At 70.0% G+C, this 46,628-nt stretch carries 48 protein-coding genes and 2 pseudogenes; 21 read left to right on the top strand and 29 right to left on the bottom strand.

Translation table 11 applies throughout. From position 1 onward, the window contains the following. Window positions 1-125 precede the first annotated feature (125 nt). Window positions 126-998: an alpha/beta fold hydrolase gene (locus ABZU76_RS48020; protein WP_354884076.1), complete on the bottom strand. Its 873-nt coding sequence runs from the start codon at window positions 996-998 to the stop codon at window positions 126-128. A 93-nt stretch (window positions 999-1,091) separates the two neighbouring features. Here ABZU76_RS48020 and ABZU76_RS48015 point away from each other — a divergent pair, with 93 nt between their 5' ends. From ABZU76_RS48015 to ABZU76_RS48005, 3 genes are read left to right on the top strand one after another with little or no spacing between them, the layout of a single operon-like run. After that, a complete protein-coding gene (locus ABZU76_RS48015) occupies window positions 1,092-1,592 on the top strand; it encodes a CGNR zinc finger domain-containing protein (RefSeq protein WP_354884073.1) in 501 nt (166 codons plus the stop codon). A gap of 24 nt (window positions 1,593-1,616) precedes the next feature. Beyond that, entirely contained in the window at window positions 1,617-2,198 is a 582-nt protein-coding gene (locus tag ABZU76_RS48010) for a helix-turn-helix domain-containing protein (protein WP_354884070.1), read from the top strand. Window positions 2,199-2,208: 10 nt separating this feature from the next. After that, window positions 2,209-3,021 (top strand): MOSC N-terminal beta barrel domain-containing protein, encoded by an 813-nt coding sequence (locus ABZU76_RS48005; RefSeq protein WP_354884068.1) that lies wholly within the window; start codon window positions 2,209-2,211, stop codon window positions 3,019-3,021. A 5-nt stretch (window positions 3,022-3,026) separates the two neighbouring features. On the opposite strand, the gene ABZU76_RS48000 is transcribed toward ABZU76_RS48005, so the two are convergent. Further along, the gene (locus ABZU76_RS48000) at window positions 3,027-3,713 is read right to left on the bottom strand and encodes a nitroreductase family protein (protein WP_354884065.1); all 687 of its coding nucleotides are present in this window, start codon (window positions 3,711-3,713) and stop codon (window positions 3,027-3,029) included. Window positions 3,714-3,784: 71 nt separating this feature from the next. On the opposite strand from ABZU76_RS48000, the gene ABZU76_RS47995 reads away from it, so the two are divergent. Beyond that, window positions 3,785-4,696, top strand: a complete 912-nt coding sequence (locus tag ABZU76_RS47995) for a LysR family transcriptional regulator (RefSeq protein WP_354884062.1) — start codon at window positions 3,785-3,787, stop codon at window positions 4,694-4,696. Between the two features lie 86 nt (window positions 4,697-4,782). Here ABZU76_RS47995 and ABZU76_RS47990 read toward each other — a convergent pair whose 3' ends face one another. Further along, window positions 4,783-5,631, bottom strand: a complete 849-nt coding sequence (locus ABZU76_RS47990; RefSeq protein ID WP_354884059.1) for a DUF427 domain-containing protein — start codon at window positions 5,629-5,631, stop codon at window positions 4,783-4,785. 62 nt (window positions 5,632-5,693) lie between these two features. Beyond that, the gene (locus ABZU76_RS47985) at window positions 5,694-6,410 is read right to left on the bottom strand and encodes an SDR family oxidoreductase (RefSeq protein WP_354884057.1); all 717 of its coding nucleotides are present in this window, start codon (window positions 6,408-6,410) and stop codon (window positions 5,694-5,696) included. Between the two features lie 378 nt (window positions 6,411-6,788). Here ABZU76_RS47985 and ABZU76_RS47980 point away from each other — a divergent pair, with 378 nt between their 5' ends. Continuing rightward, window positions 6,789-7,505, top strand: a complete 717-nt coding sequence (locus tag ABZU76_RS47980; protein WP_354884054.1) for an SDR family oxidoreductase — start codon at window positions 6,789-6,791, stop codon at window positions 7,503-7,505. A gap of 61 nt (window positions 7,506-7,566) precedes the next feature. On the opposite strand, the gene ABZU76_RS47975 is transcribed toward ABZU76_RS47980, so the two are convergent. Together ABZU76_RS47975 and ABZU76_RS47970 are read right to left on the bottom strand one after the other, a co-directional pair. Then, entirely contained in the window at window positions 7,567-8,805 is a 1,239-nt protein-coding gene (locus ABZU76_RS47975) for a cytochrome P450 (protein WP_354884051.1), read from the bottom strand. Between the two features lie 205 nt (window positions 8,806-9,010). Further along, entirely contained in the window at window positions 9,011-9,907 is an 897-nt protein-coding gene (locus tag ABZU76_RS47970) for a LysR family transcriptional regulator (protein WP_354884048.1), read from the bottom strand. Window positions 9,908-10,017: 110 nt separating this feature from the next. Here ABZU76_RS47970 and ABZU76_RS47965 point away from each other — a divergent pair, with 110 nt between their 5' ends. Further along, window positions 10,018-11,691, top strand: a complete 1,674-nt coding sequence (locus ABZU76_RS47965; RefSeq protein ID WP_354884045.1) for an MOSC and FAD-binding oxidoreductase domain-containing protein — start codon at window positions 10,018-10,020, stop codon at window positions 11,689-11,691. Window position 11,692: 1 nt separating this feature from the next. On the opposite strand, the gene ABZU76_RS47960 is transcribed toward ABZU76_RS47965, so the two are convergent. Both ABZU76_RS47960 and ABZU76_RS47955 read right to left on the bottom strand, forming a co-directional pair. Continuing rightward, a complete protein-coding gene (locus ABZU76_RS47960; RefSeq protein ID WP_354884042.1) occupies window positions 11,693-11,911 on the bottom strand; it encodes a hypothetical protein in 219 nt (72 codons plus the stop codon). A gap of 116 nt (window positions 11,912-12,027) precedes the next feature. Continuing rightward, window positions 12,028-13,374, bottom strand: coding sequence for an MFS transporter (locus ABZU76_RS47955; RefSeq protein ID WP_354884039.1), 1,347 nt, complete (start codon window positions 13,372-13,374; stop codon window positions 12,028-12,030). Between the two features lie 228 nt (window positions 13,375-13,602). Here ABZU76_RS47955 and ABZU76_RS47950 point away from each other — a divergent pair, with 228 nt between their 5' ends. Beyond that, on the top strand, window positions 13,603-16,371 hold the full coding sequence (locus ABZU76_RS47950; protein WP_354884036.1) for a BTAD domain-containing putative transcriptional regulator: 2,769 nt from the start codon (window positions 13,603-13,605) through the stop codon (window positions 16,369-16,371). A gap of 129 nt (window positions 16,372-16,500) precedes the next feature. Continuing rightward, window positions 16,501-17,670, top strand: coding sequence for a serine hydrolase domain-containing protein (locus tag ABZU76_RS47945; RefSeq protein ID WP_354884034.1), 1,170 nt, complete (start codon window positions 16,501-16,503; stop codon window positions 17,668-17,670). Here ABZU76_RS47945 and gcvH read toward each other — a convergent pair. Continuing rightward, on the bottom strand, window positions 17,646-18,026 hold the full coding sequence (gene gcvH / locus ABZU76_RS47940; RefSeq protein WP_354884031.1) for a glycine cleavage system protein GcvH: 381 nt from the start codon (window positions 18,024-18,026) through the stop codon (window positions 17,646-17,648). The two genes, ABZU76_RS47945 and gcvH, sit on opposite strands and share 25 nt — an antisense overlap. A 285-nt stretch (window positions 18,027-18,311) precedes the next feature. Between gcvH and ABZU76_RS47935 the strand changes: the two genes are divergently transcribed. The 5 genes from ABZU76_RS47935 (at window position 18,312) to ABZU76_RS47915 (ending at window position 23,115) form a co-directional block, all read left to right on the top strand. Beyond that, window positions 18,312-18,998 (top strand): LuxR C-terminal-related transcriptional regulator, encoded by a 687-nt coding sequence (locus ABZU76_RS47935; protein WP_354884028.1) that lies wholly within the window; start codon window positions 18,312-18,314, stop codon window positions 18,996-18,998. A 39-nt stretch (window positions 18,999-19,037) separates the two neighbouring features. Continuing rightward, a complete protein-coding gene (locus ABZU76_RS47930; protein ID WP_354884025.1) occupies window positions 19,038-20,450 on the top strand; it encodes a M20/M25/M40 family metallo-hydrolase in 1,413 nt (470 codons plus the stop codon). 125 nt (window positions 20,451-20,575) lie between these two features. Continuing rightward, on the top strand, window positions 20,576-21,232 hold the full coding sequence (locus ABZU76_RS47925) for a response regulator transcription factor (RefSeq protein WP_354884022.1): 657 nt from the start codon (window positions 20,576-20,578) through the stop codon (window positions 21,230-21,232). A gap of 38 nt (window positions 21,233-21,270) precedes the next feature. Next, window positions 21,271-21,876, top strand: coding sequence for a TetR family transcriptional regulator C-terminal domain-containing protein (locus ABZU76_RS47920; protein ID WP_354884019.1), 606 nt, complete (start codon window positions 21,271-21,273; stop codon window positions 21,874-21,876). 60 nt (window positions 21,877-21,936) lie between these two features. Beyond that, window positions 21,937-23,115 (top strand): Glu/Leu/Phe/Val dehydrogenase dimerization domain-containing protein, encoded by a 1,179-nt coding sequence (locus tag ABZU76_RS47915; protein WP_354884016.1) that lies wholly within the window; start codon window positions 21,937-21,939, stop codon window positions 23,113-23,115. A 12-nt stretch (window positions 23,116-23,127) separates the two neighbouring features. Here the strand turns inward: ABZU76_RS47915 and ABZU76_RS47910 are convergent, their stop codons facing one another. Both ABZU76_RS47910 and ABZU76_RS47905 read right to left on the bottom strand, forming a co-directional pair. Further along, entirely contained in the window at window positions 23,128-24,300 is a 1,173-nt protein-coding gene (locus ABZU76_RS47910; RefSeq protein WP_354884085.1) for a PQQ-binding-like beta-propeller repeat protein, read from the bottom strand. Between the two features lie 50 nt (window positions 24,301-24,350). Further along, entirely contained in the window at window positions 24,351-24,554 is a 204-nt protein-coding gene (locus ABZU76_RS47905; protein WP_354884013.1) for a hypothetical protein, read from the bottom strand. Window positions 24,555-24,736: 182 nt separating this feature from the next. Between ABZU76_RS47905 and ABZU76_RS47900 the strand changes: the two are divergent. The 5 genes and pseudogenes from ABZU76_RS47900 to ABZU76_RS47880 all read left to right on the top strand — a co-directional run. After that, a pseudogene (locus ABZU76_RS47900) lies at window positions 24,737-25,177 on the top strand (redoxin domain-containing protein); the annotation flags it as partial. An 89-nt stretch (window positions 25,178-25,266) separates the two neighbouring features. Continuing rightward, window positions 25,267-25,563, top strand: a complete 297-nt coding sequence (locus tag ABZU76_RS47895) for a hypothetical protein (RefSeq protein WP_354884010.1) — start codon at window positions 25,267-25,269, stop codon at window positions 25,561-25,563. Between the two features lie 311 nt (window positions 25,564-25,874). After that, window positions 25,875-26,003 (top strand): hypothetical protein, encoded by a 129-nt coding sequence (locus ABZU76_RS47890; RefSeq protein WP_354884007.1) that lies wholly within the window; start codon window positions 25,875-25,877, stop codon window positions 26,001-26,003. Between the two features lie 39 nt (window positions 26,004-26,042). Then, window positions 26,043-26,621 carry a hypothetical protein gene (locus tag ABZU76_RS47885; RefSeq protein WP_354884004.1) on the top strand — a complete coding sequence of 193 codons (579 nt, stop codon included), beginning with the start codon at window positions 26,043-26,045 and terminating at the stop codon, window positions 26,619-26,621. Then, window positions 26,552-26,863 (top strand): hypothetical protein, encoded by a 312-nt coding sequence (locus ABZU76_RS47880; RefSeq protein WP_354884001.1) that lies wholly within the window; start codon window positions 26,552-26,554, stop codon window positions 26,861-26,863. Before ABZU76_RS47885 ends, ABZU76_RS47880 begins: the two co-directional genes overlap by 70 nt. 40 nt (window positions 26,864-26,903) lie before the next feature. Here ABZU76_RS47880 and ABZU76_RS47875 read toward each other — a convergent pair whose 3' ends face one another. The 13 genes and pseudogenes from ABZU76_RS47875 to ABZU76_RS47815 form a co-directional block, all read right to left on the bottom strand. Further along, window positions 26,904-28,025: a beta-propeller fold lactonase family protein gene (locus ABZU76_RS47875; protein ID WP_354883998.1), complete on the bottom strand. Its 1,122-nt coding sequence runs from the start codon at window positions 28,023-28,025 to the stop codon at window positions 26,904-26,906. A 110-nt stretch (window positions 28,026-28,135) separates the two neighbouring features. Continuing rightward, window positions 28,136-29,905, bottom strand: a complete 1,770-nt coding sequence (gene gcl / locus ABZU76_RS47870; RefSeq protein ID WP_354883995.1) for a glyoxylate carboligase — start codon at window positions 29,903-29,905, stop codon at window positions 28,136-28,138. 26 nt (window positions 29,906-29,931) lie between these two features. Further along, window positions 29,932-30,846, bottom strand: coding sequence for a 2-hydroxy-3-oxopropionate reductase (locus ABZU76_RS47865; RefSeq protein WP_354884082.1), 915 nt, complete (start codon window positions 30,844-30,846; stop codon window positions 29,932-29,934). Between the two features lie 58 nt (window positions 30,847-30,904). Next, entirely contained in the window at window positions 30,905-32,230 is a 1,326-nt protein-coding gene (locus ABZU76_RS47860; protein WP_354883992.1) for a heterodisulfide reductase-related iron-sulfur binding cluster, read from the bottom strand. After that, window positions 32,227-33,375 carry an FAD-binding protein gene (locus ABZU76_RS47855; RefSeq protein WP_354883989.1) on the bottom strand — a complete coding sequence of 383 codons (1,149 nt, stop codon included), beginning with the start codon at window positions 33,373-33,375 and terminating at the stop codon, window positions 32,227-32,229. The genes ABZU76_RS47860 and ABZU76_RS47855 overlap by 4 nt, the downstream gene beginning before the upstream one ends. Before the next feature lie 4 nt (window positions 33,376-33,379). Continuing rightward, window positions 33,380-34,828, bottom strand: a complete 1,449-nt coding sequence (locus ABZU76_RS47850; protein ID WP_354883986.1) for an FAD-linked oxidase C-terminal domain-containing protein — start codon at window positions 34,826-34,828, stop codon at window positions 33,380-33,382. A 173-nt stretch (window positions 34,829-35,001) separates the two neighbouring features. Beyond that, a complete protein-coding gene (locus tag ABZU76_RS47845) occupies window positions 35,002-35,748 on the bottom strand; it encodes a haloacid dehalogenase type II (RefSeq protein ID WP_354883983.1) in 747 nt (248 codons plus the stop codon). A gap of 30 nt (window positions 35,749-35,778) precedes the next feature. Next, the gene (locus ABZU76_RS47840) at window positions 35,779-36,465 is read right to left on the bottom strand and encodes a winged helix-turn-helix domain-containing protein (protein WP_354883980.1); all 687 of its coding nucleotides are present in this window, start codon (window positions 36,463-36,465) and stop codon (window positions 35,779-35,781) included. A 55-nt stretch (window positions 36,466-36,520) separates the two neighbouring features. Further along, entirely contained in the window at window positions 36,521-37,189 is a 669-nt protein-coding gene (locus ABZU76_RS47835) for a GntR family transcriptional regulator (RefSeq protein ID WP_354883977.1), read from the bottom strand. Window positions 37,190-37,238: 49 nt separating this feature from the next. Then, window positions 37,239-37,787, bottom strand: a complete 549-nt coding sequence (locus tag ABZU76_RS47830; RefSeq protein WP_354883974.1) for a helix-turn-helix domain-containing protein — start codon at window positions 37,785-37,787, stop codon at window positions 37,239-37,241. Window positions 37,788-37,816: 29 nt separating this feature from the next. Continuing rightward, entirely contained in the window at window positions 37,817-38,128 is a 312-nt protein-coding gene (locus ABZU76_RS47825; protein WP_354883971.1) for an ANTAR domain-containing protein, read from the bottom strand. A 59-nt stretch (window positions 38,129-38,187) separates the two neighbouring features. After that, a complete protein-coding gene (locus tag ABZU76_RS47820; RefSeq protein WP_354883968.1) occupies window positions 38,188-38,634 on the bottom strand; it encodes an ATP-binding protein in 447 nt (148 codons plus the stop codon). A 234-nt stretch (window positions 38,635-38,868) separates the two neighbouring features. Continuing rightward, window positions 38,869-39,045, bottom strand: a pseudogene (locus ABZU76_RS47815) (fasciclin domain-containing protein); the annotation flags it as partial. Window positions 39,046-39,181: 136 nt separating this feature from the next. Between ABZU76_RS47815 and ABZU76_RS47810 the strand changes: the two are divergent. Continuing rightward, window positions 39,182-40,561, top strand: a complete 1,380-nt coding sequence (locus tag ABZU76_RS47810; RefSeq protein WP_354883965.1) for an MFS transporter — start codon at window positions 39,182-39,184, stop codon at window positions 40,559-40,561. Here ABZU76_RS47810 and ABZU76_RS47805 read toward each other — a convergent pair. Continuing rightward, the gene (locus tag ABZU76_RS47805; protein ID WP_354883962.1) at window positions 40,533-41,216 is read right to left on the bottom strand and encodes a TetR/AcrR family transcriptional regulator C-terminal domain-containing protein; all 684 of its coding nucleotides are present in this window, start codon (window positions 41,214-41,216) and stop codon (window positions 40,533-40,535) included. The two genes, ABZU76_RS47810 and ABZU76_RS47805, sit on opposite strands and share 29 nt — an antisense overlap. 71 nt (window positions 41,217-41,287) lie before the next feature. Between ABZU76_RS47805 and ABZU76_RS47800 the strand changes: the two genes are divergently transcribed. After that, the gene (locus tag ABZU76_RS47800) at window positions 41,288-42,412 is read left to right on the top strand and encodes an NAD(P)/FAD-dependent oxidoreductase (protein ID WP_354884079.1); all 1,125 of its coding nucleotides are present in this window, start codon (window positions 41,288-41,290) and stop codon (window positions 42,410-42,412) included. Window positions 42,413-42,597: 185 nt separating this feature from the next. Here the strand turns inward: ABZU76_RS47800 and ABZU76_RS47795 are convergent, their stop codons facing one another. The 4 genes from ABZU76_RS47795 to ABZU76_RS47780 are packed head-to-tail and all read right to left on the bottom strand — an operon-like array spanning window position 42,598 to window position 45,880. Continuing rightward, entirely contained in the window at window positions 42,598-43,272 is a 675-nt protein-coding gene (locus ABZU76_RS47795) for an NAD(P)-binding domain-containing protein (RefSeq protein WP_354883959.1), read from the bottom strand. Continuing rightward, on the bottom strand, window positions 43,269-44,306 hold the full coding sequence (locus tag ABZU76_RS47790; protein ID WP_354883956.1) for an LLM class flavin-dependent oxidoreductase: 1,038 nt from the start codon (window positions 44,304-44,306) through the stop codon (window positions 43,269-43,271). The genes ABZU76_RS47795 and ABZU76_RS47790 overlap by 4 nt, the downstream gene beginning before the upstream one ends. Further along, window positions 44,299-45,351, bottom strand: coding sequence for an LLM class flavin-dependent oxidoreductase (locus ABZU76_RS47785; RefSeq protein ID WP_354883953.1), 1,053 nt, complete (start codon window positions 45,349-45,351; stop codon window positions 44,299-44,301). Before ABZU76_RS47785 ends, ABZU76_RS47790 begins: the two co-directional genes overlap by 8 nt. Window positions 45,352-45,406: 55 nt before the next feature. Further along, window positions 45,407-45,880, bottom strand: coding sequence for a MarR family transcriptional regulator (locus ABZU76_RS47780; RefSeq protein WP_220243353.1), 474 nt, complete (start codon window positions 45,878-45,880; stop codon window positions 45,407-45,409). 93 nt (window positions 45,881-45,973) lie between these two features. On the opposite strand from ABZU76_RS47780, the gene ABZU76_RS47775 reads away from it, so the two are divergent. Beyond that, window positions 45,974-46,628, top strand: a 655-nt coding sequence (locus tag ABZU76_RS47775) for an NAD(P)H-dependent oxidoreductase (RefSeq protein ID WP_354883950.1), incomplete at its 3' end; no start/stop codon positions are given.

Below are 46,628 nucleotides of genomic sequence, written 5' to 3'. Positions count from 1 at the left end.
GGGCTCCGGGCGGCCGGCCCGCCGGGGCCGCGGACCTGCGCGGCGGGGATGGCGTCGCGCAAGGCTGGGCCGCCTGGAGGAAAGCCGGTGGCGCTGAGGGAAACGCCCACGCCGCAAGGGAAAGCTCAGCGCGACGGAGCCACGCGGCCCAGGAAGTCGCGGATGTGGGCAGCGACCTCGTCGCCCGCGCTTTCGAGGAGGAAGTGGCCGCCGTCGAGGAGGTGGATTTCGGCGTGGGGCACGTCAGTGGAGAAAGCGGTGGCGCCGTCCGGGCCGAAGATCGGGTCGTTCTTGCCCCAGACCGCGAGGACGGGTGGCTGGGTCTTGCGCAGGTACTCGTGCAGCGCGGGGTACAGCGGCGAGTTGGTGGCGTAGTCGCGGAAGAGCGCGAGCTGGATCTCGTCGTTGCCCGGGCGTGAAAGCAGCGCGAAGTCGTGGTTCCAGGTGTCGGGGCTGACGAGGGTCTCGTCGGGCACGCCGGTGATGTACTGCCACTTCGTCAGGTCGAGGCTGAGCGCGCCGCGGATGTTGGCCTCGGTCTCGGCGTTCTGCTCGGCCTGGTAGTCCCACACGGTCTTCCAGAAGCCGTCGACGAAACCGGCGTCGTAGCCGTTGCCGTTCTGGGTGATGATCGCGGTGATGGCGTCGGGGTTGGTGAGCGCGAGGCGCCAGCCGATGGGGGCGCCGTAGTCCTGCACGTAGATCGCGTAGCGGGTGACGTCGAGCTGGCGCAGCAGGCCGGCCGTGAGGTCCGTCAGCGCGTCGAAGGTGTAGCCGAACTCGTCGGCCGACGGCGCGTCGGACAGGCCGAAACCGAGGTGGTCGGGCGCGATCACGTGGTAGCGGTCGGCCAGCGCCGGGATCAGATTCCGGAACATGAACGAGCTGGTCGGGAAGCCGTGCAGCAGCACGACCACGGGGGCGTCGGCGGGCCCGGCCTCGCGGTAGAAGAGCTGCCGGCCGTCGACGGTCGCGTAGCGGTAGTGAACAGCGGTCATGATATCTAACTCCTATCGCCCTGTTTGATGGTTAGAACTCAAACAGGGTCTGCCTAACTTGTCAACCCCGAGTTTGCCGGTTAGCCTGGACTCGTGACCGACGAGAAGCTGCTGCTCGACCTGCTGAACACCACCCCGGTGCTCGACGGGACGCCGCACGACGAGCTCGCTGACGCCGAGCTGGGCCGCGAGTGGCTCACCGCCCACGGACAGCCGGCGTCCGCGCAGGAGTGGCGCGCGCTGGTCGACGTGCGCGCGGCGCTGCAGGACGTCGTGCGCGGCGACGCGGAGCCGGAAGCCTTGGCCCCCTTCGTCGACGGCCTCGGCTACCGCGCGGTCTTCGACGACGGCGGCATCAAGTGGGACCTCGACACCTCGCCCGGCCGCGCGGCCGCCTCGCGCGCGGTGCTGGCCTGGGACACGCTGCGCCACGCCAGCCCCGGCCGGCTCCGGCCGTGCGCGAACCCGGAGTGCCGCCTGTTCCTCATCGACCACAGCAAGCCGAACACCGCCCGCTGGTGCTCGATGGCCGTGTGCGGCAACCGCATGAAGGCCCGCCGCCACTACCAGCGCACCCGCCAGGCCGGCGCGTGACCGGCCGCCGGGTGGTGTCCGATCATGGGTGACGACAGCGACATCGACCGCCTGGTCGCGCGCAAACTCCAGCAGCTGCGCACGGAACGCGGGCTCACGCTCACCCAGCTCGCGGAGCTCACGGGGATCTCCGTCGCCCACCTGTCGCGCCTCGAACGCGGGGAACGGCAGCCCTCGATCGGCAGCCTCCTACAGCTCGCGCGCACGTACGGCATCTCGATCGGCAAGCTCGTGGCCGACCAGCCCGACGAGGACTACCACCTCGTGCGCGCCGGCCAGGGCGTGGCGCACGAAAACGCCGAGGGCCGCTACGAGGTGCTCAGCGGGCCGCGCGCCACCATCGCGGTGGTCGGGCTCGAACTGCCGCCCGGCACCGAAACCGGCGCCGTGCACCACACCGGCGAGGAATGGCTCCACGTCCGCGCCGGTGCCGTCGCACTGCTCCTGGGCGACGAGGAGATCTCGCTCAAGGCAGGCGACTCCATCCAGTTCGACTCCGGCCGCACGCACCGGCTGCACAACACGTCGGCCCGCACCGCGCGGGTGCTCATCGCGTCGACCGCGTCAGCCGTCCACCATCCCGTGTCCGGTTCCGAACACCCCTGAGGAGGCAGACGTGCGTGTAGTCGCGTTGCGGCGCTACCCGGTGAAATCGATGCTCGGCGAGGAAGTCACCGAGGCACGAGTCGACGCCGCCGGTCTCGACGGCGACCGCACGCTCGCCGTGATCGACTCCGACACCGGCTTCGTCGCGACGGCGAAGCACCCGCGCCTGTGGCGCCGCCTCCTGGAGCTCGCGGCCGAGACGGACGGCCGCGTGTTCATCACCTTCCCCGACGGCACCAAGCTGGCCGCCGACGACCCCGAAGCCGGCTCGCGCCTGTCGGATCTGCTGGGCCGCGCGATCACGGTGTCCGGGATCCGGCCCGACGGCGCGTCCGTGGAGCGCCCGGCACCGGAAGACGTGCTCGACAACGGCGTGAGCGCCGTGGTCCCGGCGCAGACGCTGCAGATCGGCCAGGGCACCCCCGGCCACAACTTCGTGGACCACTCCCCGATCCACCTCATCAGCACCGCGACGCTGGACCACCTCGACACCGAAGCCATCCGGTACCGGCCGAACCTCGTCATCGCGACCCCGCCCGGCACCGGCGCGTTCGTCGAGAACCACTGGCTGGGCAAGGAAATCCAGTTCGGCGAGGCCGGCACGGGCGCGCGGCTGCGGGTCACGCTGCCCACGCCGCGATGCGCCGTGCCGTCGCTCGCCCACGGCACTCTGCCGCGCAACCCGCAGGCGGTGCGGGCGGTGATGGCGGGCAACCGCGTCGACGTCGCCGGCCTCGGCAAGGCCATGCCGTGCGCGGGCGCGTACGCCGAGGTCGTGCGGCCGGGCACGCTCCACCTGGACGATCCGATCACGCTGGCCTGACAAGCTCAGTCGCCGACGAACACCAGCGCTTCGGACAGCGGTTTCCGGGTGAGGTCCGGGACTTCGCAGTCGTCGGCCGGATATCCCACGGGGAAAAGGATGTACGGCCGCTCGGTCGCTGGGCGGTGCAGCGCCCGGCCGAGGAACGCCATCGGGTTCGGCGTGTGTGTCAACGTCGTGAGCCCCATCGAGTGCAGTGCGGCGATGAAGAATCCACAAGCGATCCCGACGCTCTCGGACGCGTAGTAGGTCTTCTGCAGCTGTCCGTTCGGCAACACCCGGTGTTTCTGCGCGAACACGACCACGAGCCAGGGTGCGACTTCCAGGAACTCCTTGTGTTCGTCCGTTTCCAGCGGTGCCAGCGCAGCGCGCCACTCGGGAATCTCCCGCTCGCGGTAGAAACGTTGTTCTTCCTGTTCGGCGGCCGCCCGGATCTGGTGTTTCACCACCGCATCCTGTGTGGCGACGAACGTCCACGGTTGCTGGTGCGCGCCGCTGGGTGCGGTGTTCGCCGCGCGCACCGCGAGCTCGATCGCCTCGACCGGCACGGGGTCGGGCGAAAACCAGCGCACCGACCGCCGCCGATCCAGGTGCCGGTGGAACTCGGCGCCTCGGCGCAACCCCTCGTCGACGGGCAGCCGCTGCGGGGCGTACGGCACGAACGGGTATCGGTGCTTCCGCGTCTGAGTCACCCCAGCCACACTGCCAACCAGCGATTACCGAGTCCAGCTTGAAGAACTGAGCCCAGTTATATGCTGAGCTCATGAACCTGCCGAACGTGACGATCCGGCAGCTCGAATACCTGATCGCCGTCGCCGAAACGGGTTCGCTCACCACCGCGGCCACGCGCTGCCACGTCTCGCAGGCCGCCATTTCGCTGGCTCTCACCGAGGTGGAACGCGCACTGGGCCTGCGGCTGGTGATCCGCTCACCCCGGCGTGGTGCTTCGCTCACCGCGGCCGGCAAGCAGGTGCTCGCCGACGCGCGGCGGGTGGTCGGGGCCATGAGCGACCTCGGCGTGGAAGCCCGGGGCCTGGGCCAGGACGTGAGCGGCACGCTGGTCGTCGGCTGCTACGGCCCGATCGCGCCGTTCCACTTGCCGGCGGCCATCGCGACGTTCGAAAACGATCATCCGGACGTCTCTGTGCGGTTCGTCGAGGGCAGCCTGCCCGAGATCCAGGACCACCTGCTCGACGGGCGGTGTGAGATCGCTTTCCTCTACGAACAGGACGTCTACCCCGCGATCACCTTCCGGACGTTGTACGACCAGCAGCCGGCGATCCTCCTGCCCGGCAACCATCGGCTGGCCGGCCGCGAGTCGCTGTCGCTCGGGGAGCTGGCCGACGAGCCCTTCATCCTGCTCGACGTGCCACCGAGCGAGCGCTACTTCCGCGCCGTGTTCGAGTCCGCACATCTGGCGATGGTGCCGACACACCGGGCGCGAAGTTTCGAACTCGCACGGTCGCTTGTCGCCCGTGGTCTCGGCTACTCGATGACCGTCCAGCAACCCGCGCTGTCGCATTCCTACGAAGGCTTGGCAGTGATCGCACTTCCGTTGCGCGAAAAGGCACCTTCGACGCCCGTCATCATGGGCTGGCCGGCAGGGGGTCCACTCACGCATCGCGCGCAGGCATTCCTCGACCACTGCGAACGGCTGTTCGCGGAGGGCCGCTGACCACGGCGTTTCGCCCACAGCGCCCGGACCTCAACGTCCTAGCCTGAACTTCGTAGCCTGAACTTCCTGGCCTCAGCGTGTCGGCCTCAACGTCCTGAAGCGAACGCCCGATCCAGACCCGCCTTCGCTCCGCCCCGGCCGAGCGTGTGGTGAAGCCGCTTGCCGTCGACGTACACCCCGAGCTTGTTCGGGTCGAACGCCACGAACCCGGCGACCGCAGCCGACTCGGCCGGCGCGTCCGCATAGGACCACGCGGCCCCGGACCGACCACCGATGGCGTAGTACGTCGCAACCCCCTTGTATGGACACCGAGTCCGCAAGGTCTCCTCGGACAACGCGATCTCGTCGACGTCCGCGCGCGGCAAATACCACTGCGGCTCCCGGTCCGATTCGTACAACACCCGCGAGCGGCGCGATTTCGCGACCACCCGCCCGTCCATTTCGACCAGGACCTCACGCGAGGCGTTCCGCACGTCGATGCGGTGGTACGGATCCGCCGCGTGAGCGGTGACGGGCTCGTCCTCCTCCTGGAACCCGTCCATCGCCCGCCACGAGAAGGCGACGAGGTTCGCGAACTCCGCGGCGTGAGCCGGCGGACGCACGTGCTGCCAGGCCGCGCCCTCGTGGATCCGGTCCCCGACGCGAACGGCGAACCACGCCGTCTTCCCGAGATCCGGGTGCAGCGTCGTCCGCTGCCGGAACTCCAGGACCTCCACGCGAACGTCCGTAGCCGGGAAGTACGCGACGGGGAACCGCCCCGGCGTGTGCAGGAGAATCGCGTCCTCACTGTCCGCGATCCACTCCCCCGCGAACCGCACCCGCAGCCTGCGCCGCAGGGGTTCGCGGTACGACAGGCGATCCGGCAACGCGTCGGGCACGAGGAACTTGCCCCGGAACACCTCCGGCTGCGCAGCGAGCAACCACGGTAGTGGCATCACGAACCTCCCTTCATCGTTTGCGCAGGTACACGGTCAAGTTCTGTCCGCTGAGGACAGAGTCACACCAGCGGCTCGCCACCGTCGACCCCCAGCGACACCCCGGTCACGAACCCGTTGGTCAGCGCGAAGAGCACGGCGTCGGCGATGTCCTCCGACGTCCCGATCCGCCGCGCGGGGTTGCTCGCCGAACGCTGCGCGAAGAGAGCGGCCTTCTTCTCGTCGCCGAGCGCGTCGTACGCGCCGGTGTCGATCGTGCCCGGCGAGACGGCGTTGACGCGGATCGGCGCGAGCTCCACCGCGAGCGCCTTGGTGAGCGAGTCGACCGCACCGTTGGTGGCGGCGACCGCCAGCATCCCGATCGACGGCTTACGGGCCGTCGCGCCGGAGAAGATCACCATCGAGCCGTCGGCCGGCATCTTCGGGGCGAGGTGTTTCGCCAGCAGGATCGGCCCGATGACCTTGGTTTCGAACGAAAGCGCGATCGTGCCGTGCGCGAGGTCACCGACCAGGCCACGGGCGCGAGCCGACGCCGTGGACACGACGTGGTCGACCTGTCCGAGACGCTCGGCGAGCGCGGCCACGCCGGCCTCGTCGGTCAGGTCGACCGTTTCGACCGAGATACCCGGATCGTCGTACGCGCCCTTGAGCTTCTCCTCGTCGCGACCCGCGACGACGACCTCCGCGCCGGCGGCGCGCACAGCGAGCACCACGGCCCGAGCGATGCCGCTGCCGCGGCCGACGACGAGAACCTTGCGTCCCTTGAGGGATTCGGACATGAGTGTGTCTCCTTTGAACAGTCCCGCGAGGAAGCGTAGGCCGGGGGTACGGCCCGCTCCATGAAAGTTTTCTGCCCGTGAGCGAGAGCCGGCGAATGTTTCGCGCGGCTTTTGCCGGGCTCCGGCCGCCGCGTCCTTCCTCGTCTTGCCCGCCGCCTAGCTAACGTCTACGATGACGCTATACCCATTAGTCACAAGAACGCAAGACCCGTACTTTCAGCCACTCATTCGATCAAGGTCGACGACCGAAAACCCGCCTAATGGTTGAAAGAGATCCATGCGCAAAACCTCACCTGACCTGCCATAACATCGATAGCTCCCCGGCGCGCCGGGACCGTACGGTGGAAGAGTCCACAGAGGAGCACGGGAGGGACGGTCGTGGCGACAGCGCTGGAAAATCGCACGGTTCTGGTCATCGGACGGCCGAGCGGCATCGCCCGGGCGGTCACGCTCGCCGCGCGCGCCGAGGGCGCCCAAGTCGTGGTCGCGGGCCGCGACAAGGCCAAACTGGAGCAGGCCTACGACGACGAGGGCATCCGCGCCGAAGAGGTCGACGTGACCGTCGACGCGTCCATCACCGCACTGGCCGAACGCCTGGGCTCGGTCGACCACCTCGTCACCACGGCGTCGTCGCGAGCCCGCGGCCGCCTCGAAGAGCTGGACCGCGACGCGCTGCGCCGCTCGTTCGACACCAAGGTCATCGGGCCCGTCATGCTGGCCAAGCACTTCGCCCCGCACCTCGCCGCAGGTGGTTCCTTCACGCTTTTCTCCGGTGTGGCCGCGTTCAAGCCCGCGGTCGGCTTCCTCGGCGTCGCCATCACCAACGGCGCGGCCGACTTTCTCACACGCTCGCTGTCGCTGGAGCTCGCGCCGATCCGCGTGAACGCGATCTCCCCGGGCGTCATCGACACCGGCATCTGGGACGCCATGGGCGAAGAAGGCAAAGCCGCCTACTTCGAGCACTTCCGCACGCACAACCCGGCCCGGCGCATCGGCACCGTCGACGACATCGCGTCGGCCGTGCTGTTCGCGATGACCAACCCGTTCCTGACCGGCGTGACCCTGCGCGTCGACGGCGGCGAACCCCTGACGTGAGCCAAAAGAACACCATGGCGGCCTCGATTCCGCCCCGGAATCGAGGCCACCACTGCTGAGATCAGACAGATGCGTCGCGCCCCAGCCGCACCGGCAGCTCCGCGTGACCGTTGGACAGGAACGAGCTCATCGGCGCCAACCGCGTCGACAGCTCCGCGAACGCCAGGTCAGGGAACCGCTCGAACAACATCCGCAACGCCGTCGTCGCCTCGAGTCGCGCCAGCGGGGCACCGAGGCAGTGGTGGATCCCGTGCCCGAACGCCAGGTGCTGCTTCACCCCGCGCGTGATGTCGAACTCGCCCGCGGTCTCGCCGTACTCCGCCTCGTCACGCCCGGCCGCGGCGTAGGCGGCGAGGATCGCGTCCCCCTCGGGGATCACGACGTCACCCAGGTCGATGTCCGCCACCGCGTACCGCAGCGGCAGGTACGCCACGGGAGCTTGCCACCGCAGGGTTTCCTCGACGACGTCGCTCCACGTGCGTTCGCCGGACCACACGAGCGCGAGCTGCTCCGGGTGCGTGAGCATCGCCGTCACGGCCTGGTCCAGCAGGTTCACGGTCGTCTCGTGCCCGGCGGTCAGCATGAGGATGAGTGTGTCGACGACCTCGGCGTCGGTGAGCCGGCCGAAGCGGTCGGAGTCGGCCTCGATGATCGCGCTCGTCACGTCGTCGCCGGGCTGCGCGCGCTTCTGCTCGGCCAGGCCCGTGAGGATCCGGTACATGTCCTCGGCATTGGCCTGGGCGGCTTCGGGGGTGGTCGTCGTGTCGAACACGGTGTCCACCACCTTGCGCAGGCCCGCGCGCTGCGAGTCGTCCACACCGAACAGTTGGCAGATGACCTCCACCGGCAGCTGATACGCGAAAGCCGCCCGCATGTCGACGACACCGTTCGCCCGGCCCAGCGAGGCCACCTCGTCGAGCAGCGTCGCCGTGATGCGTTCGACCCACGGCTTGAGCTCCATCGTCCGCTTCGCGGTGAAACCCGACGCGACCAGCGAGCGCAGCCGCCGGTGGTCGCTTCCGTAGGCGGTGAACATGTTCTGCACCGACACCCAGAGCCGCAGCGGCCAGTCGGCGGCGATGCGGTCTTCCTTCCACGCGGCCCAATGCTGCCGCGGATCCTTGGACACTCTGCTGTCGGTCAGGAGGGACTTCAGTGTGCCGGCGTGGCCGACTGCCCAGGCGCGGACTCCGCCCGGCAGCTCCACCACCACCGCCGAGCCGCCTTCGCGCAGCCGCGCGCCCTCCGCTTGGATGTCGGTCCCGTCGACGTCGAGTACATAAGCCTGCAGCTGATCCACGTACGCGCTTCTTCCGTGTTCGGGGGAACGCGCGCCGGACCACACGAAGCCGTGAGAATCCTTGCGGGAGAAGAGAGTCCGGTGTCGGTCCGCGCTCGCGAACCCACCTCGCGTTCCCGGTCGACAACCAGGTCGCCCGCCACGGTAACCGCGTCGGGCGGTGCGAAACCCGTGTCGCCGAGAACGAAAGAATTCCGTCACACTCTCAGTTCGCGCGTGAGGGGCGACCGCCCGGCAACCCTCGCCGACGCAGATCGCCCACGAACAGCTCGACCAGCGAGTCCGACGGCGACGCGACCACCACCACGATCTCCCGCTCCACCAAGGGATCCAGCCGCCGCACCACACCCGGCGGGCGAGCCGGCAGCGCCGAGACGGGCACGATCGTCACGCCCATGCCCGCGGCCGCGAGCTGCGCGGCCGTGCGCGGGCTCCTGGTCCGCAGCACGGGATCCAGCACCACGCTGTGTTCCGCGGCGAGCTGGTCGAGCCACACGGACAACCCGTTGTCGCTCACGAAGTGGACGAACGGCTCCGCCGCGAGATCCGCGAACGGCACCGACAGGCGTTCGGCGAACGGGTGCCCCGCCGGCGCGACGACCACCACCTCCTCCTCGCCGAGCACTTCGAGGTGCTCAGCCGTTTCGGACGGCCGCGGCCCCACGGCGACGTCGACCTCGCCCGAGGCCACGAGATCCACCATCCGGTCGGAACTCGTGTGCTCGCTGAGCTCGATGAGCACCTCGGACCGGCGCGCCCGCCAGTGCCGCAGCACGGGCACGAGCAGCCACGCCGTCATCGTCTCCGCGCAGGCGATCCGCAGCCGGCCCGCGCCGCCGGAGCCGATCTGGCGGCCCACGCGCACCGCGCGTTCGGACGCCTTCAACGCCACCCGCGCCTCTTCCGCGACCGCGTGGCCCGCCGCGGTCACCCGCACGCCGCGGCCCATCTTCTGCACCATCGGTGTACCGATCTCGCGTTCGAGCGAGGCGAGCTGGTGCGAGAGCGCGGGCTGCGACATCTGCAACGAGGCCGCGGCACGCGTCACCGAACCCTCTTCCACGAGGGCGACCAGACATTCCAGGGCGCGCAGCGTTGTCATTCGGAAAATCTAACAAGATCCTCCGAAAATTTCATGTGACGTGACCATTTCCCCCGCCCCGGGGAAAACGCGTCCCGCAGTAGTTTGGCGCCATCGAGGAAGGAGCCCGAGTGCCAACGCTGGTGTCGGTCAACGTGGGAATGCCCAAGGACGTCGAGTGGAACGGCAGGATCGTCCACACCGGCATCTGGAAGAGCGCGGTCAGCGGTCCCCGGATGGTGCGGAGGCTCAACGTCGACGGCGACGGACAGGGCGACCCGTACGGCCACGGCGGCGAGCAGCGGGCAGTTTTCGTCTACCAGCTGGAATCGATCGAGTACTGGCAGGCGTACTTCGGGCACGACAGCTACGAGTTCGGGCAGTTCGGCGAGAACTTCACCGTCACCGGCCTGCCCGACGACGAGGTCTGCCTCGGCGACCGCTACCGCATCGGCGAGGCGGAGTTCGAGGTGACGCAACCGCGGGTCACGTGCTTCCGCGTCAGCATGCGCCTGAACGAGCCGGAGCTGCCGTCGCTGCTGGTGTCCCACGGGCGGCCGGGGTTCTACTTCCGGGTGCTCGAAGAGGGCCACGTGCGGTCCGGCGACGAGATCGTGCGGACGCGGCGCGGGCCGCACGAGATGACTGTCGCCGAGGTCGACGCCCTGCTCTACACCCCGAACCGCACCACCGAAGCCCTCGAATCCGCGGTCGACATCCCCGCGCTCAGCCCCGGCTGGCGCCAGTCGTTCCGGGACCTGCTCAGCCCGGCCGAGAAGCACGCGGGTCCGGGCTGGACCGGGTTCCGGCCGCTCACCGTGGCGAAGCTCGTACGCGAGAGCGCGACCATCACGTCCGTGTACCTCGACGCGCCCGGCGAAACCCTCCCGGCCGCGCGGCCCGGTCAGTACCTCACCGTCCGGCTGCCCGGCGCCGACGGAACTCCGCTGGTCCGCAGCTATTCGCTCTCGACGATCGAGGGCTACCGCATCAGTGTGAAGCGCGACGGCGCCGCGAGCACGTACGTGCACGACGTGCTGAAAGCCGGCGACATCCTCGACGTGGCCGCGCCGCGCGGCGACTTCGTGCTGGAGCCCGGTTCCGGCCCGGTCGTGCTGCTGTCCGCCGGCGTCGGCGTGACCCCGGTCCTGGCGATGCTGCACCAGCTCGCCACCGAGGAACCCGCGCGCGAGGTCTGGTGGATCCAGACGGCCCGGAACACGGCGGACCAGGCGTTCGAGCTCGAAGTCCGCGGACTGCTCGCAAAACTGCCGAAGAGTCACGCGCACTTCTTCCACACCCGGCCGGAATCCGGCGCCGACGGACGGCGTGTGACCGGCCGGACGCTGAAGGAACTCGCCCTGCCGGCCGACGCCACCGCGTACGTCTGCGGCCCGCAGGCCTTCATGGACGACGTCCGCGAAGCCCTGGTCGCCCTGGGTTGCGCCGACGTCCACACGGAACTGTTCGGCGCCCTCGCCGCGATCAACCCCGGCGTGCGCGGAGCCGGCACCGTTGCGCCGCACCAGCCGGACGGCCCGCCCGGAACCGGTCCCGCCGTCAGCTTCGCCCGCAGCGGCCTCACGGTCCGGTGGCGCGACGACGGGAAAACCCTGCTGGAGCTGGCCGAAGCCTGTGCGGTGCCCACGCGCTGGGCCTGCCGCAGCGGCGTGTGCCACACCTGCGACACCCCGCTGCTCGCCGGGAGGACGACGTACGACCCGGCGCCGCTCGAACTGCCCCCGGCCGGGCGGATCCTCGTCTGCTGCGCCCGGCCGGTGACCGACGTCGTGCTCGACCAGTAGCTCACCGGCCGCGCAGGCGCGGGGACACCAGCCCCGCGATCGAGCACCCCACCAGGATCACGCCCAGCACGGCCACGACGACTTCCAGCGCGGGCCGGCCGACCGTGCTCGTGCTGAGCACCAGCACGGCCTGGACGGCCAGCGCGAGGCCGATGAGGAGCCAGAGCACGCACAGCCCCGCGGTTCGCGGGACCACGTGCCACCGAGTGCCAGCCGACATGAGAACTTCCCTTCGTCCGGGTCGGCTCCTGGCTACCCGGAGGCCCCGCCGGGTGAACCGGCCCCACGCCGATCTTGATCGCACGGGCCGATTTCGTTGCTCGAACGGACAACGGTTCAGCGGGCGGGCCGCGTCGCGAACCCGGCCGAGACCAGCGCGAGCACGACCACCGCGGCGAGCACGCTCAACGCGATCGGCAGCCGCGCCGTGAACGCCGCCGTGTTCAGGATCGCGCCCAGCACCGACACCGACATCAGCGCGCCCGACTGCCGGCTCGTGTTCTGCACACCGGACGCGACACCCGCCTGGTTCACTGGCACGCTCGGCACCAGCAGCGACGTGAGCGCGGAGAACGCGATCGTGCTCGACACCCCGACCAGCAGCAGGCCGGCCGCGACCGGCACGTACGCCGTGGCCCCGGTGAAGATCAGCAGCACCGCGACGCCGGACGCGCAGCAGGCGAAGCCGGTCAGCAGCGCCACGGGGTTGCCGAACTGCCGGGACAGCGGCCGGTAAAGCACGAGCGAGCCGATCGTCGACCCGACCGTGAGCGGCAGGAGCGCGATCCCGGCCTCGCCCGCCGACCACCCGCGGACCTCCTGGAAGTACAACGACATCACGAAAAGCGTGCCGTAGAAGAGGAACCCCATGAACGCCGCGCTCGCCACCGCGACCGAGCGCACCCGGACCGAGAAGAACCCTCTCGGCAGCATCGGCTGCGCGACCCGGCGTTCGACCAGCCAGAACGCGGCGGCGGACAGGAGGCCGCCGGCCAGCAGGCCGAGGCTGAGCGGGGAGCTCCAGCCGGCGCTGCCGCTCACGATCACGCCCGCCGTGATCAGCCCGAGCGCGGCCACGGCAGTGAGCTGCCCGGCGTGGTCGACCTTGCGCTCGTGCCGCGGCGCCTCCGTGATCCCGGCCCGCGCCAGCAGGATCGCGGCGACGCCGATGGGCAGGTTGATCAGGAAGATGCTGCGCCAGCCGAACGCGTCGATCAGCAGCCCGCCGACCATCGGTCCCACCGCGGTGGAGATCGCGCCGGTGGACACCCAGATGGCCGTGGCGCGGGCGCGTTCACCGTCGTCGGAGAACAGCGTGCGGATCAGCGCGAGCGTCGCCGGCAGCAGCGCCGCCGCACCCACGCCCTGGACCACGCGGGCCGCGATGAGGACGTGCACCGACGGCGCGAGCGAGCAGGCCAGCGAAGCGGCGGTGAAGATCGTGGTGCCCCAGAGGAAACACCGGCGCAGGCCCCAGCGGTCGCCCAGCGCTCCCGCCGTGAGCAGCAGCGCGGCGAGGCAGAGCGTGTACGCGTTGATCACCCACTGGACCGAGGCCAGGGACGTCTTGAGGTCGTCGCGCAGCGCGGGCACGGCGATGTTGAGCACGCTGCCGTCGAGGATGATCGCGAAGTACCCCAGGCAGATGCCGGTGAAGCCCATGGTCCGGGCTCTTACCGCCATGTCGGGGCTCCTTTCACGAGTCGTCCCGGCGAATGTAGCCGCTGCGACCGAACATGTACGGTACGAAGCGGCCCATTCCTTAATCGAATGATAAGGATTCCGGATCCGAATTCATCCGCGACACGGAACTAGAATGCGGGCTGCGGTTACCTGTCGGGCGAGACATTCGGCCGGCCGTGCTTAAGATGTGGCGAATGTTCGCGCGGAGCGGGTCAGAGGTGGTCTCAGATGTCTCTCGGCTTCCGGCTCCTGGGCAACGTCGAGGCGGTCCGGGGCGAGGAGCCCCAGCCGATCGGTCCGGCGGGGCCGCGCGGCATCCTGGTGTCGCTGCTACTCGAGGCCGGGCAGCCGGTCTCGCTCGACGACCTCGTGGTCCGCGTGTGGGGCGACGAAGCACCGGGCAGCGCGCGGGGCATGGTGCACAGCTACTTCACCCGGTTGCGTACGGCGCTGGCGGGTGAGCACCAGATCGTGCGCCGGGGCCACGGCTATGTGCTCGACGTCGAGCCCGACCACGTCGACGTGCACCGGTTCCGGCGGCTGGTCTGTCGCGCCCGCCGCACGGAGGACGCCGAGGAGAAGGTCGGCTTCTACGACGAAGCGCTGGACCTGTGGCGGGGCGAACCGTTCGCGGGGCTGGACAGCCCGTGGCTGCGGGAGTTCCGCACGGCGCTGCTGGCCGAACGCGAGGAAGTGCTGCTGGCCAGAACGGACCTGCAGCTCGAACTCGGCCGCCACGCGCAGGTACTGCCGACGCTCACCAGCCGGGCCGAGCACCACCCGTACGACGAACGGCTCGCCAGCCAGCTCATGGTCGCATTGCACCGCACCGGCCGCCAGGCCGACGCACTGAGGCACTTCCAGAAGGTGAAGACGCTGCTGGCCGAGGAGCTCGGGGTGGATCCCGGGCCCGCACTGAGGGCCGTGTACCAGGCGATCCTGCGCGACGAGGCCACTGTGGACGATCGACCCTCGCGTCCCGGCTCCGCCGACGACGATCCCGGCCTGCCACCGCCGGTTCCGCGGCAGCTGCCCGCGCCGCCCCGCGCGTTCACCGGGCGAGACCGGGAGCTCGAAGCGCTGGTGGACGGTCCGGTGTCGGTGATCGTCGGCCCCGGCGGGGTCGGCAAGACCTGTCTCGCGCTGCGCTGGGCGCACGACCACGCCGGCCGGTACCCCGACGGGCAGCTGTTCGTGGACCTGCGTGGGTTCGCGCCGTCCGGGGACCGGGTGCCACCGGAGACCGCCGTGCGCGCGTTCCTCTCCGCGCTCGGGGTGAAGCCGGCGGCCGTCCCGCAGGACCTCGCCGCGATGAGCGGTCTCTACCGCAGCCTGGTGGCGGACAAACGTCTACTGGTGGTCATCGACAACGCGCTCGACGCCGACCAGGTCACGCCGCTGCTGCCGGGCACCCCGCAGTGTCCGGTCGTGGTCACGAGCCGCAACCGGCTGACCACTTTGGTCTCGAGCCACCACGCCGACCTCATCTCCCTCGACGTCCTCGACGGCGCCGCGGCCCGGCAGCTGCTCGTCTCGCGGCTGGGGCCTTCCCGGACGTCGGCGGAACCCGCCGCCGTCACCCGGCTCGCCGACGCGTGCGGGGGCCTGCCGCTCGCGCTGAGCATCGTCGTCGGCCGGGCGCAGGAGCACCCCGAGTTCGCGCTCACCGCGCTGGCCGACGAGCTCGCCGACTCCGGCTCCACCCTCAACGCGCTGGAGATCGGCACCGACCTCAGCATCCGGGCCGTCCTGCGGACGTCACTGGCGGCGCTGGCGGGCGAGCCCGCGGAACTGTTCACGCTCCTCGGTCTCGTCCCCGGCCCGGACATCTCGCTCGACGCCGCCGCGTCGCTCGCGGGCAAGACATATGCGGCGACACGGACCGCGCTGCGAGTTCTCGAACGCGCTTCGTTGGTTCAGCAACACGAGCCGGGCCGCTTCCGCCTCCACGACCTGGTTCGTGCGTACGCGCGAGAACTCGCACAGCTTTCGCGTGACAACGAACAAATCACGTCCGCACTCCACCGTCTCACGTGCTTTTACCTCCACACCTTGGTTCACGCGGTCACCCTTGCCGACGCCGGACGTCCGCCCATCACCCCCGTGCCGCTGCCCGCGGGGTGCACCACCGTGCCGCTGCGCGACAGCACCGAAGCCAAGCGGTGGGTGAACACGGAGGCCGAGAACATCGGCGCCGTCCGGTCGGTGGCGAAAGACCGCGAGTGGCACAAGATCGTGTGGCAGCTGGCATGGGGCAGCAGTTCGCTCTACGCCACCCAGGGCGACGCGCACCACGCCATCGGCGTCTGGCGCGACGGGCTGGCCGCCGCCCAGCTCCTCGGGGAACGCAGCTCCGAATGCCTGGCCCACCGCGTGATCGCGCAGGCCCTCACCCGCACCGGCCGGCACGAGGAAGCCGTCCAGCACGTCGAGGTGGCGCTGACCATCGCCGAGGAACTCGGGGACGTGTCGCAGCGCGTGCTCAGCCTCAACGCGTGGTCCGAGATCTCCGTGCGGGCGCAGCGGACCGCCGAGGCCGTCGAGCTGAGCACGGACGCGTGGCGGCTGGCCACCGGGCTGCCGCCGGCGATCCGGGCGTGGGTCGGCAACCACCTGGCCTGGGCGTTGCAGCTGGAGCGCCAGTACGAGAGGGCCCTGGAAATCTCGGAAAAGGCACTCGCGCTGGCCGACGAGGCTCACATGAACAACATCCGTCCGGCCCTTTTGGACACTCTCGGCACCATCCACCTCGGTCTCGGGAACCTGGACGGGGCCATCGCCTACCTCGAGGAGGCGCTGGCGCTGTTCGGGGACGAGATGTTCTCCATCCCGGACACCCTGCTCACGCTCGGCGCGGCCTACGAGAAGCTGGGCCGCCACGACCTCGCGGTGAAGAGCCTGCGCCAAGCGGTGGAGCTCTACCACCAGCAACACCGCGAGCACGACGGGCAGCAGGCCCGGCGCGCACTCGACGAACTCCTGCGGAAGATCCCGTGATCGCGCAGGCGACGTTTCCCGCCTTTCCGGTCAACTCCGCGTTTTCCCGCCGCACGGCCGGGGAGAATCGGCTTCGCCGGGCCGCCACCAATGCGTCCGGCGATCTCGCCTCGACCTAAGGAAAGCCCGATGCCGCTCTCGTCCCCCGCACCCGTCCACGGTGAGACCGCCGAAGGTTTCGAGCCGGTGGCCCAGGCTTTCCGGCAGAACTTCGCCGAACGGAACGAGCTGGGCGCGGCCGTCACCGTCGTGGTGCGCGGCCGGACCGTGGTCGACCTGTGGGGTGGCTGGACGGACGAGGAGCGCCGGGCTCCGTGGCGGCGCCCGACGCTGACCAACCTGTGGTCGAGCACCAAGGGCCTGGTCGCGCTGTGCGCCTTGCAGCTCGTGGAAAGCGGCGACCTCGACCTCGACGCGCCGGTCGCCCGTTACTGGCCCGAGTTCGCCGCCGCAGGCAAGGCCGGAATCCCCGTCCGGTGGCTGCTTTCGCACCGTTCCGGGGTCACCGGGGTCGCGCCCGAGCACCCGCTGCAGATCGACGACCTGCTCGACTGGACGAAGATGACCCTGCTCCTGTCCGCTCAGGAACCGTTGTTCGAGCCCGGTTCGGCCAGCGGATATCACGCGCTGTCCTACGGTTTCCTCGTCGGCGAGGTGATCCGCCGGATCGCCGGGCAGACCGTCGGCGAGTTCTTCCGCGCCAACGTGGCGTCACCACTCAATGTGGACGTCCACATCGGAGTGAACCGCGACGACCTCGCCCGCTGCTCCACGATGGTCGAGCCGGGCGCCGGTCCGGAAAGGACGGTCGCACCGGACCGCGCGACGCTGGCCGCGCTCGCCAACCCGCTTCCCCTTGGCCGCACGGCGAACCTCACCCGCTGGCGCGTCGCCGAGGTGCCGGCGGCGAACGGGCACGGCACGGCCCACGGCCTCGCCACGATCTACGGCGCCCTCGCCGACGGTTCGGAACGGCTGCTGCGGCACGAGACCATCGAGCTCGGCCGCACCGGCCAGGGCCGCTGCCGCGACCTGGTCATGGGGCTGGACAACGAGTTCGGCCTCGGCTTCACCCTCGGCAGCGACCAGCTCAGCTTCGGCCCCCACCCCCGCGCCTTCGGCCACGACGGATTCGGCGGCTCGACGGGGTTCGCCGACCCGGAGAGCGGCGTCGGCTTCGGGTACGTGATGAACCGGATGGGCCCCCACCCGCGCGATGACCCTCGCAAGATGGCGCTGGTCGACGCGACCTACGCCTGCCTCGCCCGGCTGGCTCAGCCCTCGGTGAAGGTCCGGTAGTCCTGCGCGCCCAACAGCTTCGACTCCCCGGCCCGCACATCGACGGTGACGAGCCAGCCGTCACCGTACGGATCGTCGTTGACGACCTCCGGGCTGTCGGCGAGCAGGCCGTTGACCGCGCTGACCACACCGGACACCGGCGCGTAGACCTCGGCCACGCTCTTCGTCGACTCGACCTCGCCGAACGGCTCGCCCGCCACGACCTCGGCGCCGACCGACGGCAGGGACACGGAGATGATGTCGCCCAGCTCCTCCTGCGCGAAGTCGCTGACGCCGATGCGCGCGGATTCGTCCGGCAGCCGCCGCACCCACTGGTGGGTGACGGTGTACTCGACCTCGGGGTCCACTTCGGCCATTTCGGTGCCACACCTTTCGCCGGCGGACGAGTTGCGGTTCACTGCTGTCCGCCGGACGAGCGTAGATCGTGCCCGCCCGCCGCGACGGTGTCGTCGCGTGAGTCTTTTCTAGGCTCGGCCACCGAAGAACGAATGACACCGACCGTGCGCGGGTGATCGCCGTGCGCGATAAAGCTTTCGTCAATGCCGCGCCCACGCGCCCGAGGCATGCTGGAGGAGCACCAGGAGCACGCCCGCGTCCCCGCACCGGCTCCGGATGACGAGACAGGCAAGGAAAAGAGCACCATGGAACACGTTGCGGTCCGGCCCCGGCCCCACGTCCCGGGATCCCACCCCGTCGCGCTCCGGCCGCGAGACGCCCAGCAGGTTTCGGTCCGCGTGGAAGCCACGGACACCCTCAGCGCCACGGGCCTGCGGCTGGTCCTCGAAAGCCACGCCGGCCTCGTGCGGACACGCCCGGGCGCGCGTCCCGACGTCCTCGTCTTCTCGACACCACACGTGAACGCCGCGGCCGTGGCGCAGCTGCGGGCTCTGCAGCCCTCGGGTGTCGCGGTTGTACTGCTCACCGCCGGCGTCGAGGAAGCCGCGCTGCTCACGTTGATCGAGCACGGGGTCGTGGCCATCGTGGACAGCAAATCCGCGGACGGCGCCGAGCTCGCGGCCGCGGTGTCGGCCGCCGCGCACCAGCACAGCGTGATGCCGCGAGACCTGCTCGGGACGCTCATCGGCCTGGTGCGGCGGATGCAGCGCGAAACGCTCGGGCCCCTGGGTGTGAACAGCGCCGGCCTCACCGAGCGTGAGGTCGAGGTGCTGCGGCTCCTGGCCGACGGAGCGGAAACCGCCGAGATCGCCCGGAAGCTGACGTATTCGGAGAGCACGATCAAGCACGTCCTGCACAGCCTCACCACCCGCTACAAGCTCCGCAACCGCGTCCAGGCCGTCGCGTTCGCCCTGCGCGCCGGCGTCTTGTGATTCGATGATCGGGTAGTCACCGAGGAGTGAGGCGGACTGGTGGAAATCGAACAGGTGCGACACCACGTCGAGGCCGCTTGGGCGGACCGGGTTCTGCCGAGCCTCGCGGAGTTCGTGGCGATCCCCGCGGTCTCCCCCGCGTACGACGCGCAATGGCGCGAACGCGGGCACCTGCGCCGCGCGGTCGAGCACGTCCGCGCCTGGATCGAGGCGAACGCGCCGGCGGGCAGCACCGTCGACGTCGTGGAGCTCGACGGCGTGCCACCACTGTTGTTCGCGGAAATCCCCGCCACGCCGGGAGCGGCGGGCGAGGGCACGGCCCTGCTCTACGGGCACCTCGACAAGCAGCCACCGTTCGACGGCTGGTCCGAAGGACTCGGCCCGTGGCAACCGGTGCTGCGCGGAGACCGGCTCTACGGGCGCGGCGCGGTGGACGACGGTTACGCGGCCTACGCGGCCCTTACCGCCGTCACCGCGGTCCGGGCCGGCGGCGGCGAGCACTGTCGCGTGGTTCTCGTGCTGGAGGCGGGCGAGGAGTCGGGCAGCCCCGGCCTGCCGGACTACCTCGACCACCTCGCGGACCGGCTCGGCCGCGTCAGCCTCGTGACCTGTTTGGACTCCGGCGGCGGTGACTTCCAACGGCTGTGGGTCACGCGGAGCCTGCGCGGGATCCTCCAGGCCACGCTCACCGTCGCTGTGCTTCAAGAAGCCGTGCACTCCGGGATCGCCAGCGGTGTCGTCCCGAGCTCGTTCCGCATCCTGCGGCTGCTGCTCGACCGGCTCGAAGATCCCGCCACCGGCCGGATCCTGCTGCCGGAACTGAACGCGCCGATCCCGCCCGAACGCGTGGCGGACGCGCAGCGGCTGGCCGAGCTGCGTCCACTGTCGACGCTGCACCCGCTCTGCCTGGTCCCCGGCAGCCGGCCGGCCGCCGACGACGAGGCCGAGCGCATCCTCAACAACACCTGGCGCCCGACGTTGTCGGTCACCGGCGCGGCCGGCCTGCCGGACGTGGCGGAAGCCGGCGCGGTCCTGCGGGCCTCGACGTCGCTGCGGCTCAGCTTCCGCCTGCCGCCCACCGTCAGCGCGGCCGACGCGGCGGCCGCGCTCGAACGGGTGGTCACCACCGACGTGCCGTTCGGCGCTTCGGCCGCCCTCACCGACGTGATGGCCCAGGACGGCTGGTGCGCCCCCGAGCCGCCGGCGTGGTTGTCCGCCGCCCTTGAATCCGGCGTTTTCGAAGCCCCGCACCAGTTCATGGGCCTGGGCGGCGGGATCCCGTTCATGCAGATGCTCGGGCAGGCCTACTCGGACGCGGCTTTCCTCGTCACGGGCGCGGTCGGCGCCGAGTCGAACATGCATGTGCCCGACGAGTGGCTCAACATCCCCTTCGCGCGCCAGGTCACCGAAGCCGTCGCCCACGTGCTCGCGGCGCACGCCCTCCAGCGCTGAGGAACCCATTCGCCTCATCTTGGTTCGACCACCGGATTTCTCATGTGACCGAACTCTTGCGGAACCGGTTTCCGGCGAAATCGCTCAGTATCTTCGGTGGGAGAACGGCACCGGAGGAGGGATTCGTGGTGACGTCCGGTTCACCCGTCGCGGCCAGGCCGCGCCGGTCGCTCACCGAAGTCGCGGTCACGGTCTTCGGGCCCGACCCACTGACGACCGAAGCGATCCGCAAGCTCCTGGGCGTCGAAGCTCCGCGCACGTCGGGCGACGAGCCTCCCCCCGACGTCACCGTCGTCGCCGACTACCGCTTCTCCACGGCCACGATGCGCCGCGTCCATGCCGCGGCCGTCCTCGCCGCCCCCATCGTCCTGCTCACCGCCGACGTGCGCGAGCACTCCCTGCTCTCCCTCGTCAGCCATGGCGTCGTCGCCGTCCTCGACCGCACCACGACCACCAGCGCCGACCTCGCCGATGCGGTTCTCTCGAGCGCCAACGGCTCCGCCGTCCTGTCGCCCCGCCTGCTCGGCAACCTCGTCGCCCAAATCCGCGGCCTGCAACGCAACGTCCTGGAACCACTGGGCTACACCGGCCCCGGACTGTCCACCCGCGAAGTCGAGATCCTCCGCATGCTCGCCGAAGGCGTCGAGACGCGCGAGATCGCCAAAACCCTGGTCTACTCGGAGAGCACGGTGAAGAAGGACCTGGCCTCGATCATCGGCCGGTTCAACCTCCGCAACCGCACCCAGGCGGTGGCCTTCGCGCTCCGCGCGGGTGTCCTGTAAGTCACTACTGACTCGCCACTCAGGATAAACTCGCCCCCGTGAGCCGCAGCCGGAAAGACACCACCGTGCGCCGGGACGAGATCCTGCGCGCCACCGTTCGCCACATCGAGCTGGCCGGGATCCACGCCGTGCGGATGGCCGACGTCGCGGCCGACCTGTCGGTGAGCACATCGCTCGTGCTCTACCACTTCAAGAACAAGGAAGCGCTGATCGCGGAGGCCTTCGCCTGGGCCGCGCAACGCGATCTCGAAAAGCTGGCGCAACTGACCGAAGGCTTGGCCACCGCGTCCGAACGCCTGCGCACCGCTCTGGAGTGGTACGCGCCGACCGGGCAGGCGAAGGGCTGGCGCCTGTGGATCGAGGGCTGGTCGGCGGCACTGCGAGAACCCGAGCTCCGGCAGGTCGGCCGCGAGCTGGACCTGCGCTGGAAGGAAGCGCTGGTCACGATCATCCAGGACGGCGCGCACGCCGGCGAGTTCACCGCGCCCGACCCGCGTGGCGCGGCGTGGCGGATCACCGCGTTCCTCGACGGCCTCGCCGTGCAGGCCTTGGTGCACGGCGGGGTGCAGAACCGGGAACGGATGCAGGAGTGGGCGCGCCGGCACGTCGCGCACGAACTGGGTCTCGCCGACGACGCCCGTTGACAATCGTTCGCCTGCTACTGCATCGTGATGCAGTAGCAGGCGGCGACGAACGGGGCACGCATGACAGCGCGGGAGCCACACCTCTCGATCACCTGGACCGACGCCGAGACAGGCCGGCGCGGGTTCGTGGTCGTCGACCGCCTGGTCCGCGGCGTCGCGAGCGGCGGGTTGCGCATGCGCGAAGGTTGCACGCTCGACGAGGTACGTGGCCTCGCGGCAGGCATGACCCGCAAGGAGGCCCTGCACTACGAACCCGGCGCCCGCTACATCCCGCTCGGCGGCGCCAAGGGCGGCCTCGACTGCAGCCCGCACGATCCCGAAGCCCGCGGCGTGCTCACGCGGTTCCTGGCGGCGGTGCGCGCGATCGTCGAACGCCACTGGACCACCGGGGAGGACCTGGGCGTGCGGCAGGAGACGATCGACGAGGTCGTGGCGGAGCTCGGCATGGACAGTTCCGTGCAGGCCGTCTATCCCTTGCTGGACAACGCCGACGAGGCGCGCGCCCGGCTGGCGAAGGCGTTTTCGATCGACGTCGACGGAGTCGCGTTGCCTGAGCTCGTCGGCGGGCTGGGCGTCGCGCAGGCCGCGCTGACGGCGATGGACCGGCTCGGTCTGCAAGCCGCGCCGCGTCGGGCCGTCGTACAGGGCTTCGGTTCGATGGGCGGCGCGACCGCGCGCTACCTGGCCCGGGCCGGCGTCCTCGTCGTGGGCATCGCGGACGCCGACGGCGTCGTGGCGAATCCCGAGGGCCTCGACGTCGAGCGCCTCCTGCGCACCCGCGATCCGTTGGGCGGCCTGGACCGCACGCAGCTGCGCCCGGCCGACCGTCTGCTCCCGCCGCGCTCCTGGCTCGATATCGAGTGCGACGTCCTTGTCCCGGCAGCCGTTTCCTACTGCCTCGACGAGACGAACCAGCACCGCGTCACCGCGCGCGTCGTCGTCGAGGCGGCCAACATGGCGACCACGGCTGCGGCCGAGGCCGCACTCGCCTCCCGCGGCGTCACCGTGATTCCCGATTTCGCGGCCAACTCGGCCACCAACGCCTGGTGGTGGTGGACCCTGTTCGGCGACCTCGACGCGGACGCGCAGCAGGCCGAAACCAAGGTCCGCGAGGCGATGGACCGGATCGTCACCGACCTGCTCGCCCGGTCCGAGACCCACGCGGTCTCCCCCAGGACGGCCGCGCAACAGGTCGTGGACCGCAAGCTGGCCCAGATCGAACTCCGGTACCCGGCCTGAGCCGTTTTGGGCTCAGTCGATGGCGGTGACCAGGCCGTTGCGGCTGCCGATCACCAGCGCGCCGTCTCCCGTGAGGGCCGGGTAGCTGTCCACTTTGCCACCGAGGTCGATGTCGAACAGGCGGGTGCCGTCGGGGTTGTAGCCGTAGGCGTGGCCGTTCTCGCCGCCGAAGTAGAGGTGGTAGGTGCGGTCGACGATGGTCGAGCTCCAGATTTGGGCGCCGATGGGGCCGTAGTGGGTGGTCTCGTGTCCGGTGTGGACGTCGAAGACGTGGACCTGTCCACTGTGGTCGGCGACGTAGGCCAGGCCCGTGACCGTGACCACGGGTGAGGAGTACGTGATCACCCGCGGCGCCTGCCAGGCGAGTTTCCCGTCCGGGTGGTAGGCCCATTCGGCGCGGCCGTTGGTGCCCAGCAGCACGGTGCCATCCGGGGCGAGGCCCGCGGAGACCTCGGTGACGTCGTCGTGGGGGTCCACGCGCCACGCGACGCGGGCGGAGGCGCCCAGGTCGTCGAGGGCGATCAACGACGAGTCGGCGGTGGTGTAGACGCGGCCGTGGCCGTCGGTGACCACCGAGCCGTAGGAAGTCGTTCCGATGTCGACGGTCCAGACGATGTGGCCGGCCGAGGTGTCCACTGCGGACACCGTGCCGTCGCCGGTCCCGACGTAGACCCGGCTCCCGTCGAAGGAAACCGGGGACGTCACCCGAGAGGAAAACTCCTTCGTCCACAGTGGCCGTCCCGCCGGGGACAACGCGATCAGGTCCTCACCGCTGGGCAGGAGGATCGTGCCGTCACGGAGGACGAGGGGTGAGATCGACAGATCGCCGCCCACGGGGTTCTTCGTGTCGTAGGTCCACTTGTCGTGCCCGTCGGCCGGGTCGAGGGCGTGGAGAACGCCACCGTTCGAGGCGAGGTAGACCGTGCCGTCCGCGCCGACCACCGGGCCCGGGGTCGTGGCGCCCTCGAGACGGCGTTGCCAGCGGATGGTGCCGTGCGTCGGTCCCGACTCCACCGAGGCGCCCGAATGCCGGGCATCGTGCAACGCCGAGGGCCACGGTGTCCACGTCGCGACGCCGGCCGAGTCCTGCGGAAACACGAACGGCGGCGCGACCGGAGCGGTCGGAGCAGCGCCGCAGGCGGCGAGGAGCAACGCACCGGCAGCAAGGGCACAACGTCGGAACATCACGTTCCCGAAGCTACCCACTCCAGGGCCACCTCGGTCATTACGAACCCCTAACCGGCACCGTCCTCAATGGTCAGGAGCAAGCCCTCGAGGTCTACCTCGCACCGCCCGCACGAAGGCAGGTGCACGGCGATGCGCGGGTGGAACCGGCCCCCGTCCTCGCCCCGCCGGAGCAGCTCGGCGTAGACGCGCAGCAGCTCCATCGCCTCCGCGCACCCGCCGTCACGCGGATCGGTGTCGAGGAAACGCTCCAACGCATCAGGTCGCTCACGCTCGCCCCTCCCGGCTCGCCCAGGTAGCGGAACTCCCCCAGCTTGGCGAGCACCGCCACGACAGCGTCGGTCGCCGCCTGCTGGGCGAGATCGTCGACGTCGTCGCCGGCCCCGCGACGCCCGCACTCAGCGCGCGCGATCCGCAATAGGCTGACACCTTTCCCGACCTGTCGCTGACCACTGTGGACGGCACCGGCCACCCGTTGCCCGCCGAGCTGGCCGGGCACTCCGCCGTGGTGCTGTTCTACCGCGGCAGCTGCTGCCCGTACTGCAACGCACAACTGCGGGCGCTCCAGCGTGCCGCCGACACGTTGGCGGAGCTCGACGTCAAGGTCGTCGCGCTGTCCGTCGACGACGAAGCGACCACAAAGGACCTGATGGCCAGGCACAAGCTCGGCTTCCCTGTCGGCCACAGTGCCGACGCCCGCACGCTCCACGACGCGACCGGGGCGTTTGTGAACGAGGACCCACGCTACGTCCAGTCCACGGGCTTCCTGCTCGACCCGGCGGGCAAGGTTCCGGTGAGCGTCTACTCCAGCGGCGCGATCGGGTGGCTCGTGCCCGAGGACGTGATCGGCATGATCCGCTACCTGCGCGAGCACTAGGCAGACGCGGCGTTAGCCGACGGTAAGGGATCTTCGCGGTGACGCGGGGCACACTACGAACAGTGGTCATCCAGCCAAGGAGCGTTGTCATGCAAAGGTCACCGGAAACCGCCCCCACGCCGCACCTGCGCCGCAAGTCCTGGATCATCCCGGCCGCGGCGGCGGGGTTCGCCCTGTTCGTCGCGGCGGGCGCGCGGGTCGCCGCCATCTTCGCCGAGTCCATGATGAGCGGCGTGGCCCTCATCGGCTCGTGGCTGATCTTCGCGCTGGGCCTGGCCTACGCGGGCACGCGGCTGCGGCCCGGGCTCGGGGCCGCGCTGTTCGTGGGGTTCGCCGTGGGTGTCCTCGCCGTCGCGTTCTTCGGCGGGATGCACATGCTCACCTGAGATCTTTCGAATTCCTTACCGTTGCGGTGAAAGTGCCGTCGTGGCCACGATCGAGTGGCCACGAGGACAGCTTGGTGCCGCTTAGGCTCGCCTCATGATCAGCCCGCTGAGTGCGGCGCTCACCCTGACCGTGCTGCCGGGTTCGGCGCCGAGCGCGTCCGCCATCACCACCCGTGACCCGGTTGCCTCGGACGTCGTGAACCCTGTGTCCGCAGGCACGAACGTCGACCCGGCCACCGCCGTGTCCGGTCGCGTCTACGTCGCCGGCCGCGATCCCGAAGGCTTGGCGGCCTATGCCGCAAACGTGTCCGATGCACGCCATCGCCCCGGCCGCCGACCTCACCGTCGTCAGCTCGGCGTCCTGCCACAGCGAGGACTTCTACGACTCGATCGCGACGGTGGTCGACCACCACCTCGCGGACATCGTGTCGAACTCCTGATACGCGGTCGATCCCGTCACCCCGGCCCAGCAGACCACTGTGGACAACCTGCTGCAGCTCGGCGCCGTGCAAGGCATCGGCTTCTACGCCGCGTCCGGTGACAACGGCGATCTCGGCGACTTCCGGCTCGACGGCACCCACACCGGCGAGGTCGACTTCCCCGCGCGCGACCCGTGGGTCACCGCGGTCGGCGGCACCACTCTCGCCATCGGCGACGGCGACCGCTACCTGTGGGAAACGGGCTGGGGTTCGCACAGCACGGCGCTGAGCGCCGACGGCTCGACGTGGGCCTCCCCGCCCGGCGGCTTCATCAACGGCACCGGCGGTGGCGCCGTCCCCGGCACTCCGCAACCCGCTTACCAGCGCGGCATCGTCCCCGACGCACTGTCCCATCCGGACGGTTCGGCCACCGCGGTCCGGGTCTCCCCGGACATCGCCGCCATCGGTGACCCCACGACCGGCTTCATCACGGGCGATACCCAGCTGTTCCCCGACGGCACCGCGCAGTACAACGAACACCGCATCGGCGAACCTCGCTGGCCGCACCGGTGGTCGCCGGCATCCAGGCGCTGGCGCAACAGCTCACCGGCAAACCGCTCGGCTTCGCCAACCCGCTGATCTACCAGAAGTACCGCAGCCGGCTGTTCCACGACCCGAACGGCAACCCGTTGGGCACCAACCGGAACCCGGCCGTGGTGCGCGTCGACTTCGCGAACTCCTTCGACGCGAGCCAAGGTCTCGTGACGACGCTGCGCACGGCCAACCTGGACACTTCACTGACCACGATTCCGGGCTACGACACCACCACCGGCGTCGGCACCCCGACCGCCGCGTACCTCGCGTCGTTCGCCCGAAGGTGACCAGCGCCGGCCCTGGAAGCGGCATCCGGGGCCGGCCCGGTCAGCTCGTCGGCAGGGTGATGCTCGTCAGGTCGGGCTGACGGCCACCCGTCGGCACCGGCGGTCGCGGGCTGCCTACCGAACCGTCGGGGGCCAGCGGGTAGCTCGTGACGCTGCCGACGCCGTCGGTGTTGAAGTTGGCGTTGTAGAGGCTGCGGCCGTCGCGGGACAAGGCAATGCCCTCGGCGCCGTTGCCGCCGGTCGCCACTGCCGGTCCCGCCTGGCTGATGCCGGTGGCGGTCACCCTGAACGTGGTGATGTGGCCGGGGCCGGTGCCGTTCGCGAAATTGGCGACGTAGGCGCGGTCGCCTCGGGCGGTGAGGACGATGCCGCGGGGCTCGTCGGCCGGGTTGGGCACGGTGCTGACCGGCGTGGGCCGGGAGTCCGCGCCCAGGTTGAGGAAGCTGATGCTGTCGGCCAGCGAGTTGGTGACGAGCACGTGCGAGCTGTCAGGGGTGATCGCGGCGAAGAACGCGCCCTTGCCCGTGGCGACGGTCGCCACCCACGTGAGGCTGCCGTCGGCGGCGATGGTGAACGTCGAGACGTCACCCGAAGCGCTGTTGGCCGTGACGAGCGTGCGGCTGTCGGGTGAGACCGTCAGTGCCGTCGTGCCTCGTCCGTGGGCGGGGATCGTCGCGACGCCGTGCGGCAGGCCGTCGGCCGAAACACGGTAGTGCGAAACGGTTCCGTCGCCGCCGTTGCTGAAGTTGGCCGTGTAGAGGTTCTTGCCGTCCGGGCTCAGCGCGATGCCGGACGGAGTCACGGGCTCCGGCGCCGGACCGTGCGCGGCGGGAAAAGCGGTGAGGCGCCCGTCGGCTTCGACCCGGAAGGGAGTGACGTCCCGCGTGCCCCAGTTGCCTACGTAGAGCCATTTTCCGTCGTGCGAACGGATCGACGCCTGCGGGTGGGTGTCGCCCTTCCCCACCGACAGGGAAATCGCCGGTGCCCTCAGCGAACCGTCTTCGTTGAGCCCGAACTCGGCGATGGTGTCGGAAGCCCAGTTGGTGACGTACACCGCGCGGGGCCCCGGGGCCGCGGGCGCGGCGGGCTCGTCCGACGAACAAGCTGCGAGCCCGACCGCGACCACGGCCGCGAGACCGCCGGCCACCACGCGTTTCACCATGAAAATTCCTTCGTCTTGGCCGGGCTGATCGAAACCAGGCTAATCGCCGACGAAGGCGTGGCAGTAGTTTCCGATTCCTTACGGCACCGGAACCCTCCACTTCGGACGGGTCAGTGCGTGAGCGCGGTCGGCGCGTCTTCCGGGCGTTCGGCCAGCGGCTCGAACTCGTTCACGCCTGCGAGATCCGCGCCCATCGAGATGTTCGTGACCCGCTCCAGGATGACCTCGACGATCACCGGCACGCGGTACTCGGCCGCCAGCTGCCGCGCCTTCTCGAAGCCCGCCCTCAGGTCCTCGGGCCGGCGCACGCGAATGGCCTTGCAGCCCAGGCCTTCGGCCACCTTGACGTGGTCCACGCCGTACCCGGCCGTCTCGGGCGAGTTGACGTTCTCGAACCCCAGCTGCACGCAGTAGTCCATGTCGAACGCCCGCTGCGCCTGCCGGATCAGGCCGAGGTAGGAGTTGTTGACCAGGACGTGGACGTACGGGCGGTTGAACTGCGCGCCGACGGCCAGCTCCTCGAGCATGAACTGGAAGTCGTAGTCCCCGCTGATCGCCACGACCTCGACGTCGGGGTCGGCAGTGGCCACGCCCAGCGCCGCCGGGACCGTCCACCCGAGCGGTCCGGCCTGTCCACAGTTGATCCAATGCCGCGGCCGGTACACGTGCAGGAACTGCGCCGCGGCGATCTGCGAAAGCCCGATGGCCGAGACGTAGCGGGTCTCCTTCCCGAACACCTGGTTCATCTCTTCGTAGACACGCTGCGGTTTGATCGGCACCTCGTCGAAGTGCGTCTTGCGTTCCATCGCGGACTTGCGGCGCGCGCAATCCCCGGCCCACGCCGAACGATCCGGCAAGGTCCCGGCCTCGCGTCGCTCACGGGCCACCGTGACGAACTGCTCCAGCGCGGCCTTCGCGTCGGACACGATCCCGTAGTGCGGCGCGAACACGCGGCCGATCTGCGTCGGCTCGATGTCCACGTGGACGAACGTGCGCTCGCCGCGGTAGACGTCGAGGTCACCCGTGTGCCGGTTGGCCCAGCGGTTGCCGATGCCCAGCACGCAATCGGCTTCGAGCATGGTCGCGTTGGCGCCGCGGTGGCTCGTCTGGATCCCCGCCATGCCGGCCATCAGCGGGTGGTCGTCGGGGATGGTGCCCCAGCCCATGAGAGTGGGGATCACGGGAATGCCGGTCAGCTCGGCGAACTCGACCAGCAGCTCGGCCGCGTCGGCGTTGATGATTCCGCCGCCGGCCACGATCACCGGCCGCTCCGCCGAGCCCACGAGGTCCAGCGCGCGATCGACCTGGGCCCGAGTCGCCGCCGGTTTCGCGACGGGCAGGGGTTCGTAGGAGTCGATGTCGAAGTCGATCTCGGCCAGCTGCACGTCGATCGGCAGGTCGATCAGCACCGGGCCGGGCCGGCCGGTGCGCATGAGCCAGAACGCCTTCTGGAACGTGCCCGGCACCTGCGCCGGCTCCATCACCGTCACGGCCCACTTGGTGACCGGAGCCGCGATGGCCGAGATGTCGACGGCCTGGAAGTCTTCCTTGTGCAGCTTGGCCACCGGCGCCTGGCCGGTGATGCACAGGATCGGGATCGAGTCCGCGCTGGCCGAGTACAGGCCGGTGATCATGTCGGTGCCCGCCGGGCCCGAGGTGCCGATGCACACACCGATGTTCCCCGGCTGGGTCCGGGTGTAGCCCTCGGCCATGTGCGAGGCGCCTTCGACGTGGCGGGCCAGCGTGTGCGCGACGTTTCCGTCCCGGCGCAACGCGGCGTAGAACGGGTTGATGGCGGCGCCGGGCAACCCGAAAGCAGTTGTGATGCCTTCGCGGCGCAGCACTGCGACGGCGGCGTCGGCTGCGGTCATTCTGGGCATGAGTCCACTCCTGACAAGTGACTGTCCTACTGGGTCCGGCCCGCGAGCTCTTCGGTGAGCTTGAACAGACCGGAATGGTCGAGCCCACCGTCGCCGCGAGCGACGAGGGAGGCGATCAACTGGGCGACCGCACTGCCGAGGGGGATCGCCACCCCGGCTTCCCGTGCGGCCGCGGTGACGATGCCCATGTCCTTGTGGTGCAAGGAGAGGCGGAAACCGGGTGTGAAATCGCGCTTGAGCATGTTCTCCGACTTGCGGTCGAGCACGGTGCTGCCGGCCAGCCCGCCGCCGAGCACCTCCACGGCGATCACCGGGTCCACATCGGACGCCTCGGCGAGCACGAGCGCTTCGGCGAGGAGCTGGAGGTGGCCGGCGACCATGAGCTGGTTGGCGGCTTTGACGGTCTGGCCGGCACCGTGCGGACCGACGTGCACGATGGTGCGCCCGACGGCTTCCAGTACCGCCTTGGCAGCGGCGAAGTCCTCGGCGGCGCCACCGACCATGATGGACAGCACACCCTCGACAGCACCGGCTTCCCCGCCGGACACCGGCGCGTCGAGAACGCGCACCGCCACTTTCGCGCTGGCTTCGGCGACGGCGCGGGCCGTGGCCGGCTCGATGGTGCTCATGTCGATGACCAGCTGACCAGGGTGCGAGTTCTCGAAGATGCCGTCTTCGCCCATTGCGACAGCCACCACGTCCGGCGAGTCCGGCACCATCGTGATCACGACGTCCGAGCCCTTGACCGCCTCGGCAATGCTCGACGCACCACGGCCACCCGCGGCGACCAGCGCGTCGACCCGCCTCGCGCTGCGGTTGTAGCCGACGACGTCGTACCCGGCCTTGACCAGGTTCTCGGCCATCGGCAGGCCCATGATGCCCAGGCCGATGAAACCCACCGTGCTCATGTGAAATCTCCTGTGAAAAACGACGCGGTGAATCAACGCCGGGACAATCGGCGCTGGAAAACAAAACTATGAAGAACTGTGAAAACGACGCTCAGGAACGCGCCTGGGGTGGATCGAGTGGATCTACGTCACGAATGGACGCGTCGAGCAGCTGGATCGGGTGCACCACCGGGATCCCCTGGTCGAGGAACCGGCGGATCTGAAGCAGGCACCCGGCGTTCGCGGTGGCCACCACGTCGGGTTCGACGTCCGCGAGGTGCTTCGCCTTGCGGCGGCCGAGTTCTTCGGCCGTTTCGGGCTCCACCAGGTTGTAGATCCCGGCCGATCCGCAGCACAGCTCCGCCTCGGCGATGTCGTGCACGGACAGTTCCGGGATGCTGCGCAGCAGTTCACGTGGTTGCCGGCGGATGCCTTGGGCATTGGCGAGGTGACAGGCGTCGTGGTAGGCGACCTTGGTCTTCATCGGGTGCCGGGTGGCCAGCGCGGGGAGGTCCGCGATCAGTTCGTTGATGTCCCGCACCCGCGAGGCGAAGGTCCGCGCTCGCTCGGCGTACTCGGGAACGTCCGCGAGGAGGTCGCCGTACTCCTTGAGCGCGGACCCGCAGCCGGCCACATTGGCGACGACGACGTCGAGGTCGTAGCGCTCGAACATCTCGATGGTCCCCTTGGCGCGGGTGAGGCCGTCTTCCTCTCGTCCCGCGTGGACGGACAGCGCACCGCAGCACTGGTTGTCCTGCGGAACGTAGACGTCGCACCCTTCGGCGGCGAGCACACGGATGGTGGCGGCGTTGACGTCACCGAAGAAGACGCGGTTCGCGCAGCCTGCGAGCACCCCCACCCGCAGCCTCGCCTCGCCGGCCGGCTTGAGGGTCCGTTCCGGCGTCTTCGCCAGCAACGCTCGCAGCGTCACCGGCGGCAACAAGGCTTCCAGCGCCCTGAGGCGGGGCGGCAGCCGCTTCAGGATGCCCAGCCGGTGGACGAGCGCCCGAAGGCCGAGCCGGCTGTAGAGCAGACCGCCGAACGCCGCGAGCCGCAACCGGCGCGGATACGGGAACAGCGAGAAGACGAACGCGCGGAACACCCTGTCCGAGAAGCCGCGCGGCACGTGGCGCTCGACCTGCGGGCGGACCGACTCGATGAGCTTGTCGTACTGCACTCCCGAGGGACACGCGGTGGTGCAGGCCAGGCAGCCCAGGCAGGTGTCCATGTGGTGGCCGAACGTTTCGTCCACGCCGATTTCGCCCTTGGTGGCCAGGTCCATCAGGTAGATGCGCCCGCGCGGCGATTCCATCTCCTGGCCGGTGACCACGTAGGTCGGGCACGTCGGGAGGCAGAATCCACAGTGGACGCAGTCGTCGAGGAGCTCCCGTTTCGGCGGGTGGTGCTCGTCGAAGGAGCTGCCGAGTGTCGACGTCATGACGCACGCTCCTCGTCTTCGAGCCAGGGAGAAAACCGGCCGGCACCGAACCGTCCGGCCGGGTCGAACTGCCGCTTGATCGCGCGCATCACGCGCACCGGTGCCGGTGGCGGACCCCATCCGCGGCCGGCGGAGAGGCCGTCGCGGCGCAGCACGGTCACGGCCGCGCCGAATTCCTGGTGCAACCGGGCGAGGAGTTCGTCGTGATCACCGCCGTTGAACTGCACGGTGTGGACGCCGATCGCCATCGAACTGGCCACCGAGGCTCCCGCGGCCACCATCCTCGTCACCAGAGCCGGGCCGGCGACCGGCATTGTCCCGATTCGCACAACTGTTGTCCCTCGAACACCATCCGCGCTCGCGGCAACACCCGCCCAGGCCGCGGCCGCCTCCTCGACCGCGAGCACCCGGGCCGTGGTTCCCCCGAGCCGGCACAGCTCACGTTCACGCTGCTCGACGCCCTCCGGCGTCCCTTCGAGCTTCACCAGCAACCGCCCACCGGACCATTCGAGGGCGGACGCTTCCAACCCCGTCATGACGACCTTGCCGGCCAGGTCGAACGCCTCGCCCGCGTCGGCCTCGACCGCCACCGTGCGCACCGCCAAGGGACGCGGGTGCAACCGCAGTACGACTTCGGCGACGACCCCGAGCGTCCCCAGGGAACCGTGGAACAGCTTCGCGAGGTCGTAGCCGGCGACGTTCTTGATCACGTGCCCGCCGGACCGCGCGACCGTGCCGTCACCCAGCACGACGGTCGTCCCGATGACCAGGTCACGCAGGCTGCCGAACGCCGTGCGCAACGGCCCGGCATCCGCCGTGGCCAGCAGCCCGCCGATCGTGGCACCCCGCCAGGCCCGGGCCGGGTCGAGCGCCACGCGCTGGCCACCCTCCGCGAGCGTCTCCTGAACGGTCGTGAACGGCGTGCCCGCCCGGACCGCGATCGTCAAGTCCGAAGGCGCGTACTTCAGCACCCCGGTCAACGACGTCGTGTCGATGACCGCGTCGGCCGCCGCGGCAGGCGCGCCCCAGCCCGACGCGGTCTCCGCGCCGGTCACGAGCAGCCGAGGGTGGCTCGCGCGGGTGTCCGCCACCACGGCACGTACTTCCTCCACAGTGGACGGAGAGAACGTGGTCTCCTGAGTCACGCCGTCACATCCGCTCGATCAAGCCGGCGGCTTCGAGGGGATGCGGCTTGTAGACGCCCGGTCGTTCCCCGCACAGCCGCGGCGTCGGCAGCAACTTGCCCGGGTTGCAGATCCCCGAGGGGTCGTACGCGTGCCGCAGCCGCGCCATCGTGGCCAGGTCGTCCTCACTGAACTGCCGCGGCATCGAACACGCCTTGTCCGTCCCGATCCCGTGCTCCCCGGACAACGACCCACCCAGGTCCACGCACAGCTCGGCGATGGCCCGCGAGAGCGCCTCCGCCCGCTCGTGCTCACCGGCGGCCTCGCTGTAGAGCACGAGCGGATGCAGATTCCCGTCGCCGGCGTGGAACACGTTCGCCACGCGCAGCCCGGCCCCCACCGCCAGCTCGGAGATCCGGGTCAACGCCGTCGCCAGCTGGGTGCGCGGGACAACCCCGTCCTGCACGAAGTAGTTGGGGCTGATCCGCCCCACCGCGGCGAACGCGGCCTTGCGGCCCTTCCACACCAGCGCCCGATCCTCGGCGCTCGCCGGAATCCGCAGCTTCGTCGCCCCGAACTCCTCGCACAGCTGCTTCACCTGCGCGAACTGCGCGTCGACCTCCGCCTGCGGCCCGTCGAGCTCCACCACGAGCGCGGCGGCCGCGTCGCGCGAGTAACCGGCGTCGACCGCGGCTTCGACAGCCTCGATGGCCAGCGCGTCCATCATCTCCACCGCCGCGGGCACGATCCCGGCCTCGATCACGGCGCTCACCGTGTCGCCCGCCTGCTCGACGGACGGGAAGTCGGCCACGAGCGTCTTCACCGCGGCCGGCTTGGCCAGCAGTTTCACGGTGATGCGCGTGGCGATGCCGAGCGTGCCCTCGGACCCGATGAACGCGCCCAGCAGGTCGTACCCGCCCAGCTGCGGGCTGTCGCCGCCGAGAACCGTGGTCGTGCCGTCGGGCAGCACGACTTCGGCCGAGTGGATGTGGTGGACGGTGAAGCCGTACTTGAGGCAGTGGGCGCCACCGGAGTTCTCCGCGACGTTGCCGCCGATCGTGCACACCTGCTGCGACGACGGGTCCGGCGCGAAGTACAGCCCGTACGGCGCCGCCGCCCGGCTGATGTCCACATTGGTCACTCCGGGCTCGACGATCGCGCGCCGGTTCACCACGTCGATCTCGACGACGGACCGCAGGCGCTGCAACGAGATCACGACCCCGTCGGCCACCGGCAGCGCACCACCGGACAACCCGCTGCCGGCGCCGCGGGCGACGAACGGCACGTCGTGCTTCGCGCAGACCCGCACGGCCGCGGCGACCGCCTCCGCCGTGCGCGGCACCAGCACCAGCGACGGGACGACGCGGAAGCCGGTCAGCCCGTCGCATTCGTAGGACCGCAAGGCGACCGGGTCGGACACCACCGAGTCGGCACCCACGGCTTCGACGAACTCGGCGTGCAAGCCCTGCGGCACCGTCGCCACCTCCACCAGGTCGTCCAGACCTCCCCCGGTGCTCGGGGGAGGTCTGGAACATGACTGAGATACAAGTCGTAGCCCGACCAACGCTAACTCTCAGCCTACCGGGCCACAAGCCCTGAAGGCCAGAAATTTCCACCAAGTGTAATTGATCTTCCGCATAGTGAAATTCAGCGAGGGGCCGTGCCGCCCTTCGCCGCAGCGCGCAGCCGGCCCGCGAGGTCGGCGAAGCTCACCGCGCTGAGGTCGCAGTCCGTGGTCTCGGCGGTGTCGGCGGGCCGGTCAGGGCCCTTTTCCCCCGGTCGCTCGACGAAGGCCGTGCGGAAACCGGCGTCGCGCGCGCCGTGGATGTCCCAGGTGTGGGCGGCGACCATGAGGATGGTGCGGGGCTCGACGTCCAGGAGCTTCGCGGCGTTGATGTACGCGCGGCGGTCCGGCTTGTACGCGCGCACGTTCTCGGCCGACAGGATCGCGTCGAACCCGAGGCCGGCGCCCTTCACGACGTGGACGAGCTGGGCGAACCCGCCGTTGGACAGCGCGACCACCACGAAGTCGCGGCGCAGCTCGGCCAGCCCCTCGGCGGCGTCCGGCCACGGCGGCAGCGCGTCCCAGGTCCGGACCATGCGCTCGCGCGCCTCGGCGCCGAACTTCCCGGCGACGCCGAACTCCGCCAGGCACTCGTCGAGCGCCTCGCGGTGCACGGCGTCGAGGTTTGCCCAGTCGCGCTCGCCGCGGTTGATCTGCCCGACCGCGGGCAGGTAGCGCTCGCGCCACGCGTCCACGAGGGCGGGGCAGTCGAACTCGGTCTCGTGGTGTTCGGCGATCGCGGCCACGCCGTCGATCACGCCGGTGCGCCAGTCCACAGTGGTCCCGAAGACGTCGACGGCGACCACCGCCACCTCGCTGACATCGAACATCTCGCTCCGTTCTTCGTTGAACAGCAACACTTACGCCGGGCCGACACCCAGCCACTCGCGCAGCTCGCGCCGCCCGGCCGCGGTGAGGTCGACGGCGCGGCTCGCCTCGAGCAGATCGATCCAGCCCAGTTCGAGCAGCCGGCTCTTCACCGCGGCGCCGAGGCTGCCCGCGAGGTGGTTCCGGCGTTCGCTCCAGTCCATGCACGGCCGGGCCAACGGCCGGGCGCGACCGCGCAACCCGTCGACGTCGATCCCGTGCGCCGCCAGTTCGGCGCGTCCCTTGACCGAAACGCTGTAGGAATCGCGGTCCTCGACCAGAAACCCCTTCGCCAGGAAGGCGTCGTTGATGGCCACGCCGACGCTGCCCGCGAGGTGGTCGTAACAAACCCTGGCCTCGCGAAGCTTGCGCCCGCGCGTCGCCTGCCGCAACGACTTCGCCGGCCCGGGCGGCGCGAGCAGCAGCAGGCCCTCGATCGCGTCGGCGACGGGGCTCGCGAGCCGGTACAACCGTTGGCGGCCGGACACCTCGACAACGACAAGGCCGCCGTCCTTCAGCTTGCGCAGGTGCGTGCTCGCCAGCGACGCCGAGATGCCGACCTCCGCCATCAACGCCGAAACCGGCTGCGGCCGTCCGTCGAGCAGCAGCAACAGCATCGCGGCACGGTTTCGGTCGGAGAGAAGGAATCCGATCCGGGCCAGATCCGCGTCACCTGCCATTCGGCCACGATAACTCCGGAACGGTTGAGCCCCGGTTGAACAATGGCCGGGCTTTCTACAGCCCCGTGTCCTCGGTGACGCCCAGGGCCCGGCGGGTGCTGGACAAATGCACCCGGACCGCCTCGCACGCCCGTTCGCCGTCCCCGACATGAACGGCTTCCGCGATTTCCCGGTGCTCCTCGAGGATCACGTCGAGGCGGTCGCGCGCGCCGTCGCGGCCGTTCACGGTGGACTCGCCGACCATCCGCATCTGCCGATCGCGCAGCGAGCCGTACACCGAGCCGAGGATCGGGTTCGCGGCCGCGTCGACCAGCACGGTGTGAAACGCGCGATCGGCCTCGAGGAACTCGCCGAGGCCGGCCGCCGCCTGCTGCTTGGCCCGCTGCTCTTCCATGCCCGCGAAGACGGCTTCGCGCACCTGCGGCCCCGCGGCCGCGACCTTGCCGGCCGCGAACTGCTCCAGCACGAGCCGCGCCTCCAGCACCGCGCGGACCTCGTCGGGCGAGACCGGCACGACGAGCGCGCCACGCTGCGGGTACAGCCGCAGCAGCCCCTCACCTTCCAGTCGCAGGAACGCCTCGCGCACCGGCGTCCGGGACATGCCCAGCGCCTCGGCGACCTCGCCCTCGCTGATCAGCTCGCCGCCCGGGAACCCACCGGACAGCACCTGCTCCTTGACGTAGGCGAGCGCACGATCCTTCGCGCCGACGCGCTCGCTCGCCATCGATCCCCCGTGAGGTCGGAAGAAATTCCAGTCGTATCTTAGCGGCCGGTCAGCCCGCGACGAGCGCAGCACGGAAGGTGGTCCGGTAGCTGCCCGCGGTGGTGCCGACCTGGCGTTCGAAGTGACGACGCAGGGTTTCCGCGCAGCCGAACCCCACCATCGCGGCGATCTCGGACATGCGGTACTCGGTGGTTTCGAGCAGCACCTTCGCGCTCGCGACGCGTTCGCGGTTGATCCAGTCGAACACGGTCATCCCGGTGGCGTGGCGGAACTTCCGCACGAGGCTGCGCTCGCTCAGGTGCAGGTGGCCGGCGAGCCCGCCGAGGGTGAGCGGCTCGTGGAGGTGCTCCCGCAGCCACGCCAAAAACGACCCGAGCGCCGGCTCGCCCGCGATCCGAATGGAGTCCTTCACGAACTGCGCCTGCCCACCCAGCCGCCGCGGCGCCGTCACCAGCAGCCGGCCGACGTCGCCGGCGTAGGCGTGGCCCCAGGTCTTCGGCCGGCAGGTGCAGCGCCAGGTCGGTGGCCGAGAAGATCCCGCCCGAGGTGTGCACCGGACCGTCGTCGAGGTAGAGGCAGCCGGGTTCGAGGCGGACATCGTTCGCCCGGGTCGTTCCGCACGACGAATCAGCTCTCGGTGCCGAAGGCGCTGCCCAGGACGCCTGACCGCAGTTCGGCGAGCACGACGTCGGCGGTCTCGGCCGGCAACTCGGGCTTCGCGCCCGTGCCGCTCGCGACGACGACCGTGGCGACGTCGTGCAGTTTCACGTTCGTGTGCTGCGAGACTTCGCGCAGGGCCTCGAAGGCCTCGTCCTCGGTCCAGCTCCGCACCAGCATGAGCATGCCCTTGGCCTGCTCGATCACCGGGCGCGTCGCGAGCGCCGCCTCCAGCTGCTCCACCTTGGCAGCCTGCCCCACCGGCTCCAGATCAGAACTCACGGGAAAATTCCACCACAAGATGGTGGGACCACACCACTTCCGGACGCAGCCAGTCACCCTCACGAACCAGTGCCGTTGCCCGACCCCAGCCCGAGCTCGGCCCACACGGTCTTCCCGGTCGCCGTGACCTGCTGACCCCACGCGACACACAGCGCGGCGATGAGGTGCAGTCCGCGGCCACCCTCGTTGTCCGGCGGCCGCGGCGCCGCGCGGACCGGGGTGCTGTCGTCGACCTCGATGCGGACCAGACCGGGCAACCGCAACAGGCGCACGCACTGCGGCGGCCCGCCGTGGGAGAGCGCGTTGGTGGCCAGCTCGTCGACCACCTGCACGACGTCGATCAGCACGTCGGCATCGACGTCGAGCAGGTGCTCGCGCGTCCAGCACCGCACTTGGTGCAGCTCACCGCCGGCGCCGGTCAGCGGCAGCGCCGTCATCGCCGCGTCCGGCTCGAGCGCATGGGACAGTCCACCAGCGGTCAGCGCTCCTTCTCCGAACTTCGGCATGATCCAGCGTCCTCATACCCCGTTCCGAAGGAGTTGAAGCATCGCCAGGCCGGAGCGCCCTTCGGCGCCCGTCACCGGTCGTTGGCGATGACGGTGTCCGCCCGGTGACGCCGAATGGTCGAAACCGAACGCAAGAGGATGGGCTCCCACCACGCCGAGGCCGCCTACTCGTTCTCCGCGCACAGCAAAGCCACCGGACTCCCTCGGCGAGCCCTGTGGATCCACTGTGGATCATCAGCTCTTGCTGGTCCCCGGTGTGGCGTTCTTCGTGGGAATGTTGCCGCAGAGGATCTTGGCGCCGTTCACGGTCATGTTGTCGCCAATGCCCTCGATCTTCACCGGGCCGCCGGCGGTGTTCAGCGACATCACCGAGCCGGCTGACGCGAGGCCCTGGACGTCGTACCGCTTGCCGCACTCTCAGCCGAAGCCCTCATCGCCTCAACGAATGCCGCCACGCCGCTGCCCGCCGCGACGACCGCCCTCGCCCCGGTGTGATCCCCATCGCGACCAGCCGACCAGCCGCGCCGGGACAGTAGGGTCGACCGCCATGGGGTTTCGGCGGGGGTTGGCGCTGCTGGTGGCCGCCACGTTCTTCATGGAGATCGTCGATGCCACGATCATCGCTCCCGCGGCACCGCTCATGGCGGCCGACCTCGGGGTGAGCTCGGTGGACGTCAACGTGACCATCACGGCCTACGTCCTCACCCTCGGCGTCCTCATCCCGATCAGCGGCTGGCTCACCGATCGCTTCGGCGCGCGCCGCGTGTTCGCAACCGCACTGATCCTGTTCACACTTTCATCATTGGCGTGCGCACTCGCACCAAACCTTGTGCTGCTGACAACAGCGCGAGTGGTGCAGGGCGTCGGCGGCGCGATGATGGTGCCCGTCGGCCGGCTCGTGGTCCTGCGCGCCACACCTAAGAAAGACCTGGTCAAAGCGGTTGCCTACCTGACGTGGCCCGCGTTGCTCGCGCCTGTGGTGGCGCCGGTCGTCGGCGGGTTGCTGGCGCAGTACGCGTCGTGGCGGTGGATCTTCGTGATCAACCTGCCCCTGGGCATCGCCGCGCTGGCCGTGGCGTGGGCGATCGTGCCGGACCTGCGCGCGGAGCGGCCCGCTCCGTTCGACCGGGTCGGGTTCGGGTGGGTGGCCGTCGGCACCGCCGCGCTGGTCGTCGCGCTCGAAGGTCTCGGCTCAGGCTTCGGCCCGGCAACGGCCGTGGCGCTGATCGTGGCCGTCGTCGGCCTCGGCTGGGCGATCAGGCACCTGCTGCGCGCACCGAATCCCCTGCTCGACCTGCGGATCCTCCGCATCGCGACCTACCGCATCACTGCCGCCACGGGCTCCGTCTACCGCGGCGTGATCACCGCCATCCCCTTCGTCCTCCCGCTGCTTTTCCAGCTCGGCTTCGGCTGGAGCCCCGCCCGCGCCGGCCTGGTGGTCATCGCGCTGTTCGTCGGCAACGTCGGCATCAAACCCGCCACCACCCCGCTCATGCGCCGCTTCGGCATCCGCACGGTGCTGCTGGCGTCGATCCTCGTCGGCGCCGCCTGCCTCGTCGGCCTGGCCTTCGTGCGGGCCGACACCCCGTTGCCCGTGCTGCTGGCCCTTCTCCTCGTAAGCGGCATCTCCCGCTCCACCGGCTTCACGGCCTACAACAGCGTCGCCTTCGCCGACGTCGACGAGCCCCTGATGAACCACGCCAACACCCTGCTCTCGACCCTGCAAGAACTCGGCGCGGGCCTGGGCGTGGCCATCGGCGCTCTGCTCATCCGCGCCGGCGGCCTGGTCGCCACCGACGCGCCCGGCCCGTTCCGCGTGGCAATGGCGCTGCTGGCCGTCCTGCTGGCGATCCCGCTCGTTGCCGCGATCCGGTTGCCCCACACCGCCGGCAACGCCGTCACCGGGCGCGAATCCCGGCGAGGATGAGGTCGATCCCGGTCAGAAACTGCTCGCGGTCGTCGTGCTCACGCGCCTGACGGGCGACCGCCCGGGTGAACGGGTAGTCGTCCGGGTCGAGCTCCTCCCACGCCGCCGACACCGCGTCGAGGAACTCCTCCCGGTCCACCGCTGACCCGGCCACGCGGGCGTTCGAAGCGTTCTGTGCGGCGGAGCCGAGGATGTAATGCATCAGCGCCGACGCCACGGTGAACCAGCTGTCCTCGGGCACGCCCAACGCGCCGACGTGCCGGCCGATTCCCTCGAAGATCCGCAGCGGCACCGATTTCGTCGGACCGTGCGACAGCTGCAGCGACACCTGCGTGGCAAGCCACGGGTGCTCGGCGATCGTGTTGAACAGGCCCAGCGCGACGGCGCGGATCTCGTCCCGCGGTGACCCCGCGGGCTCGGCGGGCTCGGCCAGCGCGGCGGCGACCACGGCGTCGGTCGCGGCCTCGAGCAGCTCGCCCTTGTTCGCCACGTGCCAGTAGATCGCCCCGGGCCCGGTGGCGAGGTGCTCGCTCAGCGCCCGGAACGACAACCCGCCCTCGCCGGACGCGTCGAGCAGCTCGACGGCGGCCTCGGTGATGCGCTCGCGGGAGAGCGCCTCTGTACGCCGCTGAGCTCGGCGGGTCCGCGCAACCATGCGTCCATCTTGACACATCTGGAATCTCGTTCCAACATTGGAACGACATTCCATAGCGCTTCGAAGGAGTCATCTTGAACACCGTCACGATCATCGGCGCCGGCCTCGGCGGCCTCACCCTCGCCCGCGTGCTGCACGTCCACGGCATCCCGGCCACGGTCTACGAAGCCGAGGACTCCCCGTCGTCCCGCGCACAGGGCGGCATGCTCGACATCCACGACTACAACGGCCAGATCGCCATCGAAGCCGCCGAACTCAGCGACGAGTTCCGCGGCCTCATCCTCGAGGGTCGCCAGCAAATGCGGGTCCTTGATCCCGACGGGACCGTCCTGCTCGACCAAGCCGACGACGGCACCGGCGGCCGGCCCGAAGTCCAACGCGGGGAGCTGCGGCAGCTGCTGCTCGACTCGCTCCCCGCCGGCACCGTCCGCTGGGGCGCCAAGGTCGCCGACGCCCGCTCTGCGGGTGAGGGCCGCCACGAGGTGACCTTCACCGACGGCAGCGTTGTCGCGACTGACCTGCTGGTCGGCGCGGACGGCGCGTGGTCCCGCGTGCGGCCGTTGCTGTCGGGCGCGGTCCCCGAGTACGCCGGCACCTCGTTCGTCGAGGTCTACCTCTACAACGCCGACACCCGCCACCCGGCGGCCGCGAAAGCCGTCGGCGGCGGGTCGCTCATCGCACCGGCACCCGGCCGCGAAATCCAGGCGCACCGGGAAAGCGGCGACACGCTGCACACCTACGTCGTCCTCACCCGTTCGCAGGAGTGGTTCGCCGCCATCGACTTCACCGACGCCGACGCGACGGCCGCGCGCATCGCCCGGGAATTCGACGGCTGGGCCCCGGAACTCACCGCCCTCATCACCGACGGCGACACCGCACCCTTGCTACGCCCCCACTTCACACTGCCCCTCGACCACCGCTGGGACCGCGCGCCGGGCGTCACCCTCGTCGGCGACGCCGCCCACCTCATGCCCCCCAACGGCGAAGGCGCCAACCTCGCCATGCTCGACGCCGCCCGGCTCGGCCAAGCCCTCGCCGCCCACCCGGGCAACGTCGAGAAAGCCTTGTCCGAATACGAACAGGAAATGTTCCCCCGCAGTCAGGCGGTCGCAGTCGAGGGCGTCGAGATGCAGGAGCTCTTCGCGGGCAGCAACTCGGCCCGCGATCTCGTGGCCATGTTCACGGGCGCCGAGTGAGCGGCGACGGTTCGGCTGGGCTTTGCCGCCGCGGCACACCAAAGCCGTAGCCAAGCCGCCGGTGGAACCGGCGCCAACACCGTCCGCGTGGTCTCGGTATCAGCAGCACCCGGCCGCTGTGACCGAGGAAAACCGGCCAACGCGACGCGGCAAGCGCCGGCCGCGTCGGCTCGCGGAGGCGGCGTCTAACGTGAGTCTGCCGCCTGCCGCTCGCTGAGGGCACGACCGCGTTCCGATTCCGGGAACCGCTGCAGCATCGCCCGCAGCTCGACGGCCTCGACGTTCGCCCCGAAGGTCTCCGCGCCCGGCTCCAGCCGCACACCCTCGGCCAAACCGCCTGCGAGCACGGGATCGAAGCCGAGCGCATCGACCACAGTGGACACTTCCGCCACGGCCGCGGGGTCGTCGCCGACGAGGGCGATGGCCTTGCGGCCGGGCGTCCCGGCGACGCGGGCCTCGTCTTCCAGGTCGTGGTAACCCATGTGGTTGAAGGCCTTCACGACGCGCGCGCCGGGCAGGAACTTCTGCACCGTCTCGCTCGTGGAGACCTCCAGGTCGGCGCGGTAACCGTCCACTTCCCACCAGTAGTTCATGGCGTCGATCACGAGCTTGCCGTCCAGCTCCGCCGCCGGGATGCTGCGGTACTTGCCCAGCGGCAGCGCCAGGATCACGACGTCCGCCGAAGCGGCGTCGGCCGGCGTCGTGGCGACGGCGCCCGGCGCGAGGACTTCCACGGTGAGCGCGATCTTCTCCGGCGCGCCCGAGCCGGCGATGAGCACGCGGTAGCCGGCCGCCACCGCGAGCCGCGCGAGGACGGTGCCGACCTTGCCCGCGCCGAGGATGCCCAGCGTCTCCGTCATTTCCCCTCCGCCAGCAGGTCCCGCACCATCGGGATCACCTTCGTGCCGTACAGCTCCACCGCGTGCATGCGCGCGCTCGCCGGCTGCGAACCGCTGGAGTAGATGAGGTCGAACCGGCCGACGTCGAGGTCTTTCACCGCGCCGGCGATCTTGCGCGCGACCGTTTCCGGCGAGCCGATGTACATCGAGCCGTGCTCGATTTCGCTGTCGTACTCGGCGCGCTGGATCGGCGGCCAGCCGCGCAGCCGGCCGATGCGGTCGCGGATCACGCGGTAGCGCGGCCAGAACAGTTCACGCGCTTCCTCGTCAGTGTCGGCGATGAAGCCGGGCGAGTGCATGCCGACCGGGTGCGCGGTCGTGCCGAACTCCGCGGCGGCGCGGCGGTAGAGGTCCACGTACGGCGCGAACCGCTTCGCCGGCCCGCCGATGATCGCGAGCATCAGCGGCAACCCGTAGTGGGCGGTGCGGATCACCGACTGTGGCGAGCCACCGACGCCGACCCAGGCCGTCAGGCGGCCCGACTCCGTCTTGGGGAAGACGTCTGCCGCGTCCAGCGCCGAACGCAGCGAACCGCTCCACGTCACTGGCTTCTCGTCGAGCAACTGGACGAACAGGTCGATTTTCTCTTCGAACAACTTGTCGTAGTCGGAGAGGTCATATCCGAACAACGGGAACGACTCCGTGAACGAACCACGTCCGAGAATGATCTCCGCGCGGCCGTTGGAGAGTGCGTCGACGGTCGCGAAACGTTGGAAAACGCGCACGGGATCGTCGGAACTCAACACGGTCACCCCTGAGGACAGGTGGATCCGCGACGTGCGCGTGGCGATGCCCGCCAGCACCGTCTCCGGGGTGGTGATCGAGTACTCCGGCCGGTGGTGCTCGCCGAGCGCGATCACGTCCACGCCGATCTCGTCGGCGAGCACGGCCTCGTCGAGCACGTGCCGGATCGCGGCGGCGTAGGACATCGGCGTGCCTGAGTCGTCCTCCGGGACGTCGCCGAAGGTGTCGAGGCCGAAAACCAAGTCAGACATGGGAAGGCGCCTTCTTGAGCAGTTCACGAACCCGCGGCGCGACCTCGCGGCCGAACAGCTCGATCGACCGGGCGCGAGCTTCGCGGGGCAGGTTCATGATGTCGTACTTCAGGTCGAAACGGTCGAGGCGCAGGTCACGCGCCACGGTCGCGATCTTGCGCGCGACGGTGTCCGGCGAGCCGACGAACAGCGCGCCGCCATCGATCTCCGCCAGGTAGCGGCGGCGGTCCGGCTTGTAGAAGCCGCGCTCGGCCGCGAGGTTCGCGACCACGGGCTGCCAGTACTCCCACCACGTCTCGACGGCTTCGGAGTCGGTGTCCGCGATCAGGCCGAGCGAGTGCTGTCCGACGGGCAACACCGGCTGTTCGAATTGCGCCAGCGCGCGGTGATAAAGCTCCACGTGCCCGGCGAACCGCTGCGGTCGGCCACCGATGATCGCCAGCATCAGCGGCAGTCCGTACTTCGCGGCGCGCACGACGGAATCCGGGCTGCCGCCCACGCCGATCCACGTCGGGATCCCGCCTGGGCGCATCCGCGGGTGCAGCGTCTGGTCCACCAGCGGCGCGCGCACGGTGCCCGACCACGTCACGGACTCCTCGCGTTGTAAGCGCATGAACAGGTCGAGTTTCTCTTCGAACAGGTGCTCGTAGTCGGCGAGGTCGTATCCGAACAACGGGAACGACTCTGTCGCCGACGCCCGACCCAGCACCAGCTGCGCGCGGCCGTTGGAGACGGCGTCGACGGTGGAGAAGTCGTGGTAGAGGCGGACGGGGTCGTTGGTGCTCAGGACCGTCACGGACGTGCCGAGCTTGATGCGCTCGGTCGCCGTCGCGACGGCCGCCAGGAGCACCGGCGTCGCGCTGTCGTTGTGGCCTTCGCGGTAGTGCTCGCCGACGCTGAAGACGTCGAGGCCGGCTTCTTCGGCGAGGCGTGCCTCGTCGACGAGCAGGCGGACGGTCTCCGCGTCGCTCAGTGTCCGCGCTCCGTCGGTGGCGACTTCGCCGAAGGAGTTCAGCCCGAACTCGAAGCCGGGGTTCTTCGTCATGCCACCAGGATGCGTCGGCGCGGGGGCCGCCTGCCGCTCCCTCTCATGGAGACCTTCACCCATCGGCTTCGATGCGCCGGGTGATCTTGTCGGCCGCCGTGCGCAGGGTGCGCAGCTCCGTTTCGGACAGCACGTCGTACACCAGCTCGCGCACGCGCTCGACGTGTCCGGGCGCCGACTCGAGCACGTGCGCGTAACCGGCTTCGGTGAGCACGGCGTGGGTATAACGGCCGTCCTCCGGGTCGGGCTCGCGGTAGAGGAACCCGCGCTTCTCCAGCCGGCTGATGAGGTGCGACAGGCGGGAGAGCTCGGCGTTGGTCAGGATCGCCAGCTCGCTCAGCCGCATGCGCCGGCCGGGTTCCTCCGACAGCCCGGCCAGTGCGTAGTACTCGACGTAGCTGAGCTGTGAGTCTTCCCGCAGCTGCTTCTCCAGCTCGGTCGGCAGCCGGTGCAGCAGGTACGTGAACGAGCGCCACGTCTGCAGCTCTTCGGAGTCGAGCCACCGCGGGGCGGCCTGCCGATGTGTCATACGTCCCAGTCTAGCGCTTGACTTGAATGTTCAAGTTCGGGTGTTCATTATTTGACATGAAGATTCAAGTCATCCTCGGAAGGAAACTGGCAAGTGAGTAACCTGAAGATCGCCGTCATCCTCGGCAGCACCCGCCCGGGACGCAACGGCAAGCAGGTCGCCGACTGGGTCTTCGCCAAGGCCAAGGCCCGCACCGGCGCTGACTACGAGCTCGTCGACCTGGCCGAGTTCCCGCTGCCCCACCTGGACGAGGCCCTGCCGCCCACCCTCGGCCAGTACGCCGGCGAGCACACCAAGGCGTGGGCCGCGAAGATCGACTCCTACGACGGCTTCATCTTCGTGACGCCCGAGTACAACCACTCGACGTCCGCCGTCCTGAAGAACGCCATCGACTACCTCTACGCGGAGTGGAACAACAAGGCCGCGGCCTTCGTGTCCTACGGCTCACTGGGCGGCGCCCGCGCGATCGAACACCTGCGCGCCATCTGCAGCGAGCTCCAGATCGCCCACGTGCGCCAGCAGCTGTCGTTCTCGCTGTTCACGGACTTCGAGAACTTCGCGTCCTTCACCCCGGCCGCCCTCCACGACGACGCGGCCACCACGCTGTTCACCCAGCTGGAGACCTGGTCGGGCGCCCTCAAGGCGATCCGGGTCCCCGTTCCCCGGCCTCGCGAAGGCACTGCCGGCCGACGTGAGCGGCACCAGCATCAAGTTCGAGCTGCGCGACGGCGCCAAGTGGCACGACGGG

This window comes from Amycolatopsis sp. NPDC005232, from assembly GCF_040607795.1.
Classification (GTDB): domain Bacteria; phylum Actinomycetota; class Actinomycetes; order Mycobacteriales; family Pseudonocardiaceae; genus Amycolatopsis.
This window is presented reverse-complemented; position numbering and strand designations above follow the sequence as displayed.

Coding starts and splice junctions, on each gene's coding strand:
- ABZU76_RS47960 (WP_354884042.1), bottom strand. CDS start 11,911: ATGTCGGCTGGCACTCGGTGGCACGTGGTCCCGCGAACCGCGGGGCTG.
- ABZU76_RS47835 (WP_354883977.1), bottom strand. CDS start 37,189: ATGGCGAGCGAGCGCGTCGGCGCGAAGGATCGTGCGCTCGCCTACGTC.
- ABZU76_RS47950 (WP_354884036.1), top strand. CDS start 13,603: ATGTCTCTCGGCTTCCGGCTCCTGGGCAACGTCGAGGCGGTCCGGGGC.
- ABZU76_RS47995 (WP_354884062.1), top strand. CDS start 3,785: ATGAACCTGCCGAACGTGACGATCCGGCAGCTCGAATACCTGATCGCC.
- ABZU76_RS47910 (WP_354884085.1), bottom strand. CDS start 24,300: ATGTTCCGACGTTGTGCCCTTGCTGCCGGTGCGTTGCTCCTCGCCGCC.
- ABZU76_RS47795 (WP_354883959.1), bottom strand. CDS start 43,272: ATGACGGAGACGCTGGGCATCCTCGGCGCGGGCAAGGTCGGCACCGTC.
- ABZU76_RS47810 (WP_354883965.1), top strand. CDS start 39,182: ATGGGGTTTCGGCGGGGGTTGGCGCTGCTGGTGGCCGCCACGTTCTTC.
- ABZU76_RS47985 (WP_354884057.1), bottom strand. CDS start 6,410: ATGTCCGAATCCCTCAAGGGACGCAAGGTTCTCGTCGTCGGCCGCGGC.
- ABZU76_RS48020 (WP_354884076.1), bottom strand. CDS start 998: ATGACCGCTGTTCACTACCGCTACGCGACCGTCGACGGCCGGCAGCTC.
- ABZU76_RS47780 (WP_220243353.1), bottom strand. CDS start 45,880: ATGACACATCGGCAGGCCGCCCCGCGGTGGCTCGACTCCGAAGAGCTG.
- ABZU76_RS47875 (WP_354883998.1), bottom strand. CDS start 28,025: ATGGTGAAACGCGTGGTGGCCGGCGGTCTCGCGGCCGTGGTCGCGGTC.
- ABZU76_RS47890 (WP_354884007.1), top strand. CDS start 25,875: ATGCACGCCATCGCCCCGGCCGCCGACCTCACCGTCGTCAGCTCGGCG.
- ABZU76_RS47805 (WP_354883962.1), bottom strand. CDS start 41,216: ATGGTTGCGCGGACCCGCCGAGCTCAGCGGCGTACAGAGGCGCTCTCC.
- ABZU76_RS47945 (WP_354884034.1), top strand. CDS start 16,501: ATGCCGCTCTCGTCCCCCGCACCCGTCCACGGTGAGACCGCCGAAGGT.
- ABZU76_RS47990 (WP_354884059.1), bottom strand. CDS start 5,631: ATGCCACTACCGTGGTTGCTCGCTGCGCAGCCGGAGGTGTTCCGGGGC.
- ABZU76_RS47830 (WP_354883974.1), bottom strand. CDS start 37,787: ATGTCCGCCTCGAACCCGGCTGCCTCTACCTCGACGACGGTCCGGTGC.
- ABZU76_RS47970 (WP_354884048.1), bottom strand. CDS start 9,907: ATGACAACGCTGCGCGCCCTGGAATGTCTGGTCGCCCTCGTGGAAGAG.
- ABZU76_RS47820 (WP_354883968.1), bottom strand. CDS start 38,634: ATGCCGAAGTTCGGAGAAGGAGCGCTGACCGCTGGTGGACTGTCCCAT.
- ABZU76_RS47915 (WP_354884016.1), top strand. CDS start 21,937: ATGACAGCGCGGGAGCCACACCTCTCGATCACCTGGACCGACGCCGAG.
- ABZU76_RS47955 (WP_354884039.1), bottom strand. CDS start 13,374: ATGGCGGTAAGAGCCCGGACCATGGGCTTCACCGGCATCTGCCTGGGG.
- ABZU76_RS48010 (WP_354884070.1), top strand. CDS start 1,617: ATGGGTGACGACAGCGACATCGACCGCCTGGTCGCGCGCAAACTCCAG.
- ABZU76_RS47785 (WP_354883953.1), bottom strand. CDS start 45,351: ATGACGAAGAACCCCGGCTTCGAGTTCGGGCTGAACTCCTTCGGCGAA.
- ABZU76_RS47895 (WP_354884010.1), top strand. CDS start 25,267: ATGCAAAGGTCACCGGAAACCGCCCCCACGCCGCACCTGCGCCGCAAG.
- gcl (WP_354883995.1), bottom strand. CDS start 29,905: ATGCCCAGAATGACCGCAGCCGACGCCGCCGTCGCAGTGCTGCGCCGC.
- ABZU76_RS47935 (WP_354884028.1), top strand. CDS start 18,312: ATGGAACACGTTGCGGTCCGGCCCCGGCCCCACGTCCCGGGATCCCAC.
- ABZU76_RS47840 (WP_354883980.1), bottom strand. CDS start 36,465: ATGGCAGGTGACGCGGATCTGGCCCGGATCGGATTCCTTCTCTCCGAC.
- gcvH (WP_354884031.1), bottom strand. CDS start 18,026: ATGGCCGAAGTGGACCCCGAGGTCGAGTACACCGTCACCCACCAGTGG.
- ABZU76_RS47790 (WP_354883956.1), bottom strand. CDS start 44,306: ATGTCTGACTTGGTTTTCGGCCTCGACACCTTCGGCGACGTCCCGGAG.
- ABZU76_RS47860 (WP_354883992.1), bottom strand. CDS start 32,230: ATGACGTCGACACTCGGCAGCTCCTTCGACGAGCACCACCCGCCGAAA.
- ABZU76_RS47845 (WP_354883983.1), bottom strand. CDS start 35,748: ATGTTCGATGTCAGCGAGGTGGCGGTGGTCGCCGTCGACGTCTTCGGG.